This window comes from Dorea acetigenes (genome assembly GCF_025567385.1).
Lineage (GTDB): Bacteria > Bacillota > Clostridia > Lachnospirales > Lachnospiraceae > Claveliimonas > Claveliimonas acetigenes.
Window position 1 is genome coordinate 14,255 of the sequence record NZ_JAOQJU010000016.1, and the last position, 53,437, is coordinate 67,691.

44 protein-coding genes, 1 pseudogene and 1 riboswitch are annotated in these 53,437 nt (G+C 44.9%); of the genes and pseudogenes, 9 read left to right on the forward strand and 36 right to left on the reverse strand.

Features of this window, described 5'->3' with window-relative positions; all coding sequences use genetic code 11:
• From cobA to tdh, 6 genes are all read right to left on the reverse strand, one after another.
• On the reverse strand, nt 1-515 hold a 515-nt coding region (gene cobA, locus OCV99_RS12020), incomplete at its 3' end, for a uroporphyrinogen-III C-methyltransferase (protein WP_158370901.1).
• Nucleotides 512-1,411, reverse strand: a complete 900-nt coding sequence (hemC, locus tag OCV99_RS12025; protein WP_158370825.1) for a hydroxymethylbilane synthase — start codon at nt 1,409-1,411, stop codon at nt 512-514. The genes hemC and cobA, both read right to left, overlap by 4 nt.
• A gap of 51 nt (nt 1,412-1,462) precedes the next feature.
• Nucleotides 1,463-2,233: a sirohydrochlorin cobaltochelatase gene (locus OCV99_RS12030; protein ID WP_158370827.1), complete on the reverse strand. Its 771-nt coding sequence runs from the start codon at nt 2,231-2,233 to the stop codon at nt 1,463-1,465.
• Nucleotides 2,234-2,337: 104 nt separating this feature from the next.
• On the reverse strand, nt 2,338-4,548 hold the full coding sequence (locus tag OCV99_RS12035; protein ID WP_227192874.1) for an S-layer homology domain-containing protein: 2,211 nt from the start codon (nt 4,546-4,548) through the stop codon (nt 2,338-2,340).
• Nucleotides 4,549-4,680: 132 nt separating this feature from the next.
• Nucleotides 4,681-5,880, reverse strand: coding sequence for a glycine C-acetyltransferase (locus OCV99_RS12040; RefSeq protein ID WP_158370829.1), 1,200 nt, complete (start codon nt 5,878-5,880; stop codon nt 4,681-4,683).
• Nucleotides 5,881-5,905: 25 nt separating this feature from the next.
• A complete protein-coding gene (gene tdh, locus OCV99_RS12045; RefSeq protein WP_158370831.1) occupies nt 5,906-6,970 on the reverse strand; it encodes an L-threonine 3-dehydrogenase in 1,065 nt (354 codons plus the stop codon).
• 295 nt (nt 6,971-7,265) lie between these two features.
• Here tdh and sstT point away from each other — a divergent pair, with 295 nt between their 5' ends.
• The gene (gene sstT / locus OCV99_RS12050; RefSeq protein ID WP_158370904.1) at nt 7,266-8,507 is read left to right on the forward strand and encodes a serine/threonine transporter SstT; all 1,242 of its coding nucleotides are present in this window, start codon (nt 7,266-7,268) and stop codon (nt 8,505-8,507) included.
• A gap of 43 nt (nt 8,508-8,550) precedes the next feature.
• Here sstT and OCV99_RS12055 read toward each other — a convergent pair whose 3' ends face one another.
• From OCV99_RS12055 to OCV99_RS12085, 7 genes are all read right to left on the reverse strand, one after another.
• The gene (locus OCV99_RS12055; protein ID WP_158370833.1) at nt 8,551-9,942 is read right to left on the reverse strand and encodes a glycine--tRNA ligase; all 1,392 of its coding nucleotides are present in this window, start codon (nt 9,940-9,942) and stop codon (nt 8,551-8,553) included.
• Between the two features lie 104 nt (nt 9,943-10,046).
• The gene (recO, locus tag OCV99_RS12060) at nt 10,047-10,796 is read right to left on the reverse strand and encodes a DNA repair protein RecO (RefSeq protein ID WP_158370835.1); all 750 of its coding nucleotides are present in this window, start codon (nt 10,794-10,796) and stop codon (nt 10,047-10,049) included.
• A complete protein-coding gene (locus tag OCV99_RS12065) occupies nt 10,744-10,935 on the reverse strand; it encodes a hypothetical protein (RefSeq protein WP_158370837.1) in 192 nt (63 codons plus the stop codon). The genes recO and OCV99_RS12065 overlap by 53 nt, the downstream gene beginning before the upstream one ends.
• Nucleotides 10,936-10,987: 52 nt before the next feature.
• Nucleotides 10,988-11,884, reverse strand: a complete 897-nt coding sequence (gene era, locus OCV99_RS12070) for a GTPase Era (RefSeq protein WP_158370839.1) — start codon at nt 11,882-11,884, stop codon at nt 10,988-10,990.
• Nucleotides 11,885-11,898: 14 nt separating this feature from the next.
• Nucleotides 11,899-14,826 carry an insulinase family protein gene (locus OCV99_RS12075; protein WP_158370840.1) on the reverse strand — a complete coding sequence of 976 codons (2,928 nt, stop codon included), beginning with the start codon at nt 14,824-14,826 and terminating at the stop codon, nt 11,899-11,901.
• A gap of 117 nt (nt 14,827-14,943) precedes the next feature.
• Nucleotides 14,944-16,512 (reverse strand): Na+/H+ antiporter NhaC family protein, encoded by a 1,569-nt coding sequence (locus tag OCV99_RS12080; RefSeq protein WP_416810593.1) that lies wholly within the window; start codon nt 16,510-16,512, stop codon nt 14,944-14,946.
• A gap of 152 nt (nt 16,513-16,664) precedes the next feature.
• Nucleotides 16,665-16,834: riboswitch (Lysine riboswitch) on the reverse strand.
• A 40-nt stretch (nt 16,835-16,874) separates the two neighbouring features.
• Complete coding sequence (locus tag OCV99_RS12085; RefSeq protein ID WP_158370844.1) at nt 16,875-17,633, reverse strand: SseB family protein; 759 nt, start codon at nt 17,631-17,633, stop codon at nt 16,875-16,877.
• A gap of 151 nt (nt 17,634-17,784) precedes the next feature.
• Here OCV99_RS12085 and OCV99_RS12090 point away from each other — a divergent pair, with 151 nt between their 5' ends.
• From OCV99_RS12090 to folK, 5 genes are read left to right on the forward strand one after another with little or no spacing between them, the layout of a single operon-like run.
• Complete coding sequence (locus OCV99_RS12090; RefSeq protein ID WP_158370846.1) at nt 17,785-19,092, forward strand: bifunctional folylpolyglutamate synthase/dihydrofolate synthase; 1,308 nt, start codon at nt 17,785-17,787, stop codon at nt 19,090-19,092.
• 14 nt (nt 19,093-19,106) lie between these two features.
• Complete coding sequence (folE, locus tag OCV99_RS12095) at nt 19,107-19,664, forward strand: GTP cyclohydrolase I FolE (protein WP_158370848.1); 558 nt, start codon at nt 19,107-19,109, stop codon at nt 19,662-19,664.
• A gap of 4 nt (nt 19,665-19,668) precedes the next feature.
• Nucleotides 19,669-20,160, forward strand: coding sequence for an HD domain-containing protein (locus tag OCV99_RS12100; protein ID WP_158370849.1), 492 nt, complete (start codon nt 19,669-19,671; stop codon nt 20,158-20,160).
• Entirely contained in the window at nt 20,157-20,975 is an 819-nt protein-coding gene (folP, locus tag OCV99_RS12105; protein ID WP_158370851.1) for a dihydropteroate synthase, read from the forward strand. The genes OCV99_RS12100 and folP overlap by 4 nt, the downstream gene beginning before the upstream one ends.
• Nucleotides 20,976-20,985: 10 nt before the next feature.
• A complete protein-coding gene (gene folK / locus OCV99_RS12110; RefSeq protein ID WP_158370853.1) occupies nt 20,986-21,804 on the forward strand; it encodes a 2-amino-4-hydroxy-6-hydroxymethyldihydropteridine diphosphokinase in 819 nt (272 codons plus the stop codon).
• Between the two features lie 255 nt (nt 21,805-22,059).
• Here the strand turns inward: folK and OCV99_RS12115 are convergent, their stop codons facing one another.
• The 4 genes from OCV99_RS12115 to nifJ all read right to left on the reverse strand — a co-directional run bounded on the left by OCV99_RS12115 (nt 22,060) and on the right by nifJ (nt 27,328).
• Nucleotides 22,060-22,683: a VanZ family protein gene (locus tag OCV99_RS12115; protein ID WP_262575556.1), complete on the reverse strand. Its 624-nt coding sequence runs from the start codon at nt 22,681-22,683 to the stop codon at nt 22,060-22,062.
• Between the two features lie 129 nt (nt 22,684-22,812).
• The gene (locus tag OCV99_RS18050) at nt 22,813-23,190 is read right to left on the reverse strand and encodes a Uma2 family endonuclease (RefSeq protein ID WP_317248387.1); all 378 of its coding nucleotides are present in this window, start codon (nt 23,188-23,190) and stop codon (nt 22,813-22,815) included.
• Nucleotides 23,145-23,585 (reverse strand): helix-turn-helix domain-containing protein, encoded by a 441-nt coding sequence (locus OCV99_RS18055; protein WP_317248389.1) that lies wholly within the window; start codon nt 23,583-23,585, stop codon nt 23,145-23,147. The genes OCV99_RS18050 and OCV99_RS18055 overlap by 46 nt, the downstream gene beginning before the upstream one ends.
• A gap of 197 nt (nt 23,586-23,782) precedes the next feature.
• The gene (gene nifJ / locus OCV99_RS12125; RefSeq protein WP_158370855.1) at nt 23,783-27,328 is read right to left on the reverse strand and encodes a pyruvate:ferredoxin (flavodoxin) oxidoreductase; all 3,546 of its coding nucleotides are present in this window, start codon (nt 27,326-27,328) and stop codon (nt 23,783-23,785) included.
• 376 nt (nt 27,329-27,704) lie between these two features.
• Between nifJ and OCV99_RS12130 the strand changes: the two genes are divergently transcribed.
• Complete coding sequence (locus OCV99_RS12130) at nt 27,705-29,084, forward strand: sodium-dependent transporter (RefSeq protein ID WP_158370857.1); 1,380 nt, start codon at nt 27,705-27,707, stop codon at nt 29,082-29,084.
• A gap of 166 nt (nt 29,085-29,250) precedes the next feature.
• On the forward strand, nt 29,251-30,633 hold the full coding sequence (locus tag OCV99_RS12135; RefSeq protein ID WP_227192865.1) for a sodium-dependent transporter: 1,383 nt from the start codon (nt 29,251-29,253) through the stop codon (nt 30,631-30,633).
• Between the two features lie 89 nt (nt 30,634-30,722).
• Here the strand turns inward: OCV99_RS12135 and lgt are convergent, their stop codons facing one another.
• The 14 genes from lgt to OCV99_RS12205 form a co-directional block, all read right to left on the reverse strand.
• The gene (gene lgt / locus OCV99_RS12140) at nt 30,723-31,601 is read right to left on the reverse strand and encodes a prolipoprotein diacylglyceryl transferase (protein WP_158370861.1); all 879 of its coding nucleotides are present in this window, start codon (nt 31,599-31,601) and stop codon (nt 30,723-30,725) included.
• A 68-nt stretch (nt 31,602-31,669) separates the two neighbouring features.
• Nucleotides 31,670-32,770: a redox-regulated ATPase YchF gene (gene ychF / locus OCV99_RS12145; RefSeq protein ID WP_158370863.1), complete on the reverse strand. Its 1,101-nt coding sequence runs from the start codon at nt 32,768-32,770 to the stop codon at nt 31,670-31,672.
• A gap of 28 nt (nt 32,771-32,798) precedes the next feature.
• Entirely contained in the window at nt 32,799-33,458 is a 660-nt protein-coding gene (locus OCV99_RS12150) for a thiamine diphosphokinase (RefSeq protein ID WP_158370865.1), read from the reverse strand.
• On the reverse strand, nt 33,451-34,113 hold the full coding sequence (gene rpe / locus OCV99_RS12155) for a ribulose-phosphate 3-epimerase (protein ID WP_158370867.1): 663 nt from the start codon (nt 34,111-34,113) through the stop codon (nt 33,451-33,453). The genes OCV99_RS12150 and rpe overlap by 8 nt, the downstream gene beginning before the upstream one ends.
• A 2-nt stretch (nt 34,114-34,115) precedes the next feature.
• On the reverse strand, nt 34,116-34,994 hold the full coding sequence (rsgA, locus tag OCV99_RS12160) for a ribosome small subunit-dependent GTPase A (RefSeq protein WP_158370869.1): 879 nt from the start codon (nt 34,992-34,994) through the stop codon (nt 34,116-34,118).
• Nucleotides 34,995-34,997: 3 nt separating this feature from the next.
• Nucleotides 34,998-37,049, reverse strand: a complete 2,052-nt coding sequence (gene pknB / locus OCV99_RS12165; RefSeq protein WP_158370871.1) for a Stk1 family PASTA domain-containing Ser/Thr kinase — start codon at nt 37,047-37,049, stop codon at nt 34,998-35,000.
• The gene (locus OCV99_RS12170; protein ID WP_158370873.1) at nt 37,043-37,786 is read right to left on the reverse strand and encodes a Stp1/IreP family PP2C-type Ser/Thr phosphatase; all 744 of its coding nucleotides are present in this window, start codon (nt 37,784-37,786) and stop codon (nt 37,043-37,045) included. The genes pknB and OCV99_RS12170 overlap by 7 nt, the downstream gene beginning before the upstream one ends.
• Nucleotides 37,764-38,834, reverse strand: coding sequence for a dual-specificity RNA methyltransferase RlmN (gene rlmN / locus OCV99_RS12175; protein ID WP_158370875.1), 1,071 nt, complete (start codon nt 38,832-38,834; stop codon nt 37,764-37,766). The genes OCV99_RS12170 and rlmN overlap by 23 nt, the downstream gene beginning before the upstream one ends.
• Nucleotides 38,835-38,837: 3 nt before the next feature.
• A complete protein-coding gene (gene rsmB, locus OCV99_RS12180) occupies nt 38,838-40,139 on the reverse strand; it encodes a 16S rRNA (cytosine(967)-C(5))-methyltransferase RsmB (RefSeq protein ID WP_158370877.1) in 1,302 nt (433 codons plus the stop codon).
• Between the two features lie 20 nt (nt 40,140-40,159).
• A complete protein-coding gene (locus tag OCV99_RS12185; RefSeq protein ID WP_158370879.1) occupies nt 40,160-40,864 on the reverse strand; it encodes a zinc metallopeptidase in 705 nt (234 codons plus the stop codon).
• Between the two features lie 264 nt (nt 40,865-41,128).
• Nucleotides 41,129-42,058, reverse strand: coding sequence for a methionyl-tRNA formyltransferase (gene fmt / locus OCV99_RS12190; RefSeq protein ID WP_158370881.1), 930 nt, complete (start codon nt 42,056-42,058; stop codon nt 41,129-41,131).
• Nucleotides 42,059-42,532: a peptide deformylase gene (gene def, locus OCV99_RS12195; protein WP_158370883.1), complete on the reverse strand. Its 474-nt coding sequence runs from the start codon at nt 42,530-42,532 to the stop codon at nt 42,059-42,061. It abuts the gene before it with no gap.
• Between the two features lie 15 nt (nt 42,533-42,547).
• Complete coding sequence (gene priA / locus OCV99_RS12200; RefSeq protein WP_158370885.1) at nt 42,548-44,776, reverse strand: replication restart helicase PriA; 2,229 nt, start codon at nt 44,774-44,776, stop codon at nt 42,548-42,550.
• On the reverse strand, nt 44,755-46,284 hold the full coding sequence (locus OCV99_RS12205) for a UDP-N-acetylmuramoyl-L-alanyl-D-glutamate--2,6-diaminopimelate ligase (RefSeq protein WP_158370887.1): 1,530 nt from the start codon (nt 46,282-46,284) through the stop codon (nt 44,755-44,757). Before OCV99_RS12205 ends, priA begins: the two co-directional genes overlap by 22 nt.
• Before the next feature lie 258 nt (nt 46,285-46,542).
• Between OCV99_RS12205 and OCV99_RS12210 the strand changes: the two genes are divergently transcribed.
• Nucleotides 46,543-47,388, forward strand: a complete 846-nt coding sequence (locus OCV99_RS12210) for an arginase (RefSeq protein WP_262575567.1) — start codon at nt 46,543-46,545, stop codon at nt 47,386-47,388.
• Between the two features lie 28 nt (nt 47,389-47,416).
• On the opposite strand, the pseudogene OCV99_RS12215 reads toward OCV99_RS12210, so the two are convergent.
• The 5 genes and pseudogenes from OCV99_RS12215 to OCV99_RS12235 form a co-directional block, all read right to left on the reverse strand.
• Nucleotides 47,417-47,656 (reverse strand): annotated as a pseudogene (locus OCV99_RS12215) (YccF domain-containing protein); the annotation flags it as partial.
• Between the two features lie 75 nt (nt 47,657-47,731).
• Complete coding sequence (locus OCV99_RS12220) at nt 47,732-49,264, reverse strand: Mur ligase family protein (RefSeq protein ID WP_158370891.1); 1,533 nt, start codon at nt 49,262-49,264, stop codon at nt 47,732-47,734.
• A gap of 14 nt (nt 49,265-49,278) precedes the next feature.
• Nucleotides 49,279-49,995: a cysteate racemase gene (gene cuyB, locus OCV99_RS12225; RefSeq protein WP_158370893.1), complete on the reverse strand. Its 717-nt coding sequence runs from the start codon at nt 49,993-49,995 to the stop codon at nt 49,279-49,281.
• A gap of 11 nt (nt 49,996-50,006) precedes the next feature.
• Nucleotides 50,007-51,218, reverse strand: a complete 1,212-nt coding sequence (locus OCV99_RS12230; RefSeq protein ID WP_158370895.1) for a carboxylate--amine ligase — start codon at nt 51,216-51,218, stop codon at nt 50,007-50,009.
• 208 nt (nt 51,219-51,426) lie between these two features.
• Nucleotides 51,427-53,364, reverse strand: a complete 1,938-nt coding sequence (locus tag OCV99_RS12235) for a leucine-rich repeat protein (protein ID WP_262575570.1) — start codon at nt 53,362-53,364, stop codon at nt 51,427-51,429.
• Between the last annotated feature and the right edge of the window lie 73 nt (nt 53,365-53,437).

Below are 53,437 nucleotides of genomic sequence, written 5' to 3' on the forward strand. Positions count from 1 at the left end.
AGAAATACCAACGTACCTCCCGCGCGTACCAGCGCCTTGAAATCTATCTGCCTGCATCCATTTTCTCTCGGATGTGCCGTCACTACATGGAAAGAAGAGACAAAATCTCTGTGAGTAACAGGGATTCCCGCATAGGCAGGAACCGCCGACGCAGACGTGATACCCGGAACCACCTCAAAAGGAATTCCTTCTTCGGCAAGAAGTTCCAATTCTTCACCTCCTCTTCCAAAAATAAAAGGGTCGCCTCCCTTCAGGCGCACCACCTTTTTCCCTTGTTTTGCTTCCCGGAAAAGTATTTTGTTAATCTCCGTCTGCGAAACCGGATGATTTCCCGCTCGCTTTCCTGCATAAATCATCTGTTTACCCGGTGGAATCCGGCTTAAAATTTCCATACTGACTAAAGCATCATATACAATAACATCCGCTTCTTCCAGCAGCATTTTTGCCTTCAAGGTCAAAAGGCCTTCGTCTCCCGGCCCCGCTCCCACAAGCCACACTTTCCCTGTTTTACTCATTTTTTGTCTGCCTCCTGTGCCTGTTTCTTCATGGATGCTGCCAGTCGCTCACCCAGGCCTTCCGCTTCTTCCTGATTTCCACAGATATTATCTGTAAAATAAGTCTCTGTCTCTTCTCTATAATATAACCCTGTCAGAAGGAGTTCGTTTCCACTCCCTCTGGCATAAGCTGCCACCGGAGAAGTACAGCCTCCATCCAGAGCCTGTACAAACTGCCGCTCTGCTGCCGCCGCATATCTGCTGGCGGGATCATCCACTCCTTCCAGGAAAGCGTACGATTCTCCCTTACGCCCCTGTACTGCCAGAATTCCCTGTCCCGCTGCCGGGAGCATCTCTTCCACAGAAAAATACCTTCCCGCCACCGACTCCATTCCCAGTCTTCTAAGCCCCGCCGCCGCAAGGATTGTCCCGTCGTATCCTTCCGTTGAAAGCTTCTCAAGCCTTGTCTGCACATTACCGCGGATACTTCTGCATACTGCACGGGGATACATTTTCTGTATTTGAATTCCTCTTCTCCGGCTGGAAGTACCGATTACCGCCTCCTCCGGCAGCGAAGAAACGCCCGGTCTGTAAATCAGCACATCTCTTGGATCCTCCCGTTCTGAAAATGCAAGAATCGGAAGCTCTTCTGAGATTTCCATCGGCATATCCTTCAGACTATGTACGGAAATATCAATTTCCCCATTCAAAAGTGCCTGATCCAGCTCTTTTACAAATAAGCCTTTCCCGCCAATCTGCTCCAGGCTGCGTCCCAGGATCCTGTCTCCGGTAGTCTTCATAGTAATAATCTCTGTCTTAACTTCCGGGTGAAACCGTTCTATTTTCTGCCGGATAAATTCTGCCTGCGCTACGGCAAGCTTACTCTCCCGGCTTCCTATCCGAATCACAGATTGCATCACGTCTTTTTCCTTTCCCTGTCATTATTGTAAAACCTTGCTCTCAACAGACTACATCGCTGCCCGTAAATGTTCCAGAAACAGATGCCGTATTCCTTTCATCTCGCCAAGTCCTTTTTCCATAACCTCTATTTCATAACCTGCTTCCTCAAGCTTTGTCTTCCAGGACTCTCTTTCTCCCGCCATTGTCTTTCTGACATGGCTGCCCGCCGTAACCATCAAAGGCATGATTGTTACTTTTTTATATTCTGCGACTCTAAGCTTCGTCATAACAGCTTCCAAATCAGGGAATCCCTCTGCCGTTCCAACCAACACCTGCGGATACCCCAGCAGATGAAAGGTATATTCCAGCGCCGGATATGCGGAATTGGCGTGATGTCCCGTCCCGTGTCCCATCAACACAAGTGCCTCATCCTCAGCAATTCTTACATTTTCCATAATCGTATGAACCACTTTTTTGTAATCCTCTGCATTACTTAGAAGCGGAGCGCTCACAGATACTTTTTCAAATCTGTCTTCATATTCTGTCAGGATTTTTCTCATATTGTCGTATTCCATCCCGTTAATTACATGTGAAGACTGAACTGCCAAAATCTTTACACCGTCCAAAGTCATGCGCTCCAGCGCCTCTTTCACATCAAGAACCGGTATCTGGTTCTTTTTCAACTTTTTAACAATCCGCTGACTGGTAAATGCACGGTAAATCTGATATTCCGGGAAATGTTCTTCTATATCCCGCTCCAGTGCCGCTATTGTTTTCTCCAATGCATCCATATGGCTGGTTCCGGGACCCGCAAGTAAAATTCCTTTCTTTTTTCCCATATCCGTCCTTCCTTTTATTTATACAGGGAAGAGGCTGCACCATCTGTTATTTTCCGGTGAAGAACTCTTCCCTGTTATTTTGCAGTCACGAATATTCTACTGCGTTATTTTGCTACATTTTCTATAAATCTCATAATAATAGTCGCACATTCTGCACGTGTTGCATTCCCCAATGGATCGAGTACGGTTCCGTTATCTTTACCGGAAATAATTTTATTTCCTACCGCCCATTCCATCGCTTCCTTCGCATACGCTGTCACACTTGCCGCATCACTAAAATTGCTGATATCCGCCGGAGCTTCCGATTCATACTTTTTATATTGCGCGTAACGGTACATCATCACCGCCATCTGCTCGCGGTTAATATTGTCAGACGGTCCAAATCTGCCGGAATCACTATAGCCGGTAACTACCCCCGTATCAGCGGCCCAAAGAACTGAAGATGTAAACCATGCTCCATACGGGACATCCGGGAATATGGCCTTATACATCACTTCGGGCGTATCATTCATTCTATAGAGAATCGTCGTAAAATGTGCGCGCGCCAACGGATCATTCGTTCCAAAACAGGTATCATTAAGCCCTGTCATCAAACCATTCGTATAATTATAATACACCGCATCATAATACCATTCTGTTTCCACAACATCTTCAAACGGCAGTTTTACCGGTTCCGGGTCGGGTGTCGGCTCTGGATCCGGCGTTGGTGTCGGGTCAGGCGTTGGATCTGGGTCGGGTGTCGGCTCTGGATCCGGGTCGGGTGTCGGATCCGGATCGGGATCGGGATCTGGCTCTGATACCTTCTCCAGCTCCTTAATTGCCTTCTGTAAGGCTTCTGTCTGTTCATCAACTACAGCCTGGTTTTCCTCATCCGGAACATTTTCCAACAGTTCTTTTGCTTTCGTAAGCTCATCCGCAACCTTCTTCCAGGACTCTTGGGTATATTCCGCCTCTGCAAGCTCTTCCGCTGCGTCCACTGCATTTTTAAGCCCACTCACATCTGCAGGTATCGGTTCTGGATCCGGTACTAAATCCGGGTCAAAATTCTCATCATGGTAAGTATCAGGGATCTCACTGTCCCAAGGAGACGGTAAAGTTGTATCCGGTAAAATTTTTTCAAATACCGCATAAGTCTGCGGATCGTACTGACGCAGCTCTTCTCTGGTATTTACCGGGCTGCGCACACCGTCCTGCCAGTTCGGCGCTTCATCCATTACATTAAACCAAATGGTACACATCGTGGCAAAGAATTCATCTGCATTAGAAATAGCATAAGTATTCGGCCAAAGATTATTCTCTACCGCATGATTATACGCTGCAAGGAACTCATTACTTAAGGTCTTGTCTTCCAGAAGATCCATTCCCACAGACTTTACACAGTGTCCGAATTCATGGATCAGTATATTTTCATTGGTATACATAGTATTCAGATACCAATCGCTTGTATTATTCCTGGTACGGATAATATTCTGTTCTGCAATGGAAGATACGCAGTTATTGTAGGGACTTCCGCCATATCCTTCCACATCGTACATTTCCTTATTAAACCAATAGCGGTGTTCCGGTATCAGATATACATTCTGGTGCGGGCTGTACACCGCCAGAGAACAGTTATATGCCTTCATGTTCGCCGCAATACCATTCTCTGTCTTTCCCAGCATAATATCAATCTGCTCCGCAGCCTTTTCAAGGGAAGAATAGGCAACACTGCCATCAGCTTTCACCACAATGCCGGTCTCTGACACAACAGACTGTGTATAAAAGCTCATATATGGGATATTCGTATAGACTGCATCCTGGGCGCTTTTTCCGTTTTGGTCCTTAATCGTTGCCCCTGACACTTCCAGCGTCAGCCCTTTAGAAATATCAATCGTTCCACTAAAATAAATGCTTGACATGTGCAGATTTTCGTCCAGCCTTGCCATGCTTTGGGCGTCTGTCGCAGCAATTTCCTGATTCTCTTTGTCAAAATAGAGGGTATTTGTAAGTTCCCCGTAATACTCGTAATACTCATTTTTTCTTTCCAGAGTAATTTTTGTATCACCATTTTTTAAAACGAAATTATCCACATCTATCGCTTCATTTTCGTCCACATATCTGTCCCAGTAGATTTCCAAAAAGTTTCCTTCTGTCAAGACGCGGATTTTTACAATGCGCGGTCCGTCATAATCTTCCGCAGCATTCACATTACCGTCCTCATCCACGGCAAATGTCGGAGTACTTTCTGCCGCCTCCACGGACTGTGCCGGCAGGAAACTTCCTGCCAACAGGCTGGTTACCAGAACCACTGCCCATAACTTCATTAATTTTCTCACTTGCGTTCCTCCTTTACGTAATTTCGATTTCAATATGCATAAATTATACCACGCACACTACTGCACCACAACAAAAAGATTGCGCTATGCAGCCGGATTATCTCTGCATAGCGCAATCACTTATCCCGTATTTTATTCAGCTTTCATTTCTTCTCTTACTTCCTTGAAACACTGCACAATAAAATCTATATCTTCCTTCGTATGGCTTGCACATACCTGCGTACGGATTCTTGCTTTTCCCTTCGGCACTACCGGATAGGAGAAAGCTACCACATACACACCTTTGTCCATCATACGCTTTGCAAATTCTGCCGCTGTCTTTTCATCATACAGCATAACCGGCACACAGGGATGAGTTCCCGGAATAATGTCAAACCCATTATCTACCAGCTTTTTGCGATAATAAGCAGTCACTTCTTCCAAATGATCGCGCAACTTTGTGCTCTCATCCAGCATATCAAACAGCTCGATGCTTGCGCCTGCAATTGCCGGTGCAAGGGAATTGGAAAACAGGTACGGACGGCTTCTCTGGCGAAGAAGATCAATAATCTCCTTACGTCCTGATGTATAGCCGCCGGATGCTCCGCCCAGCGCTTTGCCTAAGGTTCCCGTGATAATGTCAACTCGTCCCTGAACACCACAATACTCCGGAGTACCCCTGCCTGTCTTTCCTACAAATCCCACTGCATGGCTGTCATCTACCATTACCAGTGCATGATACTTATCTGCCAGGTCGCACACTCCCTTTAGGTTGCAGATGATTCCATCCATAGAGAACACCCCATCTGTCGCAATCAGCTTGATTCTCGCGCCTGCTTCATCTGCCGCCTTAAGCTGTGCCTCAAGGTCTTCCATATTATTATTCTTATAACGGAACCTTTTTGCTTTACACAGACGAACGCCGTCGATAATAGAAGCGTGATTTAATTCATCACTGATGACCGCATCATCCGCCGTAAGAAGTGTCTCAAACAATCCTCCGTTAGCATCAAAACAGGAAGAGTAAAGGATGGTATCATCCGTTCCCAAAAAATCAGAAATCTTCTTCTCTAATTTCTTGTGAATGTCCTGTGTTCCGCAGATAAAACGAACAGAGGCAACGCCATACCCTTTCTCATCATAGGTACGCTTCGCAGCTTCAATCAGCCGGGGATTGTCTCCCAACCCAAGATAGTTATTGGCACACATACAGAGAAGCTCTCTTCCGTCCTCCATCTTTACTCTTGCTCCCTGTGGGGACACAAAAGGCGCTTCACCTTTAAAAAGGCCCGCATCTTTAATATCCTCTACTTCCTTTGCATAAATATTTAAAATATCATCTTTTCTTTCCATCGGTATCAACCTTCCTTCTTCTCTCTTAATCGTTCACATGTGCCCAGTCCAGGATTACTTTTCCTGACATACCGGAAATCATTGCCTCGAAACCTTTTTCATAGTCTTTGATGTCGAAGTGATGTGTGATAATCGGCGAAATATCCAGTCCTGCCTGGAGCATGGTTGACATCTTATACCAGGTATCCCACACCTTTCTTCCATAAATACCGCGGAGATTCAATCCGTTGAAAATAACCGTCTCCAAATCTACCTTCGCATCCGCTCTCTGCAGTCCAAGCAACGCGATATTTCCCCCGTGCTTCATATTGTGAATCATATCGTGAAGACCTGCCTGAGAACCGGACATCTCGAGCCCTACGTCAAACCCTTCCGTCATCCCAATCGCTTTCATAACTTCCGGAAGCGTCTCTTCTTTCAGATTAACCGTTCTGGTAGCGCCAAGCTTTTCTGCCAGCTCCAGACGGTATGGGTTCAAATCCGTTACCACAACATGTCTTGCCCCTGAGAATTTGGCAATTGCAGCCGCCATACATCCAATTGGCCCGGCTCCCGCGATCAATACGTCTTCCCCAAGCATATCATAAGAAAGAGCCGTATGGGTAGCATTTCCAAACGGATCAAAAATTGCGTACATCTCCTCCGGGATATTCGGATTACACGGCCACACATTCGAAGATGGAATGACCAGATATTCTGCAAATGCACCACTTCTGTTCACGCCGACTCCTTTTGCATCCTTGCAGTTCTCTTTATGGCCTTCCAGACAGTTCCTGCATTTTCCACAGGTAATATGTCCTTCGCCGGACACCAGGTCGCCCGGCTTAAATCCCTGTACGCCGGGACCTACCTCTGCAACCTCTCCCACATATTCATGTCCGGCCGTAAGCCCTATCGGAATCGTATGCTGCGCCCAGTCATTCCACTGATAGATGTGTACATCCGTCCCACAGATTGCCGTCTTATGAATCTTAATCTTCACATCATTCGGCCCCACTTCCGGAACCGGGACTCTCTTCATCCACAGCCCTTCTTCCGGTTTCTCTTTCACAAGCGCCCACATCATACCATCATTTTTCATTTCTCCCATTGGTCTTTTCCTCCCAAATCACCGCCATCTTCCCCTGATGGCTATTTTTTATCCTTACTTCTGTTCCAAACGCCTCCTTACACGTTCGTCACTGTATAAATAGTATAGCATTCTTAAGAACCCCATACAATCTATTTTTTACTTTATGCAGTGATTTTTTACAAAAAAATTCCTATTTTTCATTTTTTATATGGCATTATTTACAAAGATATGCGATAATACCATTATCGGGGAAAACAAAATGAGAAAGAGAGGAGAGCAGATATATCCCGTAAATATATCTGCAAAAATTGGTATGAAAAACGTAATGAAAAAATGGAACAGCATCAGTCTCGTGCTGAGAATTATCTGTGGTCTCATCATAGGTATTATTCTCGGGCTAGTGATTCCAAAGGTAACCGTAATAGCGCTCTTGGGGGATTTGTTTGTTGGTGCTTTGAAAGCGATTGCGCCGCTTCTGGTATTCTTCCTTGTTATGAGTTCTCTGGCACATATGGGGCAGGGTCAGAAGACAAATATGGGATTTATCGTCATGCTCTATATGCTGGGCAATGTCATGTCGGCGCTTGTATCCGTTATTGCATGTAAGCTCTTTCCGGTTACACTGACACTTGCCGAAGCTGCAGGCGAAGATATGGCTCCGCCCAGCGGTGTTGGCGAAGTTTTGAAAAATCTGTTAATGAATGTGGTATCTAACCCGGTCGGATCTATCGTAGATGCAAACTACATAGGTATCCTTGCATGGGCGTGTATCTTTGGTGTTGCTCTGAAATGCGCATCCGATTCTACCAAGCTGCTGCTTGATGATTTTTCTTCTGCAATTTCCACAGCAGTAAAATGGGTCATCAGCTTTGCTCCCTTCGGTATCATGGGGCTTATTTTTAATGTTATTTCCACATCCGGACTCAGCGCTCTGCTGTCTTATGGACGGCTGATTCTTGTGTTAGTCGGAAGTATGGCTTTCGTTGCGCTGGTTATGAACCCGATTATCGTATTCCTGTGCATTAGAAAGAATCCCTATCCACTCGTATTTAAATGTCTGACGAAGAGTTTTATTACTGCATTTTTCACACGAAGCTCTGCTGCTAACATTCCGGTAAACATGGAGCTCTGTAAAGAACTGGGATTGGATGAAGAACAGTATTCCATCTCCATCCCGCTTGGCGCCACCATTAATATGGCCGGAGCCGCCATCACAATTTCTGTAATGGCATTATCCGCTGCTAATACACTGGATATCAGTGTAGACTTCGGAACGGCTCTTATCCTCTGTGTGCTCTCCGCACTCAGTGCAGCCGGAGCTTCCGGTGTGGCAGGCGGTTCTTTGCTGCTGATTCCTATGGCATGCAGCCTGTTCGGAATTCCGTCCGAAGTTGCCATGCAGGTAGTTGGCGTTGGTTTCATTATTGGTGTTATCCAGGATTCCTGTGAAACAGGGCTGAACTCTTCTACAGATGTACTCTTTACGGCAGCAGCCGAATTCAGAGACAGAAGATTACATCCTGAATACTACGCAGCGAAGAAAAAAGCTGAATAGAAAAAAGGGCGCCAACGGCGTCCTTTTTCATACTTTTATTCTCTTACCACTCAAATTTCTTCTCAAAGTAAGCGGCAAGATCTTCAATTTTTACTCTTTCCTGTTCCATGGTGTCTCTGTCACGTACCGTAACTGCTCCGTCTTCCTCAGATTCAAAATCATAGGTTACACAGAATGGTGTTCCAATCTCATCCTGGCGGCGGTAGCGCTTACCGATATTTCCACGGTCATCATACTCACAGTTATATTTCTTAGAAAGCTGTGCATATACTTTCTCTGCTCCCTCGTTCAGCTTCTTAGAAAGCGGAAGCACACCAATCTTAACCGGAGCAAGCGCCGGATGGAAATGAAGAACCGTCCGCACATCCCCGCCTTCCAGTTCTTCTTCATCATATGCACTGCACAGGAATGCAAGCACCATACGATCTGCGCCCAGAGAAGGTTCAATAACATATGGAACATACTTTATCTTCTTTTCATCATCAAAATAGGACATGTCCTGCTTGGATACGTTCTGATGCTGTGTCAGGTCATAATCCGTTCTGTCTGCAATGCCCCACAGTTCACCCCAGCCAAAGGGGAACAAGAATTCTACATCTGTCGTCGCTTTACTGTAGAAAGAAAGCTCTTCTTTGTCATGATCCCGATAACGGACTTCTTCATCCTTAAGTCCCAGCGAAAACAGCCAGTCAAGGCAGAATTTCTTCCAATAAGCAAACCATTCAAGGTCTGTATCCGGCTCACAGAAGAACTCCAGCTCCATCTGCTCAAACTCTCTGGTACGGAATGTAAAGTTACCAGGTGTAATTTCATTACGGAAGGACTTACCAATCTGACAGATACCAAATGGAAGTTTCTTTCTGGAAGTGCGCTGCACATTCTTAAAGTTTACAAAAATTCCCTGCGCCGTTTCCGGTCTTAAATAAACCGTATTCTTAGCATCCTCTGTAACTCCCTGGAAAGTTTTAAACATCAGATTGAATTCACGGATTTCGGTAAAATTGTGCTTGCCGCAGGTAGGACATGGAATCTCATGCTCCGCAATAAAAGCTTCCATCTGTTCATGGCTCCATCCGTCAATGCTCTCTCCTATATCAATTCCATGCTCTTTTGCATAATCTTCAATCAGCTTGTCAGCACGGAAACGCTCATGGCATTCCTTACAATCCATCAAAGGATCACTGAATCCTCCCAGATGCCCGCTCGCTACCCATGTCTGGGGATTCATAAGAATCGCACAATCCACGCCCACATTATACGGGGATTCCTGCACAAACTTCTGCCACCACGCCTTCTTCACATTGTTCTTAAGCTCTACACCAAGATTCCCATAATCCCATGTATTCGCAAGACCGCCGTAAATCTCAGAGCCTGGATATACGAATCCTCTTGACTTCGCCAACGCTACAATCTTATCCATTGTTTTTTCTACCATCTTCCTCATCCTTCCCTTCTATTAGAAACAATAATTGTAAATATTATACAGTTATCCCGTATACTTTGCAAGCCTAAAAAATGACCTTTCTCTCTCGTCCCACACTATGGCAGACCCACCAATTGTTCCAGGATTTCCAACGATTTGAACTTCTTATCTACACACGCATCCATATAGTTTCCAACCACTATCCCAAGCTCTCTTAAAACGGTTTCCGATACTGTAAATGTGTATAGTTTTTCCACCGGTGTACTCACAATATACTGCAATGTATGTAACGTGGATGGGTAAAGCCGCACCCCATCGGAAATACCCTGACCACATCTTTCGCACACCAAGCCTCTTCTTCTTACGCTAAAAACAGCCGGCTGGTCATTCTTTCCGCATACCACGCACTGGAACACCTGCGGTGCTTCTCCATTGATACTAATTGTCTTCAATTCAAAAATATAACGAATCAGCCGGTTCGGAATGGATGGTTTCAAAAGTGCCCGGAACGTCTGATATAACAATTTCAGAAGCTCTGTCTCGTCATTTCCTTCTTTTGCATAATAATTTGCAATGTCCAAAAAATAAAAACCATAATAGGCTCCTTCTATATCTTCCCTGAGTTCTGCAAAATAATTGGAAATAGAGGCCGACACCATCGTATAAGATGTCCGCCCCTCATAAACGGTAAATTCTCCAAAAGAAAAGGGATTTACCATACCTGCCAGGGGACTATTTGGCCTCCTTGCCCCTCGCGCAAATACGGCTGCCTTCCCTCTTTCTTTTGTCAGAATCACCACTCTTTTATCATATTCACCCACAGGAGTGGCTGAAAGCACCATCCCCGTAACCGTCACCTGATTCAATGCACTTTCCTCTGCCTTCTATATCCTTCTGCCCATCTGCGGCATAGTAAGGGATTTCTCCCACATTTTCTGCCCTGTACAGCAAATAATCATCGACTCTCCCGGACGCCATGAATTGCACCCAATATTTTTCTTTCATAGAATCACCTCATCCTCTGTTTGGGATTAGCTTCTCCTATGAAGGGTTCTTTTTATTCATCTTCCCGGTATCCAAAATTTTTCATCAAAAATTCACTGTCCCGCCAGTCCTTCTTCACCTTCACCCAAAGCTTCAGATTCACCTTGCAATCCAGCATTTTCTCAATTTCATAGCGGGCCGTGCTGCCGATTTTCTTCAACATATTTCCTTGTTTTCCAATAATAATCCCCTTGTGGGATTCTCGTTCACAGATAATCGTAGCATCAATATGCATCACTTTGTTCTGCATTTTCATCCGGTCAATTGCAACCGCAATCCCATGTGGGATTTCTTCGTTCAGGCTGTGGAGCGCCTTTTCCCGGATCAGCTCTGCCACAATCTGCCGCTCCGGCTGATCGGTAACCGTGTCCTCATCATAAAACTGCGGGCCATAGGGCAGATATTTCAGAATCACCTTCACAAGTTCCTCTGTATTGTCCCCGTTTCTTGCCGACACCGGAACAATTTCTGCAAACTCATACAGATCCTTATACGCTGCAATTGCCGGAAGCACTTCTTCCCTCTTCACCATATCCACTTTATTGATGACCAGAATCACCGGCGTCTTTATCTTCCTGAGCTGCTCAGCAATATGCCTTTCTCCCGCTCCGATAAATGTAGTCGGCTCCACGAGCCACAGTACCACATCCACCTCGTCCAGAGTGCGCTCCGCCACATGAACCATATATTCTCCCAGCTTGTTTTTCGCTTTGTGTATTCCCGGCGTATCCACAAATACAATCTGCCCGTCCTCTGTTGTCAGGACCGTCTGTATGCGGTTTCTCGTTGTCTGCGGTTTATTGGAGGTAATGGCAATCTTCTGCCCGATGAGATAATTCATCAGTGTAGACTTTCCTACATTCGGACGTCCGATTAAAGTTACAAACCCTGATTTAAAGTCTTTCTTCATACGTTCCCTTTCACTTAAAAACTTGTCACATTCTCAAACATATCACTGTTCTCTTCTATTTTATCTTCACTTCCAATTACACAGATCTGCTCTGCTTTCATCATAGCTTCTACCACCTGTGCAAGCTCCCGGATATCCTCCTGGGTCGCATCCAGTACCTGATTTCTCTCCTCCCTGATCATCTTGGCGCTGACATGGTTCATATACAGATTCATGGAACGGTCACCCTTTGCCGCAGGCGTCATGGGCTGATCCAGATTACTCATGGTTCCGATAATGTATTTATTCATATCGTAATCACTGACTGTAAAATTCCGCAGATACTCTGCCACACCCTCGTAGATTTCCATGGTACGTTTCAGATTCGGATCACGGTAAGACACAAAAAATCCTTCTCCAATACGGTTAAAGTTGCTCATACATCCATAAGCTCCGCCCTTCACACGAATATTCTGCCACAGGTATTCGTATCCCATAATAACCTTGAGAATCTGCAGCGCCCCGGTATAAGATGCGCCGTTGTCGATGAAGTTGCCTACTCTCGCCACATACTGCACTTTTGACGCCGTCTTGAAGCCTTCATTCTTCTTCTCACAGTGAATGACACATGGTGTCTGATTCAAAGCCAGATCTTCCATAAATAATCCGCTCTTCAGGTCAGCAACCTGCGCCTCCAGGCCTTCCAGCCCGGCGCGCTCCGCCGTGTAACTCATCATCATATTATCCGCCCGGAACAACATTTTCACAAGCTTCTCAAGATTGCTGATTAACTTTTCTTTTTCATTGTCAAAATCCTTTTCAATCGCCGCTACCTTCTGATAAAACTCAATACCACTCGTCATATCCTTGAGTTTGGCAGACGGAGACGCATAAGACATCGCGCGGAGAGCCGCCGTCGTATGTCCGGAAGACTGGAAACGCATCAGAAGACGCGAACTGGTCATTGCAAGGATTTCTTTTAAACGCTTTTCATCGGATAATTTTGACTTCGTAAGGATCTCCTTCATCATGGCAAATGCAACCGGAAGTTTGTCATACAGCGCTTTTGCTTTGATTTCAAAAGTTGCTTTAAATTCCTTCTCCCGGACGTTCGTCACATTCGGATACAGCTCCAGAGACGTCCCAATACCACCGGTATGCACATTTATCTCATTAAACAATTCGCCATATTCATAATTTTCCGTATCTATAATTCCAAGCACAGCCTGTAAAATTCCAACATAGGGAAGCATCTCTTCCGGCACCCCGGATAAATCAAACAATAAATCTATATAACCGATTCCATTCGTACCAATTTCATGGAAGACGGTGGGAATACCCGCAATCTCCATTTCTTCGTTGTATATCGGAGCAATCTCTCTGGAAATATCTTCTCTCCTGAGCACCGGAATTGTCGCCAGCTCTTCTTCTGTTGATGGTTCCGACTGATAAGCTTCTAACTCATGGGTACGTCTCACAAGTTCTTCGACCTCCTCCTCAGAAAGCCCTGCTTTATACGCCTGAAGCTTCTCGCTAAGCTCTTTATCCATGCGGGCAGTTCTGCCCCGCTCCGGTTTTACCACTACGATTGCTCCATGTGTATTGTCAAGTAAATATCTGCGGATTAGCTCTTCAAAATATCCGGTATCCATCTGGCTTCTTAAGAATGCAAAAGTATCCAGCGCTTCTATATTGATAAACGGCTTTTCGTCGTCATACAGCCAGCTATCCAGAATCTGAAGGCCATACATCAGTCCTTTGGGATAACGTCCATAATCCGCCTCCCGATACTGGAATTCCTGATAATTAATCCCCGCCTCCAGCGCTTTACGATTCAGTCCATTCTCCGCTATGTCTCTCAGCACATTCTCAATAACCCGGACAAATTCCTCCTTCTGCCCGGCATTGGCATTTTTAGCAATAACGGAGAATATAGGCTGATAGATTCCATTATCATAGGAACCCAGAATATCCTTACCAATCCCCGCGTCCACCAATGCCTTCTTAAGCGGCGCTCCCGGCGCTGAGAGCAGCGCATAATCAAGAATTTCGAACGCCATATAAAGCTCTTTATCCAGACTGGTTCCAATTACCTTGCTGTAAGACAAGTACGTATTATCTTCCTCTGCTTCATCACTGGCAATCGAATAAGGTATCTCCACCTCTTTTATTTCGGAAAATGGTTCCTGAAACCGAATCTCTGAATCTATTTTTTCTGTGTCAAATTGACTTAAATACTCCCGGTCAAGCCAGAGAAGCTTCTCTTCCATATCCATATCGCCGTACAGATAAATATAACTGTTGGACGGATGATAATACTTTTTATGAAAAGCAAGAAACTGCTCATAGGTAAGCTGCGGAATCACTTCCGGATCTCCGCCGGATTCATTTGCATAAGAAGTATCCGGAAAAAGTGTATTCAGAACTACCCGGTCAAGTACGCCTTCCGGCGAGGAAAATGCACCTTTCATCTCATTGTACACAACTCCGTTATACGAAAGCTCCGCATCTTTATCTTCCAGACTATAACTCCATCCTTCCTGCCGGAAAATCTCGTCATATTTGTAAATATTCGGATAAAACACAGCATCCATATATACATGCATCAGATTTTGGAAATCCTTATCATTGCAGCTTGCCACCGGGTACACGGTCTTATCCGGGTAAGTCATAGCATTTAAAAATGTGTTCAAAGATCCTTTTACCAACTCCACAAAAGGATCTTTCACCGGGAAATTCTTAGATCCGCACAGGACGGAATGTTCCAGAATATGGGGAAGCCCCGTACTGTCCTCCGGCGGTGTCCGAAAGCCAATAGAAAACACTTTGTTATCGTCATCATTTTCCATCAGTACAATCCTGGCTCCGCTCTTTTTATGCTTTAATAAATATCCTTTGCTTTTCAGGTCTTTTAAATCCTTTTCCTGAACCAATTCATATTGATTTAAATCCTTTACACTCATATAAATTCTCTCCATTTTATTTTCTAGTCATTATTCTAACCATATCAGGTCAATCATAACACTTTTTGGAAAAATAAAAAAGAGGGACAAACCCTCTTTCCTATTTCAGATATAAATTTATTTTGCTGCCTGCTCTTCTTTCTTCTTAATTACATACAATACCAAAAGCATCAAAATAATTCCAATCGGAAGCGCAACAACCGGAGTCTGCACAAAGCCTGATATGATGTATGTAACAAAAGAAACTGCCGCAACTGTAATCGCATAAGGAAGCTGTGTAGACACATGGTTCACATGGTTACACTGTGCTCCTGCCGACGCCATAATCGTAGTATCAGAAATCGGTGAACAGTGGTCGCCGCACACGGCGCCTGCCATACATGCTGAGATGGACATAATCATCATGTTTTCATTCGTCCCGGCAAATACAGCAACTACAATCGGTATCAGGATACCGAAAGTTCCCCAGGATGTACCTGTCGCAAACGCCAGGAAACAGCCTACCAGGAAAATAATAGCCGGAAGCAAATTCACCAGTCCGCCCGCTGCATTTTCCATAACTCCCGCTACAAACTCTGCCGCTCCAAGGCTGTCTGTCATCGCTTTCAACGTCCATGCCAGAGTCAGAATCAGGATGGCCGGAACCATCGCCTTGAAACCGTCCGGGATGCAGGACATGCATTCGTTAAATTTCAGCACTCTTCTTGCCACATAGAAAATAATCGTAATCACAAAGGCAAAGAAACTTCCAAGCACCAATCCTACAGAAGCATCACTCTGGGAAAATGCCGTTACAAAACTTTCACCGGAAAAGAATCCGCCTGTGTAGATCATTCCAATGACACACGCAATAATCAAAACAATAATCGGGAACACCAGATCAATAACTTTCCCTTTGCCTTCTATAACATCTTCCTCTGCATTCGCATAAGGTCTGTCAGATGTTGTATACAAATCACCTTTTTCTGCGTTGTCCTCGTGCAGCTTCATCGGACCATAATCTACGTTCATCACAACCAGCCCAATCATCATTACGATTGTAAGCAAAGCATAGAAGTTGTACGGAATCGCACGGACAAAAATAGAAAGCCCGTCTTCTCCTTCTACAAACCCCGTAACCGCAGCAGCCCAGGAAGAAATCGGCGCAATAATGCAGACCGGAGCCGCTGTAGCATCAATCAGATAAGATAACTTCGCACGGGATACCTTGTGCTTATCTGTTACCGGACGCATAACGCTTCCCACCGTCAGACAGTTAAAGTAATCATCGATAAAAATTAATACACCCAGCGCAATCGTCGCAAGCTGTGCTCCTGCGCGCGTCTTAATATGTTCGCTGGCCCAACGCCCAAACGCTGCCGAACCGCCCGCCTTGTTCATCAGGCATACCATGATACCCAGAATAACCAGAAATACCAGAATACCTACATTGTAGCTGTCAGACAATACACTGATAATTCCTCCCTGAAATACATGAGTAATCGTCGTCTCAAACGTAAATCCTGAATAAAAGAGTCCCCCCATCAAGATTCCAATAAACAGGGAACTATATACCTCCTTTGTAATCAACGCCAGAACAATCGCAACAATCGGAGGCACCAGCGCCCAGAAAGACGCATACATAGACGGCACATACTCTTCTGCTTCTTCTGCCGCAAATGCAATCACCGGACAACACATTACCATTAATGCAATCGTCGAAACTGCCCATACTAACTTGTGTTTTACTTTTTTCATCATAAGCCCTCTCTTTTCCTTTATACGTAAAATGCCATGAACAACGCTTACAAGTAAAACGCGCTCATGGCATAATGTCTTTCATTCCGGTATCAATCGCAGCCTGTGATAGCGCTCCACTATTGTGACAGTACACAGCATATTCTGCTGTATCCCAGGAAACGTATCCGGACCAGACTCACTTCCTTCGGCAGTCTCCCCTTTCTCTTTGCAGCAGTTGTCCGGCTGTAGCCGCAAAAATACTGATGAAGCCCGCACCTCTATCAAGCTTATTCATATTATATATGTTGTAACATCTCCGACTTAAAATGTCAAGCTTTCTTTCTCTCTATCTTAAGCTGCAGGTTCACACCAAAAGGATTCACCGTTACCCCTGCGGCTCCCGGCATCATAATATCCGGTATCTTTCCCGCCTCCACTGCAGCCGTCTTCATCTTGCCGCCATGAAACTGCTGGAACTTCTGAAACTCCAGGAAATCTGTAAATAAAGGCTGGAATGCCTGTCCATCTTTCTGCTTAAGCAGCATCATTTCCTTTCCTTCACCCTCCTCCTGGTATGCCACAATATAACGCCCTTCTTTATAATGCGTCATCATCTCTTCCTGCATCTCTTTCATCTCTTCCGTTACCTGCGGATTCGCCTGACGTCGGAACTCCTGCATAAAATAAAGAGCTGTCAAATGAAACTCTGGATTCTCAATCCTTACCTTCCCTTCCGGAAGCATATCGTCACTTGGACGGATAATCAACTCCGTCAGCTGAATAGCAATTTCATCCGGCGTTCCTTTTCCAACCTTAATGCAGTTCACACCTGTTGGAAACAGGCTGTTATAGAATGCCAGGAACTGCTTCTTATCTACCTGTGCAATCTGCACCGGGATATTTTCTGCACGAAGCTCCTCTGCTGTCTTCTTCGCATCTTCTTCTGTATAATACACCAAAACCTCATCATCGTACGTCTCAGAATCACATACCACGTACGGCATCCTGGTACAATTAGACATAATCACATACACTGCTTCTGAATTACGGAGCTTCTCCATAGTAGCTTTCTTTCTTTCCTTATCCATTTCACATCTTACCTTTCTTGTTACTTTCCTCTCTATTATAACGCAAGAATCTCTTTCCGTACACAAAAAAATAAATACTAATTCTCTTGTAGTTCATTTGTTTTAGTGTTATGATAGCGACAGGAAAAAACACAGAAAGGAAATAAGAAACGTGACCTATAAAGAAGCAAGGGTATATTTGGACAAGGTGTCGAAATACGGAAGTGTACTTGGTTTGGATACGGTCCGGGAACTGCTGCATGAACTGGGAGACCCGCAGAAGGGGCTGAAATTCATACATATTGCCGGAACCAATGGAAAGGGCTCTGTACTCGCATACACTTCTACCATATTGAGTGAAGCAGGCTACCGGACCGGACGATATGTATCACCGACAGTAGTTTCCTATCTGGAACGCATTCAGGTAGACGGAAAATGGATATCTGAATCTGCATTTGCAAGATTAACAAAAAAAGTTCAGGAAGCTATCGCACGCATGGAAAACACCGGAAAGGGAAGCCCTACCGTATTTGAAGCCGAAACTGCAATAGCTTTTTTGTATTTTAAAGAACAGGGCTGTGATTTTGTCGTATTGGAATGCGGGCTTGGCGGCGCTTTGGACGCCACGAATATTATCGAAAATACAATCTGTGCAGTATTTACATCTATCAGCTGCGATCACTTGGGCGTTATCGGAAACACATTGGAAGAGATCGCAGAAAACAAGGCAGGCATCATGAAACCCGGCTGTATTGTCATTTCCGCCCCTCAGCTTCCACAGGTTATGAAAATCCTTGCCGATTCTGCAAAAGACTGCGGATGCCCCTTTCATCCTGCGGATAAAAGTCTTGCCTATATCCTGGAAGAAAACTATGAAGGACAGACTTTTCTTTATAAAAACTATGTTCCTTTCCACTGTTCTCTTGCCGGGAAACACCAGCTTGATAACGCAATCACGACATTGGAGATTCTTGGCGCCCTGCAGACATTGGGATATCCTGTTTCTTCGGACTCCATAAACAAAGGTTTCCAGAAAACCATATGGCCGGGACGGTTCACCTGCCTCTGCCATACTCCCCTCTTTTTTATTGACGGCGCTCACAACGAAGCTGCCGCCATTTGTCTCCGCGAAACCCTGGAGTCTTATTTTCCCGGAAGGCGCCTCATTTACATCATGGGCGTTTTTAAAGATAAAGAATACGAGAAAATTGCTGCCGTCATGGCTCCTTTGGCAAAGTCAATCCATACCCTTACACTTCCCGACCGGAAGCGTTCACTTCCGGCAGAAATGCTGGCTGAAGTAATGCAAAAATACTGTCCGCCGGATATCTCCATCCAATCTGAACCGGATGAAAAAACGGCCGTGGAAAGCACTCTGTCAGAAGCGAAAGAAGATGACATTATTCTTGCTTTTGGCTCCCTGTCTTATCTGGGAGAGATTATGAAGACAGTGCACCATATTACAATAAATACAAAATAGAAAAGGATAGAATCATGATAGATCAGGAAAAAATCAAACAGGCTGTGCGCCTCCTTCTGGAAGGTATGGGAGAAGACGTGAATCGGGAGGGGCTTATAGAGACCCCTGACAGAATTGCAAGAATGTATACAGAACTCTACAATGGCATGGATCAGGATGCTGCCGTCCACTTAAGTAAAACCTTCCGCACAGACAACAGCGAAATGGTTCTGGAAAAAGATATTACTTTTTACTCCACCTGCGAGCACCATATGCTCCCCTTCTATGGCAAGGCGCACATTGCCTACATTCCTAACGGCAGGGTCGTAGGTTTAAGCAAGCTTGCCCGGACCGTAGAAGTATTTGCCAGGAGGCTGCAGCTTCAAGAACAGCTGACAGACCAGATTGCCGATGCATTGATGACCCATATGCAGCCCAAGGGCGTTATGGTTATGCTGGAAGCAGAGCATATGTGTATGACCATGCGAGGCATTAAAAAACCGGGAAGCCAGACCGTAACACTGGCAAAACGAGGCGAATTCGAATGTGATCCGGCACTGGAAGAACGCTTTTTCCAAATGCTGCGGAGGTAACAGCATGGAACAGTTATTTTTTATACAAAACCATCCTCTCTATACCGCTTCTTATGCAAAACTCGCCGCTCTTGAAAAAGGACGGCTCTTTTGCTGCCACCAGATGGACCACCTGCTTGCTGTGGCAAGGATTGCCTATATCCGAAATCTGGAGCGGAATCTGGGTCTAAAAAAGGAGAGTATTTATGCTGCTGCTCTTCTTCACGATATTGGAAAATATGCCCAATATGAAGAAGGGATCCCTCACGAAATCAAAAGTGCTGAGATTGCCGGAATTATTCTTTCCGACATGCCGGAAAGGATCCGATTCACTCCTGCAGAACAGCAGGAAATTCTTACTGCAATCCGCGGGCACAGAAAACTTAGGGAAAACGCTATCCTGCTGGAAAATCTGCTATATGAAAGCGACAAAGCCTCCCGCACTTGCTTTGCCTGTCCTGCCGAGCCGGAATGTAACTGGAGTACAACAAAAAAGAATATGGAGATAACAATATGATTATTGGAAATAAAAATTTTGACACTGCAAACCACACCTATATTATGGGAATTCTGAATGTAACCCCGGATTCCTTCTCCGATGGCGGAAAATTCCAAAATCTGGATGCCGCACTAAAACATGCCGGAGAAATGGTCTCTGATGGCGCCGATATTCTGGACGTAGGAGGCGAATCCACAAGACCGGGGCACTCACAGATTACAGACCAGGAAGAAATAGAACGGGTAGTTCCCGTCATCGAAAGACTAAAACAGGAATTCGACGTTCCTGTCTCTGTTGATACCTACAAAAGCGCCGTAGCAGAAGCTGCGCTAACAGCCGGAGCCGACTTAGTCAACGACATCTGGGGGCTGAAATATGATGAACAGATGGCTGCTCTAATCGCCAGGCACCAGGCTGCCTGCTGCCTGATGCATAACAGAAAGGAAGCCATTTACCAGCAGTTTCTGCCGGATTTCCTGAATGATATGGAAGAATGCATACGACTTGCCAAAGCTGCCGGAATCTCCGATGACAAGATTATTCTGGATCCTGGTGTAGGATTTGGCAAAAATTACGAAATGAACCTTGAAATCATCCGCAAAATTGATTGCATGCACCGGCTGGGATACCCGGTCTTACTGGGAACCTCACGAAAATCCGTCATTGGCCTAACTCTGGACCTTCCTGCCGACCAAAGAGAAGAAGGAACTCTTGTCACCACCGTTTATGGAATAACCAAGGGATGCTCTTTCGTCAGAGTACATGACGTACGCGCTAACCGCCGCGCTATCCAGATGACAGAAGCAATATTGCGGGAACATTCTGTGAATTAAGGAGAATATCATGGATAAAATTAAGATTAAAAACCTGGAAGTTTTCGCTAAACATGGCGTTTTCCCGGAAGAAAATACCCTAGGACAAAAATTTCTTGTTTCGGCAATCCTTTACACCGATACCCGCGAAGCGGGACTGACCGATGACCTGACAGCTTCCATTCATTATGGGGAAACCTGCCAATTTATCCAACACTTCCTTCAAGAACATACTTATCAATTAATTGAACGTGCAGCAGAAGCTCTTGCAGAGACATTGCTTCTAAATACCCCGAGGCTAGAACGGATTTGCCTGGAAATCAAAAAACCATGGGCGCCAATCGGCATGTCCCTGGAGACCGTCTCCATAGAAATCGAACGCTGCTGGCACACAGCTTACATTGCACTAGGTTCTAACATGGGTGACAAAGAAGGATATCTAAACCAGGCCGTTCATGCTCTGGGCGAAACCCCGGGCTGCAAAGTAACAAAACTCTCTTCCTTCCTTGTGACAGAGCCTTATGGAGTCACCGATCAAGACCAATTCCTGAATGGCTGCCTGGAACTGCGCACACTGTTGACTCCGGAAGAACTTTTAAACAGAGTGCATCAGATTGAACAGAATGCCGGGCGAGAGAGAATTCTCCGCTGGGGACCGCGAACCCTGGATCTGGATATTATATTTTATGACGATCTTCTCCTGAATACAGAAAACTTATGTATCCCGCATGTCGAGATGCATAAAAGAGAATTTGTATTAAAACCACTATGTGAAATCGCACCATATAAAAGACATCCCGGAAACCAAAAAACCGTATACGAAATGCTGGAAGAACTGAAAATATCCTGACAATCAATAAAATATCGGGTAATTCACAAGACAAGATGTCTGTCTTATTGTATACGGATAAGACAGACGATCTCATTCCCTCTCTTTAGATAAGAACTGTACCGATTGATACACAAGCTGCGAATGAAGCTTAAGAAATTCTGATAAACCGCTCCCCCTTTTATCGTGTCAACATAATAGCACATATGTAAACATAATTCAATAGACTGTCTCTTGAAAAAAGGCTTCATTTTGTTGCCTCTTACCGCCCGATCATCAGTGAACAAACCATCGCCAATTATAGAGGAAAAATCTTCCTAGGACAGCACATACCATGTACATCATAACTTCCCAGGGTCTCAGTGAAAAATCCACTACTTTCTTTTTCTTAAATATTTTCATAAAACCGAGCCAGATACCATAGCCAACTATAGCGCCAAGCACATTCATAAGCAAATCATTAATATCACTACAGCGCCGATTGAAAAGCTGACCCAATTCAATCGCCAGAGAAAATAAGAATCCCGCTGCTGCCACTTTCCACAAAGACCGATATCCTTTCCAGATAAAAGGAAGCAAAAACCCCAGCGGCATAAACATAATCACATTCAATATATAAGTTATGGCTCCTTCTGCTGCAAAAGGAATCAAATTAATTTCTTCCGCACGAATTACCGGATCATAATACGTAACATCCCAGATACTTCCCATACCCGCCACTGACAACGCCATATAAAGATATAGTATAAATATGTACGTCCAAACCAAATGCTTCTTTGATACCTTCCTTTTAGGATTCACCCGGTTTTTTACAGCATAAAACTGATATATCATACATGGGATGAACACAGCCAAAAGCGAATAGAACTCCATGCACACGTCAATCCATATACCTTTCACAAATTTCCCCTCCTCTCTTTCCCCGCATCATAGCACAAAGAACAGAAGATTTTGCGAAAGCATTTCTTAAAGTTTCTTTAACTTCATATGCCAAAGCACCCTGCCAGATTATCCCCGTCTATTCATCTTTTATTGTTCGTACAAAAAACTCATATACTCATAAATCTGTGCAAAATCAACCATGCATTCCCCTCCAAAAATAAATACCGGTACTTTAGCATCAAATCCATAAATTAATGGATACTCATCGTGCTCAAAATCATAGACAATAATCTGTTTTCTATCCGGATCAACCACCCAGTATTCTCTCACTCCGGCGTTCATATACTTCTCCGTCTTAATGAACATATCTTTCTTTTTCGTAGATTTTGACAGAATCTCTACAATAAAATCCGGTGCCCCACAGATATATCGATTCCTAACCTTGCTCCTATCACAAACTACCAAAACATCCGGTTGTACTATAGTCGTATTATCGCAGTTAAGTTGAACATCCAGCGGAGACACAAAGGGAATGCAGGTTCCTCTCTTTTATTGATATAAGACTTTATCTGCTGCCAAATCTCCGCGGCAAGAATCTGATGCACGGAAGTCGGCGATGACATATCATAGACCACGCCATCAATCAATTCCACTCTCCGCTCGTCCGGCAGCGCATAATAGTCTTCTAATGTGTATTCTCCCTGTTTCTTTACTCTGTATGCTTTCACAGATTCCGAAACCATATTCACATTCTCCTGGAACACTGCTTCCAGTGCCTTAAGCGTATCATACCTTGGGGACTCCGTTAAACCGGCAAATATCTTCTGTACCGTTCCCAATGGTACTCCCGAAAGCTCTGCAATCTGCTCATTCGTATATCCCATCTCTTTCTTCTTCGCCCTCATCTCTGTTACAGTCATAGAAACCTCCCCACTAATAGTTTCCATAATTATATTTCTTTTATTTCCATTTGTCAACCGTTTTATTTCCATTTGGTTGCTTTACCATTTCCACTATAATCTCTGAAACCGTCACTTTTTCTGCTCCTTATCATAATATCATAAAAAAATGCTATGCAATCGGCTAACCTTTTGCATAGCATTTTTATTTTTAATTCTTATTCTTCTGCACCGTACAGTGCTACCAGTTTCTTCAGATAATCATATCTTTCCATAGCCTCAGCCTCATTCTTAGCGAAGAGCTTCTCAGCCTTTTCTGGATTAGCTCTCTTGAGAGCGTTGTAACGAACTTCGCCATCAAGGAATGCCTGGTATCCTTCCTGCTTAGGCTCTTTGCTGTCAAGTGAGAATTTAGCTCCCTCAGCTGCAGGATTGAACCGGAAATTATTCCAGTATCCACACTCTACTGCCAATGCTTCCTCGGTCTGAGCCTTGCTCATACCTTTCTTAATACCATGGTTGATACATGGAGCGTAAGCAATAATGAGTGATGGTCCCGGATATGCCTCAGCCTCTGCAATTGCCTTTACAGTCTGATTGAAATCAGCACCCATAGCAATCTGTGCTACGTATACATAACCGTAACTCATAGCAATACCTGCAAGGTCTTTCTTCTTAGTCTCTTTTCCGCCTGCTGCAAACTGAGCCGTAGCTCCTGTCTTCGTAGCCTTGGAGGACTGTCCGCCTGTATTAGAATAAACCTCAGTATCAAATACCATGACATTGATGTCTTCACCACTTGCCAGCACGTGGTCTACACCGCCGAAACCGATATCATAAGCCCATCCGTCACCACCGAAAATCCACTGGGATTTCTTAGCAAGGAAGTCTTTATTATTGATAATGTCTCTGCATACGTCACAATCAACACCTTCCAGCGCAGCAACCAGCTTGTCCGCTGCATCTCCATTAGAAGCGCCGCAATTAAATGTATCAAGATATTCCTGGCAAGCCGCCTTAACTTCAGCCGTAGCACATTCTGCATCGGAAGCAAGAATTGTCTCAACCTGAGCTTTCATTCTCTTTCTGATTGCCTTCTGGGCAAGCAGCATACCATAACCAAACTCAGCATTATCCTCAAACAAGGAATTCGCCCATGCCGGTCCTTTACCTTCCGGAGTTACCGTATATGGTGTAGACGGTGAAGAGTTACCCCAGATAGAAGAACATCCGGTTGCATTCGCAATATACATTCTGTCACCGAACAACTGTGTAATTAATTTAGCATAAGGTGTCTCACCACATCCTGCACATGCGCCTGAGAACTCAAGAAGCGGCTGCTTAAACTGGCTTCCCTTAACGGTCTCTGGTTTGAATTTGGCAATGACTTCTGGTTTAACAGGAATCTCTCTTCCAAAGTCAAATACCTCCTGAGAAGCCACATTTGCTTCCATATTTTCCATAACGAGAGCCTTCTCGCCCTTCTTGCCAGGACATACATTCGCACAGGAACCACAGCCTGTACAATCAAGCGCAGATACTGTGATTGCAAACTTCATACCCGGCATACCAATCATATCGATAGCCTTTGTTCCTTCCGGAGCATTAGCCAGCTCTTCTTCTGTAAGCGCTACCGGACGGATGACAGCATGCGGACATACATATGCACAACGGTTACACTGGATACAGTTCTCTGATTTCCATACCGGAATATCTACTGCAATACCACGTTTCTCATATGCAGAAGCGCCGGATGGTGTAGAACCATCTACATAATCATTGAACGCTGATACCGGAAGTGAATTACCTTCCTGTGCATTCACCTTAGCCTGGATATTCTTAACGAAGTCAACAACATCTTCTCTTCCACCCTTAACTTCTGGTGAGAATAATCCTTCATCTTCACAAGATTTCCATGAATCCGGAACCGTTACTTCTACAACCTGCTTAGCGCCTGCATCGATTGCATCATAGTTCATCTGTACAATCTTGTCGCCTTTTCTTCCATAAGTAGCCTTCGCTGCTTTCTTCATCAAATCAATAGCTTCTTCTTCCGGAATGATAGAAGCAAGCTTAAAGAATGCTGACTGAAGAACTGTATTGATACGTCCGCCAAGTCCGATCTCTTTACCAATCTTGATACCATCAATTGTATAGAACTTAATATTATGATCTGCAATGTAAGCTTTTACCTGTCCCGGCAGATGCTTCTCAAGACCTTCCATATCCCATGGGCAGTTCAAAAGGAATGTACCGCCGTCTACCAATTCCTGAACCATGTTGTATTTATTTACATAAGAAGGATTGTGACATGCAACAAAGTTAGCCTGGTGAATCAAATAAGTAGATTTAATCGGGCTCTTACCAAAACGTAAATGAGACATTGTTACACCGCCGGACTTCTTAGAGTCATAATCAAAGTAAGCCTGTGCATACATATCCGTGTTATCACCGATAATCTTAATAGAGTTCTTATTTGCACCAACAGTACCGTCTGCTCCAAGTCCCCAGAACTTACAGTTGATCGTTCCTTCCGGAGTTGTAACCAGAGGTGCTCCAACCTCAAGAGAAAGATTCGTCACATCATCTTCAATACCGATTGTAAATCTTGCTTTTTCTGTATTGTTAAATACTGCAACAATCTGAGCAGGTGTCGTATCTTTGGATCCTAATCCGTAACGTCCGCAATTAATCGGAACTGCATCGAACTTGGAACCCTTTAATGCAGAAACAACATCCAGGTATAACGGTTCTCCCTGTGCTCCCGGTTCTTTTGTTCTGTCAAGAACATTAATAACCTTAACCGTATCCGGAATTGCATCAATAAGCGCCTGTGCACAGAACGGTCTGTAAAGACGTACCTTAACAACGCCGACCTTCTCACCTGCAGCCATCATGTAATCAATCGTCTCTTCAATCGTATCACATACAGAACCCATTGCTACAATAACCTTTTCTGCATCTTCTGCACCGTAATAATTAAAGAGCTTGTAATTTGTACCAATCTTAGCATTCACCTTGTCCATGTACTCCTGTACGATTGCAGGCATTGCATCATAGTACGGGTTACATGCTTCTCTTGCCTGGAAGAAGATGTCCGGATTCTGAGCGGAACCTCTCTGACATGGATGATTCGGATTCAATGCATGCTTTCTGAATGCATCGATTGCATCCATATCTACCAAATCCTTCAGATCTTCATAATCCCATGTCTCAATCTTCTGGATTTCATGAGATGTACGGAAACCATCGAAGAAATTAATAAACGGAAGTTTGCCTTTCAGTGCTGCACAGTGTGCAACCGGTGTCAGGTCCATTACCTCCTGTACGCTGGACTCACAGAGCATCGCAGCTCCTGTCTGACGACAGGCATATACATCAGAGTGATCTCCGAAAATGGATAACGCATGGCTTGCAAGGGCACGGGCAGATACATGAAATACACCCGGCAGCTGCTCACCTGCTACTTTATATAAGTTAGGAATCATAAGGAGTAATCCCTGAGATGCCGTAAATGTCGTCGTTAAAGCTCCCGCTGCCAGCGAACCGTGTACAGCGCCCGCCGCGCCTGCCTCTGACTGCATCTCGGTTACCTGAACGGTCTGTCCAAAAATATTCTTTCTGCCTTCGGTAGCCCACTCATCCACATGCTCCGGCATAACGGATGACGGGGTAATCGGGTAAATAGCTGCAACTTCAGTATAAGCATATGACGCATGAGCCGCAGCCTGATTACCATCCATGGTCTTCATTTTTCTTGCCATTTTAATTGTTCCTCCTTCATTAATCAGAATTAAAATAATTCTCAACGTGTATAATTATTATAGTCCTTAACCTATGAAAAGTCTAGTGCTTCCTACCTTTATTTTGTTCGTTTTTCCATACAAAACAAGCAATGCGGCACTCCTTTCAGAGCCTGGTGCAAGATATTTTTTTAACAATCTTTTGCACTTTCTTAACACAATCTTGACATATTTTCACATTTGAAGTATAATAAAAAAGAGGATTCGGTAGAGTAAAGATGCTCTCACACATAGTGAGCGCATCTTTTTTTATTACAATCCAAAATAGTCGGGGGATATTTGGATTGAAGTACAGATATTGAATCTGAAAAAATTATAGAGAGATTGGAGTGTTTTTATGAGTAGCACGGAAAAGAAACCTGCAGCCAATTTTAATTCCAGATTTGGCTACATCATGGTCGCCGCGGGCGCGGCTATCGGACTCGGAAACATATGGAAATTCCCTTACCTTGCATACGGCGGAGGCGGAGGCGCTTTTATTGTGGTCTACATCATTCTCTGTATCGTTCTTGGGCATCCGGTCGTAGAGATGGAATCCGCAATCGGAAGATACGCAAAGACGAACGGTATTGATGCCTTCGGCGTTGTCAACAAGAAATGGAAATTTGCCGGCTTTATCAACATTGTATGTACCTTCCTGATTGACATGTACTATATCATCGTCAGCGGCTATGTATTGAAATACGCAGTTGCTTATCTGACAGGCGGAAATTTCGGCGGAGACAGAGAAGCCTACTATATGAACTTCATTTCTGATCCCGTCCAGCCACTGATCTACTCAGGAATCTTAATGATTATTATCGTACTTCTATTATCAAAGGGAATCACTGAGTTAGTAGAAAAGGTTACGAAAGTAATCATGCCGTTATTATTCGTACTGCTGCTCATCTGCGGTTTTTGGGCTTTATTCGCATTTGACGGCGCCATTGACGGTTTGAAGTTTTACCTGATTCCTGATTTTTCAAAATTTACATGGAAGACCTTTGCCGATGCCTGTATGCAGGTAATGTTCTCTGTCGGTATCGGATGGTCTATTTTCGTAACCCTTGGAGCAAGCATGAGCGACAGCTCAAATATCCGCAAAGACTCCATGATGGTTACCATTTGTGATACCGCCGTTGCCCTGACGGCCGGATTCGTTATCATTCCTTCTGTTGTGGGAGCCGGATCTGAGATGGCGGCGGGACCATCCCTCGTATTTCTTGCCATGACAGAAATCTTTTCACAGCTTCCGGGCGGTAATATTTTAGGAGTTTTCTTCTTCACCGCATTGATATTTGCCGTACTTTCCACCTACTTCACCATCCTGGAGATTCCGGTAAAATGTATCGAAGAAAAATGCCACATTAACCACCGCAAAGCAACCTGGATTACTGCCATACTGATTTTCATCGGCGGCATCTTCTGTTCCTTAAGCCAGGGCACCGGACTTCTCAGTGGCGTGAAGCTTCCATGGTGGGCATATGGTTCCGGCGTTGTATACTATAATATTTACGATTGGGTTGACTGCTTCTCAGGATATGTTCTTCTTCCTCTCGGCTGCCTCCTGACTGCATTCTATTGCTGCAAAGTATGGGGCTATAAAGAATATGAAAAAGAACTTACCAAGAATGGCCGGGACGGAAAATTATCGATGTACGACAAGGTAGTTATGACCGTGGCCGTTCCGGTTCTGACCTTAATCGTTATACTGAACTGTTTTGGATTCATTAAATAAGCAAAGAGGAAAGCCGTTAAGAAACCGCTAAGTATTCTTCTCTGACTTGACCCTGTAATTCTTATGGGAATATAATAAGAAAGAGGAGTGGTAAAGAGGCTGCTTTCACATCTGTGAGAGCAGCCTCTTTCTATTAACCTAACAGAATAAGTCAGGAGGAATGTTAATGAGTAAACAAGGAAACAAAAAAGCCGCATCTAATTTTAATTCGAGATTCGGCTATATTATGGTCGCCGCAGGCGCGGCTATCGGTCTGGGAAATATATGGAAATTTCCTTACCTCGCTTACGGCGGAGGCGGAGGCGCTTTTATCGTAATCTACATTGTTATGTGTATTGTGCTGGGCCACCCGGTAGTGGAAATGGAATCCGCAATCGGACGTTATGCCCGGACAAATGGTATCGACGCATACGGTGTCGTAAACAAAAAATGGAAGTTTGCAGGTGCGATCAATATTCTGTGTACTATTTTAATTGATATGTACTATATCATCGTCAGCGGCTATGTATTAAAATATGCAATTGCCTATCTTCTCGGAGGCAACTTCGGCGCAGACAAGGAAGCCTATTACATGGACTTTATTTCCAACCCGGTGGAACCGCTGATTTACGCCGGAATCTTAATGATTATTACCGTACTTCTATTAGCCGGAGGTATCACCGAGTTAGTAGAAAAGGTTACGAAAGTAATCATGCCGTTATTATTCGTATTATTAATTATCTGCGGATTTTGGGCGCTTTTCTCTTTTGATGGCGCAATTGACGGTCTGAAATTTTATCTGATTCCGGATTTTTCGAAGGTAACCTGGAAGACGTTCTCTGATGCCTGTATGCAGGTAATGTTCTCTGTCGGTATCGGGTGGTCTATCTTCGTAACACTTGGTGCAAGTGTCAGTGATGACGCCAACATCCGGAAAGACTCCATGATGGTTACCATCTGCGACACGACGGTTGCTTTAACTGCAGGTTTTGTAATCATCCCCACCGTAGTAGGCGCAGGCTCTAAGATGTCAGCAGGACCTTCTCTGATCTTCCTCGCTATGACAGACATCTTCAGCAAACTACCGGGAGGAAATATCATCGGATTTTTCTTCTTTACCGCCATTATTTTTGCCGTACTTTCTACTTACTTTACTATCCTGGAAATTCCGGTCAAATGTGTAGAAGAGAAATTTCATATCAACCACCGGATTGCAACCGTTATCTGTGCCGTATTTATTTTCATCGGCGGCATCTTCTGCTCTCTGAGCCAGGGACACGGACTTCTAAGCGGTGTGAAACTTCCATGGTGGGCATATAACACAGGCGTTGTATATTACAACATTTACGACTGGATCGACAGCTTCTCCGGTTACATCCTTCTTCCACTCGGATGTCTGCTGACAGCATTCTACTGTTGTAAGGTATGGGGCTACAAAGAATATGAAAAAGAACTTACCAAAAATGGAAGAGATGGAAAATTATCGATGTACGACAAAGTGGTTATGACCGTTGTCGTACCGGTTCTGACACTGATTGTTATACTGAACTGCTTCGGATTTATTAACTAAATATCTATAATGATTATCAGCACTCCATTCAAAAAAAGCAGGCACATTCCACAGAAGTTTATACTTCTTCCGGGATATGCCTGCATTTTTTAGGAATGTGTACGGTTCTGCCTTCTACCGGACTTCCGACGGAAGACAATAATCAATATAACCGAAACCATCACCAGCACGCCAGCTAATACCTGGGATACGGGAAGCCCGATTCCCGGAAGCAAAAGCTGGTCTGTCCTTAATCCCTCTATCCAGAACCTTCCGATTCCATAGCCGGCAAGATAAACCAGGAACACCTCACCGTCAAATACCTTGTGTCTTAGATAAATGAAAAGTAAAACCAGAACCAACAGACACCAAATGGATTCATATAAATAGGTCGGATGTACCTGTATATAATCCACACCGTCTATTGTCTCCAGATGCGCCCACATCTTTTCCGTCACATCAGAAGTCGATCTCACTGCGTCCAGCGGAAGCCTCATAGCAAACAGATTATCGGTGTACTCACCAAACGCTTCTCTGTTGAAGAAATTCCCCCATCTGCCAATCATCTGCCCTGTCACCAGTCCGAATACTGCCGTATCCAGAAGCAGCGGTGCAGATAGTTTCTTCACTCGCGCAAACACAAACACCGTAATGACTGCCGCAATTACACCGCCGTAAATAGCAAGCCCGCCTTCTCTGATATTAAATATACTCAGAATATGATCCTTATACATATCCCAGGAAAACACAACATAGTAAATCCTTGCTCCAATAATGCCAAATACTACTGCAAACATCGCCAAGTCGATATAATTCTCAGGTTCCTGTTTCGTACGTTTTGCCACATACATTGCCACAAGCAGCCCTGCTACAATTCCCAGTCCAATCACTATGCCATAATACGCAATATCGAACTGAAATATAGTCAATGTCTTTCCAACATTTTCAAGATGAATCCCTAAATTGGGAAATTCAATTGAAGTATGCATATCTTTTTCTTCCTTTCCTGCCTTACTTCTGCCCGCCAGGCAGCGGGCTGTCTAATCAGAAAAAGTATCTACACATTAAACCGGAACAATATAATATCTCCATCCTGTACAATATAATCCTTTCCCTCCAGACGAACCAGACCTTTTTCTCTTGCCGCCGCATGAGAACCACAAGCCATCAGATCATCATATGCCACTACTTCCGCCCGGATAAATCCTCTCTCAAAATCCGTATGGATCTTCCCGGCAGCCTGAGGTGCTTTTGTCCCCTTGGTAATCGTCCATGCACGCACTTCCGGTTCTCCCGCCGTCAGATAACTAATCAATCCCAAAAGGCTGTAGCTTGCTTTAATCAACTTCTCAAGGCCGGACTCTTTAAGCCCCAGATCTTCCAGGAACATTTTCTTCTCATCCTCATCCAGCTCAGCAATTTCCTGCTCAATCTGCGCACAGACTACGAACACTTCACTGTGTTCTGCCTTGGCAAACTCCCGTACCCTGCACACGCCCTCATTGGAAGCGCCATCATCCGGAAGATCTTCCTCCGTAACATTTGCCGCAAAAATCACCGGCTTATAAGTCAGCAGATTATAACCTGCAAGCCATTCCTGCTCGTCCTCGTCCTCCGCTCCTTCAAAGCTTTTCGCCATCTTGCCTTCTTCCAGATGTGCTTTTATCTTCTCTAAAAGCTTCAGCTCTTTTGCCGCTGTTTTATCATTTCTCGCCACCTTCGCCGTCTTAGCAATGCGGCGCTCTAAAATCTCCAAATCAGAAAAAATAAGCTCAAGATTAATAGTCTCAATATCTCGAAGCGGATCAATACTGCCATCCACATGGATAATATTACTATCCTCAAAACAACGCACTACATGGACAATAGCATCCACTTCACGGATGTTGGCAAGGAACTGGTTTCCAAGCCCTTCTCCTTTCGACGCCCCTTTTACCAGACCGGCAATATCTACAAATTCAATCGCCGCCGGGATAATCTTCTTTGTGTGATACATCTCACCCAGGACATTCAATCTTTCATCCGGTACCGTTACAACGCCCACATTCGGGTCAATCGTACAAAATGGATAATTCGCCGATTCTGCTCCTGCTTTTGTTAAAGAATTAAATAATGTGCTTTTCCCTACATTAGGAAGCCCAATTATGCCTAATTTCATCTGTCTCATTTCCTCTCTGTTGTAATTTCTATTTTTTATCGCGCGTCTCCATCAGAATCACTATGCCGCTTCTGAAATTCACCACAACTTCGTCTTCTTCAATCTGATTGCTGACACACAGACTGTCAGAAGCCGTCATGGTATGCTCACTCAAAGGATATTTTGCTCCTTCAAGGGTCAATCCATACACCGGCTCGCCCAATGGGAACAGCGAAAAATACGGGCCATAGGCATCTTCTTTTCTTAGATGCGTCTCTTCGCCTATCAGACGTATTCTATTCTGCGAATCTAAAATTACAGCCTCTACGCCTGCCTTAAAGGGAATCATCAATGTCTGTACATTCGCCCATAAATGATCAATTCTGCCTCCGGTGGCTCCCAGAATAAGTATTTTCTCACACCCCAGTGTCACACCAAGCCTGACAGCAATCTCTGTATCAGAAGCATCCTTTACCGGATTATATTCCCGGATAGGAACTTTTGTCTCATTCTTATAGTAGTCCACAATATCTCTGGATAAACTGTCAAAATCACCAACGATGTAACTGGGAATGATTTGGTGCTCATACAGGAACTCTACCCCCTTATCCACTCCGATAATACAGGGATTCTCAGCTCTTCTGATCGTATTTAATACCAACTCTTCGTTAAGTGCTCCTCCGCTGACAATGATCGCTTTATTACTCATAACTCTTTAATATCTCCATAAATTTCTTTGTGTTTTCTGCCGGATTTCCTTTAAACACTGCTGATCCGGCAACGATTACATTTGCCCCCGCATCCAGAACCTCTCTCACATTGCTGGGATAAATTCCTCCATCTACCTCAATATCAACAGGGGCTTCTATCTTCTCTATCATCTCTCTGAGTTCTTGTATCCTCTTCAATGCTTCCGGAATGAATTTCTGTCCGCCGAATCCGGGATAAACACTCATAATTAATACCATCTCTATATCATCAAGATATTCCCGCACGGCATCAACTGGTGTGTCAGGACAAATAGATACCCCACAGCGGAGTCCACAACTATGGACTTCTCTGATTGTTTCCCTCAGATCCTTACATGCTTCCAGATGCACGGTTATATTATCTGCGCCTGCGTTCTGGAAATCCTTCACATAGCGGATCGGTTCCTCCACCATCAGATGCACATCCATAAGCTGGCTGGTTGCTTTTTTTATCGATTGCAGCACCGGCATACCGAAAGAAATACTCGGCACAAACATACCGTCCATCACATCAAAATGTAAATACTCTGCCCCCTGCTCTTCCACCAGCCGGATCTGCTCTCCCAGATTTGTAAAATCCGCTGCCAAAATGGATGGCGATAACACATACCTCATCATTAAAATCTCCTCTTCTGCTGCAGCTCATTGTACATATCCAGGTAATTTCCATAACGGATCCTGTGAATTTCTCCCCGCTCAAGAGCTTCTTTCACGGCGCAGCCCGGTTCATGCACATGAACACAGCCATTATATTTGCAGTGTCCTTCATACGGAGAAAACTCCGTAAAATAATATTTCAGTTCTTCCTTCTCGAACTCATTTACATATAATGAACTGAATCCCGGTGTATCCATGATATAGGAATCCTTGTCGACCGCTATTAATTCTGAATGCCGTGTTGTATGTCTGCCCCTGTCAATCTTGCGGCTTATCTCTCCTGTTTCCATCGTGATGTCACTTTGCAGAAGATTAATGATTGAAGATTTTCCCACTCCGGATGGTCCCGCAACCACCGTCGTCTTCCCTTTCAAAAGCGCTTTGATTTCTTCAATATTTTCCTTTTTTCTCGCACTTGAAAATAAAATCGGATAACCACATCTTCCGTAAATCTCTCTCAATTCCTGTATCCTTAGATCATCGGCAATGTCTTTTTTATTAAAACAGAGTATTGCCGGAACTCCCTTGCTTTCCATCATAACAAGGAAACGATCCAACAGATTAAAATGCGGCTTTGGTTTCGTTACTGCAAATACTACCATCGCCTGATCCACATTTGCCACAGCAGGTCGGGTCAATGCATTTTTTCGTGGGAAAATCCTGACAATATTTCCCGTTTTCTCTGTTTTTTCCAAAATATCTATCTCTACATCGTCTCCGACCAGAGGCTTCTGTCCCTCTTTGCGGAACACTCCTTTTGCTTTACATTCGTAAACACCGGATTCTACTATATGAACATAGTAGAATCCGGCAATTCCCTTTACTATCTTTCCCCGCATATATTATTCCGCCTCATTACGCGGTGTAGGTGCAATCTCTTCCGTGGTAATTTCAACACCTCTGCTTACATAAAGGACAATACCTGTATCCTTGCTCACAGTCTCGCCTATACCCGGATCACAGCTAATTACGCACCCCTCCGGGACATCGGCGTTGTCCTCATAGATAACATCTGATACATACAGTCCTTCGGCGCTGATCTTCTCTTTCGCCCCATCAACCGTATATCCAGCCACATCCGGTACGGCAATCGGTTTATTTCCAAGACTGACAACCAGGTCTACACTGGTATTTTCCTCTACCTTCTCACCGACGGCTACGGACTGAGAAATGACCAGTCCTGCTTCATAATCATCACTGTACTCTGTCGTCACATTGCCCGCCTTCAGCTTAGCAGACGTAAGCTCACTTTTAGCATCATTCTCGGACTTTCCTCTGACATCCGGCACTGAAACTTTATCCGGCTTTTTCGGTCCCTTGCTGACCTGCATCACGATTTCCGTATCCTTCGTGCCTTTGGCTCCTGCCGCCGGAGTTGTCCCGATAACCGTCCCCTGCTCTGAATCATTATACACCGCCTCTGACGTAATCTTCTGGAACCCTTCGTCATTCAAGGCCTTCATCGCATCGCTCTCATTCATTCCCGCCACATTCGGTACGGTAAGCACCTCTTGCTCTCCTTCTACCAGCTTCGAACTAATAATCAATTCAATCTGCGTATGCTTAGCAACCTTCTCACCACTTTCCGGAGACTGCTCCATTACAGTTCCCGCCTCATATTCCGTTGATTCCTTTTCAGTTCCCAGTTTATACCCCAAACCTGCTTTATTTAAGATATCAATTGCTTCTTCCTTCGTCTTACCCACTACATTCGGCACTTTAACCTTTTCGTCCGATGTCTCCGTATCTGTGCTGGGTCCAAACTGGAAGATACCTGACGCCCTGCCAACCACAACGGCAAGCACGATAATCACAATGACTGCCACCGCAACGGTAAGGATTTTCATGACTTTATTCATGCGGGGATTCACTTCATCGCTTCCATGCTCCCGTCCGCCGTATTCATCCTCTTCTTCGTCATCATCGTCGTCATCATCATCGTCATATTCGTCATCGTCGTCATCATAATCTTCGTCTTCATCCTCATACGCGCTGCGGATATTGTCCAACTCATCTTCCGTAATAATGACCGTATCCGCATTTTGCTGTGGGATCAGCTTTACAAAATCCCCCTCCGGATCTACAAGAGAATGTTTCAAATCCTGAATCAATTCCTTCGTTGATGCGTAGCGCCGCTCAGAATTCTTCTGTGTACACTTCAAAATAATCTGCTCTAAACTATATGGAATATCCGGCACCAGCTCAGAAGGCGGCGTAATCTCTTCCTGCAGGTGCTTTAACGCCACTTCTACCGTAGATTTCCCGTCAAAAGGCACATGTCCCGTCACCATCTCATACAAAGTAATTCCCACAGAATAAATGTCGCTCTTAGCATCTACATAGCCGCCTCTCGCCTGCTCCGGCGATGTATAATGAACAGAACCCATGGCCGCCATGGTTACTGTATTAGACGTAGTCGCTTTGGCAATGCCAAAATCCGTTACTTTTACCTTGCCGTCGTTAGAAATAATTACATTTTGAGGCTTAATATCACGGTGAATAATATTTCTCTCATGTGCAGCTTCGATTCCATTGCACATCTGAATCGCAATACTGATAACCTCTCTCGCCGACAGCCTTTTCTTTCTCTCAATATATTCTTTTAATGTTACCCCTTCCACAAGCTCCATAACCATGTAATACAGTCCGCGGTCTTCTCCTACATCGTACACATTTACAATGTTGGGATTCAAAAGACCTGCCGCCGCCTGTGCCTCGGAGCGGAATTTCTTTACAAATGTCTCGTCTTCTCTTAATTCTTTCTTTAATACCTTAATCGCAACAAAGCGGTTCAGCATAACATCCTTTCCTTTGTAAACATCTGCCATTCCGCCTGCGCCTATTTTACTTAATACCTCATACCTTTTTCCCAGAAAAATTCCACTTTTTACCATATACTCACCTCACCGGCAACCGGTTCCGCCAGCACAACGCCTATATTGTCCCGGCCGCCATTGTAGTTTGCCCGGTCAATCAACAGATTCACCGCTTCTACAATATCCCTTGCTCCTTTCACCAGCCCAAACATATCCTCATCTTCTACCATGTTACTGAGTCCATCCGTACACATCAGAATAACGTCCCCCCTTTTTAGACGATATTCATAAAAATCAGCTTCTGCCTCTTCCTTCACGCCCATTGCGCGTGTGATGATATTTTTATCCGGATGATTTCTTGCGTCCTCTGCCCGGATTCCTCCGAGTCTGACCATTTCTTCCACCAGAGAATGATCCTTAGACAACTGCTTAATCTTATTATCAATCAAATACAGCCTGCTGTCGCCGATATTAGCAAAATGCAGTGTATTCCCTATGACTGTTGCCACTACCAGAGTTGTTCCCATACCTTCCAGCTTTATATCCGAAGATGCGGCCTCAATCAACTTCCGGTTCGCCGTATCGATGCATTTCTTTAAAATCTGCTCCGGCTTACCCTCTTCACTCGCCATAAGCTCTTCCTTCAAAACTTCTACTGTATATTTCGACGCAAAATCTCCTGCCTTATGTCCCCCCATGCCATCTGCTACTACCAACAGGTTCGGAAATGGACCGATTTTCTGATCCGTAGCAAATACATAATCCTGATTGACTTCCCGTTTTCTTCCGACATCAGTCATTGCATAAATTTTCATGCGCTTCTCCTTCTTTGGCTGACACATACCGCCGCCGCAATTGTCCACAGGCTCCATCAATATCGGAACCTCTTTCCTTTCTTATTGTAACATTTATTCCATTTCTTTCAAGATTATTTTCAAAATCCAATGCATTTTTACGGCTTGGTTTGCGAAATTCTCTCTCTTTAATCGGATTTACCGGTATCAGATTCAGGTGACAACTGCGTTTTTTCAAAATCTCTGTCAATTCCCGGACATCCTCCGGTGTATCGTTGAGACCTTCCACTAAACTGTATTCAAAGGTAATTCTTCTTCCAGTCTTCCCAAAATAAACATCACATGCATCCAAGACTTCGTCGAGGCTATATTTATTCGCTATAGGCATCAGCCTCTTTCGCTTCTCCTGACTGGACCCATGGAGGGAAAGCGCCAATGTAATCTGAAGTTTTTCTTCTGCCAGACGGTACATATTCGGCACAATCCCGCAGGTGGAAGCAGTAATATTACGCTGGCTGATATGCAATCCATGTTCATCACTTATCATATGTATAAAATTCAGAAAGTTATCATAATTATCCAGCGGCTCACCCGTTCCCATCACTACAATATTCGATACTCGCTCTCCGCTGATTTTCTGAATTTGATAGACCTGCCCCAGCATCTCGGATGTGGTAAGATTCCGCACCAACCCTCCAATTGTAGACGCGCAGAAACGGCATCCCATTCTGCACCCCACCTGAGATGAAATACAGACAGAATTGCCGTAATTATATTTCATCAGGACGCTCTCCACCACATTCCCGTCGCAAAGCCCAAACAGGAATTTCTCCGTAGGATCCTCTCGGGAAACCTGACGTTCCAGCATGGATACCTTTCGTATCTCATATCGTTCGGAAAGTTTCTGCCGCAGACTTTTGGACAGATTCGTCATCTCATCAAAGCTTTCCGCAAGCTTCACGTGCAGCCATTCATAAATCTGCCTGCCCCGGAACGCCTTTTCGCCGATGGATTCCATCTCTCTTTGCAATTGCTCAAATGTATAAGAACGTATATCTTTCTTCTCCATCCGTTATTCCTTTCTGTCAAACTGCGCAAGATAAAACCCATCGCAGGGATCTACCCCGGGAAGCATCTGCCTCTGCCTTTTCAACTCGAACTGTGGGTACTCTGCCGCAAACCAGGCCGCATTTTCCTCGTTCTCTCCCCGATGAATGGTACAGGTACTATAGATAAGCTTTCCCCCCGGCTTTACATAAGCCTGGACTGTAGAGAGGATTTCTCTCTGCAGTTTTATCAGTTTTTTCTGGGTCTCTTCCGTCATTTTGTATTTCAAATCCGTCTTCCTGCCCAGAACTCCCAGCCCGGAGCAGGGAAGGTCGGCAATCACAATATCTGCTTTTCCCACTGCATTTTCATCTAAAACGAGCGCGTCCCACCGGACTGCCCGGATATTAGCGGCGTCGGTACGGCGGATATTTTCCTGAATCAGGTTCACCTTATAATCCGTCAGATCCCTTGCCTCCACGCACCCGCTCCCGGCAAGCTTATCTGCCAGATGGAGCGCTTTGCCGCCGGGCGCAGCACACACATCTATAATATAATCCCCTTCCTGCGGACCCGCCCATTCCGCCACCAACATGGAGCTTACATCCTGCACCTGGAAATCCCCCTGTCGGAAGCTTGGAAGCGCCTCCAGATAATCATAGCCGGATATCCACAGCGCATATGGCAGAAGTGTCTGCCTTTCTGCCCGCACTCCTTCTCTTTCCAGTTTCTGTATCAACTCTTCCGGGCTGATCCGGTTCAGATTGCAGCGGACAGACGTAGGCTTTTCTTTCAAAAAGTCCTGCAGCATCTTCTCCACCGTATCTTCCTCATAGGAAGAAAGCCACTGTTTTACAATCCACTCCGGCATAGAGTAAGTCACGGAAAGCCACTCTATTGTATCTTTCCTGTCAGGCATGGAAAGATTGTCCAGATTACGCGCTATATTCCGGAGCACTCCATTCACAAACCCCTTCAGATTCCGGAATCCCTTCTTACCTGCCAATTTCACTGCTTCATTGCAGACAGCAGAATCAGGAACGCTGTCCATATACTTCATCTGATAGACCGCGCTCCTTAAAATTGTCCGTATAACCGGCTTCATTTTATTTACTTTTACTTTGGAAAACTGGTTAATAATATAATCAATCTCTATCATCCGCTCCAGTGTTCCTTCCGTTATCCTGGTAAGGAAGGCACGCTCCTGCTTTGTAAGGAACTGGTACTTTTCAAGCACATTCCGAAGAACAATGTGGCTGTATTCCCCGTCCCTGGTTACAGAAAGCAATACCTCCATAGCCAGTTCTCTCATATCAACCGCCGCCATAGGGAGAGTTCTCCTTCTTATCAGTCATTTCTTCTATTCGCAAGCAGGACAATCCTGAGAAGCTGCAAGATTGCAGATGCAGCTCCCGCCACATAAGTAAGAGCCGCTGCTGTCAGCACCTTTCTTGCCGCACTTAGTTCATCTCCATAGAGCATCCCAGTATCTCCTAACACCTGCATAGCACGACGGGAAGCATTAAATTCCACCGGAAGCGTTACAATCTGAAACAGAACCGCCAGTGAAAATGCCAGAATTCCAAGATTCAATAAAAATGCAGATGTTTCTCCTGAAAAAAGAAATCCTAATAAAATAAGCGGCCAGGCTATCGTACTTCCGAAATTCGCCACAGGAACCAACGCACTTCTGAAACTAAGCGGAGCATAACCTCTGGCATGCTGAATAGCATGTCCGCATTCATGGGCAGCAACACCGATTGCCGCCACAGACTGTGAGCCATAGGTCGCATCGGATAATCTTAACACCTTGCTTCTCGGATCAAAATGATCTGTTAAATTGCCGGATACATGCTCTACCCGCACATCGTAGATGCCCGCGCTCTGCAGTACCCTCTCTGCCGCCTCTCTTCCCGTCATTCCCGAATAACTTCTGACTTTGGAATATTTATTAAATGTAGCGTTCATACTTGCCGATGCAATCAGACAGATAATCACACCTATCAAAACCAGAATGTACGTGGGATCAAAGTAAAAATATGGATATATCATAACCATCCTCCTATCCTTTTTCCATGTATTATATACGAAAAACAGGCAGGAAACCTGTTTTTCATATATTTTTAATAATTTTTACGTAACAGTTCAGCCATAAGTCGGATTGTGGGTGAATCATGCTTGCATGAATGAACACACGATCCGGCTTATGAGCAGAGCGCCATTTTATGAGCAAAAACAGCTGCATAGCAGCGGAGAAGCATCGTAGATGCGTTTTGCGAATGGCGCGGTCTGAACTGTTACATTTTTTACCGGACTTTATTTAAACTGCGTCCCTTCTTCCAGCGTATATCCCCGCAGAAACGCACCTGTATCCATCCGTTTCTTACCCGGAATCTGCAGAGCCTTTACAACCAGCTGCCCTTTTCCTGTCTGTACGGAAAAAGAATTCTTCTGAACCGCCACCACCGTCCCCGGGGTCTGCCCGGATTCTGCTTCTGTCACATCCGCTTCCCAGATTTTCATTGTCTTTCCATTCCAGTCCGTATATGCACTGGGCCAAGGATTCAGTCCGCGGACAAGCCGCTCAATCGAGCAGGCAGATCTCGTCCAGTCGATTGCTCCCAGCTTTTTATCCAGCATCCGCGCATAAGCCGTCGGGCTCTCTCCCTGCTTCTCAGGCACAAGCCTTCCCGCCTCCAGTTCCTTTAAAGTCCTGACACAAAGCTTGGCCCCTGCTGACGCCAGCTTATCATGAAGGCTTCCCCCTGTCTCTTTTTCATCCAGTGCAACCTCTGTCTTAAGCAGCATATCACCCGTGTCCAGCCCTTCATCCATCTGCATGGTTGTAACACCGGATACAGGCTCTCCGTCAATAACGGCCCATTGAATCGGCGCCGCCCCTCTATATTTGGGAAGAAGAGAAGCGTGTACATTAATGCAGCCATAGGGAGTCATCTCCAGAATTTCTTTGGGCAGAATCTGTCCAAATGCAATGACAACCATCACGTCCGCCCGGTACTTCCCCAGCTCTTCCACACATTCCGGGTCTCTTACCCTACGCGGCTGGAACACCGGAATCCCATGCGCCAGCGCCGTCTCTTTTACCGGGGAAAACTGCACTTCCTTCCCCCGTCCCTTAGGCTTATCCGGCTGCGTTACCGCAAGAACCACTTCGTGCCCCGCTTCTATAAGCGCTTCCAGTGTTCCCACCGAAAAATCCGGCGTTCCCATGAATACAATCCTCATTTATTCATCCTCCTCATAAGAAGTCTGGTGCAGCTCTCCTTCCACAAGACTTACGTACATCTTCCCGTCCAGGTGGTCAATCTCATGGCAGAATGCCCTTGCAAGAAGCCCTTCTCCTTCCATCTCAATCTCTTCCATATCTTCATTCAACGCCCGAACCTTCACATAATTCGGACGTGTCACAATACCGGACATGCCAGGCACGCTAAGACAGCCTTCCTCTCCCGTTTGCTCTCCTGACGACTCAACAATCACCGGATTCACCAGCACAATCGGTCCTTCTCCTACATCTATTACAACAATCCTTTTTAAAATGCCTACCTGGGGAGCCGCAAGACCTACCCCGGCCGCCTCGTACATCGTATCAAGCATATCATTGATTAATATCTTTGTCCTAAGAGACATCTTCGTTACTTCTTTACAGTTCTTTGTGAGAACTTCATCACCCAGCTCTCGTATTTTTCTAATTGCCATTGGTAATCCCTCTCCTTAAAATATATTCATTGGATTAAAATCAAACTGAACCCGCAGGGAATCAAACCCGCTGTTCACTTCAATATATTGTTCTAACCTGTCTTTTGCCTTTATAAGCATACCATATTCTTCACATTTTAGATAGAGAATCTTTCGATAAATATCATTCACTTTTCCCACACTCGGACTTGCCGGTCCAATGACTGTCAGCAAATGATTCTTATCCATCCGCTCTGCATATTTCTTCAGATAATCCGCCGCTGTCTCCAGAAGCTCTTCATCCGCCCCGGTAATCAGAACTGCCAAAAGTTCTCTTACCGGAGGATACCCCATCAGTTCCCGGTAACCGATTTCCTTTCGGTAAAACCCTTCATAATCCTGTCTTACCGCTGCCTCGATACTATAATGTTCCGGACTGTAGGTCTGTATCACTGCCTCACCCTTCTCCCTGCCTCTTCCGGCTCTTCCCACTGCCTGGGTAAGAAGCTGGAATGTCCGCTCTCCGGCACGGTAATCATCCGCATACAGGGACATATCCGCCGCAAGAACTCCTACCAGCGTTACATTTGGAAAATCATGTCCCTTCACAATCATCTGCGTTCCTACCAGAATGTCCGCTTCTTCATTTGCAAATGCCGCAAGGATTTTCTCATAACCATCCTTATTCTTCGTAGTATCCATATCCATCCGAAGAACCCGCGCGCCGGGGAACACCTTTTTCACCAGGTCTTCTACCTGCTGCGTTCCTGCCCGAAAACCACCCATATGGGGAAATCCACAGACCGGACACACTGAAACCATCGGTTTCTCATAACCACAGTAATGGCAGACCAGCTTCCCATTCTTGTGAGCAGATAATGCCACATCACAATGCGGACATTTTTCCACATAACCGCAGGAACGGCAGGATACGAAGCCCGCATAGCCTCTTCGGTTAAGAAAAAGCATCGTCTGCTGTCCTTTTGCAAGGCGATCCGACATCAGCTCCCGCAGCCTGTCACTTAGGATGGAGCGGTTTCCGCCGGAAAGCTCTCTGCGCATATCCACTGTATACACCTCCGGCATGCACTGCCTCTGCGCCCTGTTCTTAAGCTCCAGCAGTTTATATTCTCCCATTTCTGCACGGTAATATGCCTCCAACGACGGGGTTGCCGACCCCAGGACAACACTTGCCCCGGAAAGCTCCGCCCTGTGGATCGCAGTCTCCCTTGCATGGTATCTTGGCGTCTGTTCGCTCTTATACGTAGGTTCATGTTCTTCATCGATTACGATCAGTCCCAAATCGGGAAATGGAGTAAAAAGTGCAGATCGAGGACCAATCATCACATCCACATCCCCGCATTTTGCCCTTTGCATCTGATCGTACCGCTCCCCTGCTGACATACGAGAATTCATGATTGACACTCTGTCCCCGAACCTTCGGTAAAACCGCATAACCGTCTGATAAGTCAGAGAAATCTCCGGGATCAGCACGATTGCCTGCCTTCCTCTTTCTACCACTCTGGCAATCATTTCCATATAAACTTCCGTCTTTCCGCTTCCGGTAACTCCATGAACCAGATACGTATTACGCTCTCCTGCTTCATAATCTCTGCTGAAAGTATGGATTACATTTTGCTGTTCTTCTGTATAGGACAGCTGTTTCATTCTCTCTCCCTCTGCAATCCGCGGACTCCGGAACACTCTCTCCGATTCTATTGTCAAAACGCCCTGCTCTTCCAGCGCACGGATTACAGGCGCTGTGATACTCAGATGCTTTCTCACCAGTCCGTACTCCAGCACCGGGTCATCAAGAAGCGCAGCAAGGAGCCTTGCCCTTGCCCGCTGGTTCTTATTCAGGTAAATCTCCAACTGTTTCCTGCCTTCTTCCTCATTCAAAAGAAGCCGGATCGTGCGCTTCTCCTTCTCATTTTCCCTTCGCTTAACCGGCAGCACTGTCTTCAGCGCCTGAATCATCGTTCCGCCGTAAGACTCTTTCATCCATGCAGCCAGCGCCACAAGCTGGGCTTCTATCGCCACGCCGTCCTCTGAAACACCGGCCACGGATTTTATCTTATCAGCATCATAATCCGCTCTGTCACAAAGCCCTACCACATAGCCTTTCGTCTCTTTATTCCCTCTGCCAAAAGGTACGATTACCTCCATGCCTGTTCGCAGTGTTCCCTCCAGTTCAGGGGGAACACTATACTGAAAGATTCTGTCTAACTTTTCATGTGTAATGTCTATGATAATATTTGCGTACATGTAATCTCCTTTACCAGTTTCCTGTCATCCATTTCATAGCGGATGCCCTGAATTTCCTGGTATGTCTCGTGTCCTTTCCCGGCAATTATAATCACATCGCCGGATTTTCTGTTCTCTATTGCATAGCGAACGGCTTCCCTGCGGTCTTCTACCACCACATACGCTCCATTCGTCCTCTTCATTCCCGTCAAAATGTCTTTTATAATCTCTCCCGGCTCTTCATACCTTGGATTATCCGTTGTAATCACAGTGAAGTCCGCGTATCTTCCCGCCACTTCTCCCATTTCATACCGCCGTTCTTTGGAGCGATTGCCTCCGCACCCAAATACTACAACAATTCTGCCATCTGCGTACTCCCTTAACATCTGCAGTATGCTCTTAAGGCTCATAGCATTATGAGCATAATCTACAAAAACCATCCCGTCTCTCCATGCCGCCGCCAGCTCCATCCTTCCCGGAATCCTGATTTTCTTAAGTCCCTCCCGTATCGTTTCATTTTCCACACCCAGATATCTCACAGCAGCGGCGGCTGCCATGGAATTGTATACGTTAAAGTGGCCGGGAAGCGGAAGCTCTATCTCTATCTCCTCTGCCTGCCTTTTCCCATCTGCCATACCCAGCCGATACCTTATCCCAAAGCAATCTCTCCTACATATCTTCCGAATATCCAAAGCATGGTAATCCATTTGCACACATCCGCCACCGCATCCATAAGTGATTTTTTCACATTCGGTTCCCTCAAAAATCTCTTCGTACCACGGATCGTCCGCATTTCCAATTCCCACTTTGCTCTGTAAAAATAAAAGATGCTTACATTGCAGATATTCTTCAAAATCCGCATGTTCACTGGTTCCGATATGATCTCTCCCAAGATTGGTAAAAATCCCCACTTCAAACCTTATTCCTGCCGTCCGCTTCAGTTTTAATCCCTGAGAAGACACCTCCATTACCACACTGTCACATCCCGCCACCACCATCTCATGCAGATATGCCTGTATCTGGCAGGATTCCGGCGTCGTATTGTAGCTGCTAAGAATCCGCCGTCCGGTATCCACCCGAACCGTACCAATCAGCCCGGTCTTGTGTCCGCCGTAATTCAGAAGCTGCTGAACCATACACGCCGTTGTCGTTTTGCCTTTCGTTCCTGTAATACCAATCACTTTCATTTTCCGAGCCGGATAACCGTATAAAGCCGCCGACATCAGCGCCAGTGCATATCTGGTATCACTCACCCGGATAATCGTCACATTCCTGGAATCCGGCAGAAAATCCTCACACCGAATCCACCGCTCATAACACTCCTCACTCTGTATCACCAGCGCCGTCGCGCCCCGCTCCAGAGCCTTTCCCACAAAATCATGACCATCCCTGCAGTATCCTTTTATACAAACAAAAACATCCCGTTCTCCAATATTCTCCGTATCATTGGTAACTTTCCTTATCTTCCTCTCAACCGTACCCTTAAGAACCTCATACGTAAGCCCTGTAAGAAGTTCGGAAAGCTCCATATTGATTCCTTACTATTTAAACTTACTTATAATTTTTACACAAATCCCCAAAACCGTCAACCGTTTCCAATTGCCAAAATTCGCCACAGTATGATACAATAATTACCATTCACAGCCGATTTGAAATCCAATATGGATTCGTCGTGCTTGCACGTAAGAAGATATAGACGAATGCAGTTCCGATTGGAAAGGCGTCGGCTGCTTGCAGACAAGCACATTCGGAGCAACATGTTCGTTTTATTATCACATTGGGAGGGTATGATGTTTCACATTTTTGGATGCCCCATGCACTTTGGGGTCGGTGACAAGGGACTGACCTACAGTCTCGACTATTTTAATGATTATTGTAAGGATTTAGAAATTACCATGCTTCCGGAGATTACCATGCCGGAATACAATTTGAAGAATCTAAAGAATTTAAACAGTGTAATTGCCACCTGCGAGCAGATTGCCGAAGAAGGCCGCAAGGCAATCAAAAACGGCGAAGTTCCTCTTTTTATTGCCGGAGATCACAGTTCTGTGATCGGTACGATTTCAGCTTCTGCAACGTGTTATGACAATCTGGGGCTTATCTGGATTGACGCGCATCCGGACATTAACACGGATGCCACTACAGTTACCGGGAATATCCACGGTATGCCCGTCGCTGCACTTCTCGGAATGGGAGAAAAAAGGCTGACTCAGATTTTGACGCCGGATGTGAAACTCCGGCCGGAAAATATTGTCATGATTGGCCTTCGGGATATAGATCCCCCAGAAGCCACATTTTTAGAAAAATTAAAAATCCGGCATTATACTTATGACGAAGTTCTGAAACGGGGACTGGAAGCCTGTTTAAATGATACGGTGTCTTATCTTTCTCATTTAAAGCATGTCCATATCAGTTTCGATATCGACGTCATGGATCCTGCTTTCCTGCCCGGCGTTTCCGTACCCGTTCCTGATGGTTTTAAAGAAGCGGAAGCCTTCCGTATCATGGACAGATTAATGACTGAATTGCCTATTTCTTCTTATGATATCGTAGAATATAATGCCGAACATGACACAGATGATAAAACTGCTGCCTTTGCCAAAAAATTGGCACATTTTATCTTAAAACATTGATTCATATGCATTACTGAAAATAGTGTCTTTATAAGACTTCTGCGCCAAATGGCATCAGTGCTAACTTGGCAAGCTTGAACTGCTGAAGCCCAAATGGAATGCCCACAACCGTCACACAAAGCATTGCTCCCAGTGCCAGATGTTCTATTGCAAGCGGAAGTCCCGACACCACCAGCCAGATAATATTGAGAAGGAAAGAACCGGTTCCTCCGCCGTATCTCACCTCTTTTCCAAAGGGGAAAAAGCTTAAAGAGGCAAATTTAAAACACAATACATTCCCAAAACATCCCATACCGTATGTCCCCTGTTATTCTACCATAGTTTCAAATGATTTTAATCCTGATTATTCTTCACATTTTCTCACATCATACTCTGCCAAGTACTTCTTCACATACTCCACGTCTGACGGACAGTTCAGGTATTCGCTTCCATATTTCTGTCTCGTCTCTCCGCCTTTTCCGGTCACGAGAAGGAGCGTCTTGCCTTCTGCTGATTCAATGGCAGCCTTGATTGCCTCTCCCCGATCCTCAATCATCTCATACGGGCAATTCTGGGCTTCTACATATTGTGCAATATCCTCAGAAATGTCCTCTACCGGCTCATATCCCGGATCTTCTGCCACCAGGTATACTTTCTTGGAATACTGGCCCGCAACCGTTCCCAGATCACGGCGACGGATTAGGGCTTTCTTACCCGGGCAGCCGAAAATAGACACAATCGCATAATCCGGGTATTCTTCTTTCATAGATGAAAACAATTTCTCAAAGCTTAACTTATTGTGTGCATAGTCTACAATTGCCAAAATGTTCTTGTCCTTGCTTGCATAAAGCTCCATTCTTCCGCTGGAACGAGCACGTAAAAGCCCGGAATGGATATATTCCTTCGGAATACCGAACTTTACTGCCGCCGCAATGACACCCAGTGCATTCTCTACATTGAAAAGTCCCGGCATCGTCAGAATGAATTCTTCATCAAAAGCCTCGCATTTCACAGAAAACCTGGTTTCATTTCCCTCTTTACGGATATGGTAAGCGAAATAATCCGCAGATGAATCCTTCGTACTGAAGGTAATCACTTCCTCCGCCGCCTTTGCCTCTTCCAGAATCCGGTCAATGTAATCTGCATCCAGATTCACCACCGCCGTCTTCGTTTTACCAAACATCAGCATCTTAGAAGAAAAATAATCCTCAAAATCTGCATGTTCAATCGGACTGATATGATCCTCAGAAATATTCAGGAAAATTCCCACATCGAATTTCATGTCATCTACACGGTGATATTTCAGCGCCTGGGAAGACACTTCCATCTGTGCGTATTCCATACCACAATCCAGAGCGTTGCGCAGATGCTGCTGCAGTTCTACTGCCTCCGGGGTGGTAATATGGGACTCTACCTTTGATTTGCCATCATAAATATCAATCGAAGAAATCACAGCGCTGTCTTTTTTATTTTGCGCTTCCAGATAATCATCTACAATCGCTTTCATATAATAAACGGAGGTAGATTTTCCTTTTGTTCCGCCCACACCTACAAGCCGTAAATCTTCCCATGGATTATTATAAAACAAATTGGCAAGAACCGACATCGCTTCACGGATATCCTTTACCAGAATATAAGGAACTTCTGCTTCAAGCTCAAAAACCTTCTCACTAATATAGCAGACTGCCCCCTTTCCTACGGCTTCTCTCAGGTAAACCGGCTTAAATGCCGCACCCTTGCAGATAAATAAAGTGTCTTCCGACACCTCTTTGGAATTATAGGTAAGATTTCTAATAACATTCTCTTCTTTACCATATAATTCACAGGAGGCGAACATTCCCCGTTTTCTCAGCGCCTCCACATATTCCTGTATTTTATAAAACTTCATCTCTGCCATCTTCTTCTCCCTTTCTACCGGTATTCTGCGCCGGAGCGCAGGATTGATTCTCTCACCAGCACATCCATTGCATCCAGGCAGATGGACGGAATCTCATGCTTCCCTTTAAATACGGACAATTCTGTACACGCCAGAATGACTGCATCACATCCCTTACGCATAAATTCACTGATTACACGGTCAAACTTAGCCCGATCCCCCGGTTTCCCGCTCTTAATATCATCGTAAATCAAGGACATTACATCCTTCTGCCGTTCCGGCGACGGTTTGACCGGCGTCACTCCCAGCTTCTTGCACTCCTTATGATAGATACGGGAATTTATCGTTCCATCCGTCGCCATGATTCCGATCCTCTTTACATTGTCAAATGCATTTACTGCATAGGCAACGCTCTCACGAATCATATGAATGACCGGTATCTGTACAGCCTTCTGAATCTGTTCATAGAAATAATGGGAAGTATTGCAGGTAATCGCTATATTGGAAACCCCCAAACGCTCCAAGGTTCTTGCATCCTCCTGAAGCAGCCTGATGAGATGCTTATCGTCCCCCGTGATAATCGCCTCCGTCCTGTCCGGCATGGTAGCATGGCTTAAAATCACCATATCAATATGCTCCTGATCTTTCGACGCTTTCGTATGTGCAATCACATTTTCGTAATAGTAAGAAGAGGCTTCCGGCCCCATCCCGCCAATCACACCCAGCTTCTTTAATTCTCTTCTTTCTTCCATACCAATCCCTTTTACTTATAATATTTGTTAAAATAAGAATATTGTTTCAAATGGGTCTTCGCCATGCGCAGGAAACGCATCGGCCTTAAATCTCCTCGCTTAAATACAGGATTCACCATTCTGCCCTCTTTTATCAGCTTCTTCATTTTAGCAACATATTGCGGATTCTTAATGTGCTTAAACGCCACACCCTTCGGAACGGTCATCCACAGATATTCTTCTGTTGCTTCCTCATAAGGCAATTCTCTCTGGTAAATGTAATCTTCTACAAAATACTTTGCCACATTGAACCCGGAATTTGTAACATAATAATTACTTCTCCCCTGTCTGGTGTTAATCTCAAAAAAGCGGTAGGTATTATCACGCATATCATATTTAATATCAAAATTAGAAAAACCTACATAGTGCAGGTCTTCCAGCAGATTCTTCACGCGCCCCATCAATTCTTTGTTAGGTTCTGTGATAATTACCGCATGATTTCCCAGCCCATGAGGCGTATGCTCTTCCAGAAGAACATGGCCCAGACACATCATCTTCACCTTACCATTCCGGTCAGAATAGGAAGTCAGCACCCGCATATACTCATCATTTCCCGGAATGGTATCCTGAATAATCAAGGCATCGTCATATCCGGCTTCATAAATCTGGCTGATTACCTTCTCCATTTCTTTCCGGCTGCCCAATTTATAAATCTTATTCTGCGTCGGGAACGGATGCTCCCAGTATGCGATACTGTTGGAAGGCTTTACAATGACCGGATAAGAGAAATCACAGGCAAAATCAAGCCCCATCTCTTTTCTGTATACAATGGTCTTCGGATAATCTACCCCGTGCTTCTCACACAGCTGATAGAACCGCTCCTTCTGCTGCAGGCTGTCCATCAGATCAAAATCAATATACGGCGCAATTACATTTTCCGGCAGCTCCGCTTTATGCCTGCTGGCAAGAGCCACATAACTGTCACCACAGCCAATGAGAAGAATCTTCTTGTTGCTGTGCTGCTTCGCAAACTTCGTAATCCGCTTCACAAAATACTCGTCAGTGTCAATCGCCGGATTCCCTTCATATACCGTAATCTGGCTGTTGAAACTTGGTCCCGTCTGGTACTTGCCGAACACGTAGGACTTTACCTGATACTGTTCGTAAAAAGCGCGCGCCACACTGTAGGTATTAATATCTCCTCCCAGCAGAACCGGGATAAATTTTCTTTCTTTGAATTTCATCGTCTCTTGGAACACTCCTTTGTCCACATTTATTCCAGCCTATTATACCCCCTCGCATCCCAGGTGTCAATGAAGGGTGAACGTCATAAATGTCATAAATATTCCTGTATAAACATTTCGAATGGTTCCTTATTACAAGAGGATACCAGTATCCTGATTCCTCAGTTCTGGTATCCTCTCTTTTTTACACTTTCGTTTTCATCTATCTTTAGTCATTCTCATATTTCTGCTTGAATCGCATAATGATTGCCGCACATTCTGCACGGTTCGCATTTCCCTGTGGTGCAAGCTGCGTTTCGTTCATTCCTTGAATGATCTCATTTGCCACTGCCCACTGCATCGCTTCCACCGCAAACGGCTGTATCTGCCCGGCATCTGCAAATCTGCTAAGCTCTGCACGCTGTGACACATCATATCCTTTTCCCTTCGCATAGCGGTACATCATAGTCGCCATCTGCTCACGGGTAATCGGGTCATTCACGCCAAACAAGCCATTCTCATATCCCGTTATCACACCAGCCTCATTCGCCCAGATGATTGCATCTGTATACCATATGCCATCCGCCACATCCGGGAACTTCGGCGTATATTCCACTTGCGGTTTCCCGTTCATACGGTACAGAATCACTGCAAACTGCGCACGTGGCAGTGTCTGGTCCGGTCCGAAGGTGGTATCATTCAGCCCGGTCATCAGATTGTGCTGGTATACGTATGTTACGTAAGGATAAAACCAACTGGACGTATCCGTCACATCAGCAAATGGTATTCCATCTTCCAATAATATAATGTAATTCAAATCATTCTCCTGAGCATACTGCAAACCGTAAGAATTCTCATAGACTAATAATGTCGGGGCAGGAGCATTATATTGATAAAACGCATCCTCGCCTATGCTTGTCACACTCTTGGGAATTCTAATACTACTAAGATTATAGCAAGCGTAGAATGCGGATTTTCCTATGCTTTCCAATCCTTCCGGCAACTCAATACTCTCCAGACTCTTACAATAGGAAAATGCATCTTCTCCTATATTAATCAAACTTTTCGGCAGTTCGATACTGTTCAAACTGCTGCAGCCGGCAAATGCCCGATCTCCTATATTCGTCAGTCCTTCCGGCAGATCGATATTACAAAGATTTTTACAATAGCCAAATGCATCGTTCTCTATACTCGTCACAGTCTCTGGTATTGTGACGCTGCTCAAACTATTACACTCTCTAAATGCCCATTCTCCTATATATGTCAATCCCTCTTCCAAATCAAGATTACTTAGATTGGTGCATCCTCTAAAAGTTTCCCGACCCATACTCTCCACACTGCCAGGTATCTTAATTGTCTTCAATCCAACGCACTCTTGAAAAACTCGATCTCCTATATGGGTCAACCCTTCCGGCAAATTAATATTCTCCAAGCTACGGCACCCACGAAACGTCTCATCTTCCAGACTTTTCAACCCTTCCGGCAAAACAACACTGTTTAAATTCTGACAATAGTAAAAAGCCTTCTTTCCTATATCTGTCACACCAGCCGGTATATCAATGGCACTCATCGCATTACATCCTTCAAATGCCTGCTCTCCTATACTTACTGTACTTTCTGCTATCTTAATGTCTGTTTTTCCATTTGCTACCGCTATAAGAGTTGTACATTCTTTATTATATAAGCATCCATCATAATCCGCATATACAGAATTCCCCTCTGCTACTTCTATTTGCGTCAGGTTGCTACACTCCCAAAATGCAAGTTCTTCTATATTCGTTACGCCAACCGGTATATCAATGTGTGTCAGGCTGCTGCATTCCCAAAATGCAACCTTCCCTATACTTGTCAAGCCTTCCGGCAGTTCAATACTATTCAGACTGCTGCATTTCCAAAATGCATACTCTCCTATACTTGTCAAGCCCTTCGGCAGCTTAATACTATTCAAGTTACTGCAGCCTGCAAACACACCCCACTCTATTTCTGTCAAGCCTTCCGGCAAATCTATACTGCTCAAACTGCTGCAGTCACTAAATGCACTAGAACCTATACTTGTTAAACTTTCCGGCAGTTCAATACTATTCAAACTGCTGCAGTTCCAAAATGCATTAGAACCTATACTTGTCAAGTCCTTCGGCAGCTTAATACTATTCAGTGATTTTGTCAAGATTAGTTGACACATTTTCCTCAAGGATTTTGTACCCTATGCTGCTTCTTTCAGGGAATCATAGTATTGCTGT

Coding starts and splice junctions, on each gene's coding strand:
- hemC (WP_158370825.1), bottom strand. CDS start 1,411: ATGCAATCTGTGATTCGGATAGGAAGCCGGGAGAGTAAGCTTGCCGTA.
- OCV99_RS12030 (WP_158370827.1), bottom strand. CDS start 2,233: ATGGGAAAAAAGAAAGGAATTTTACTTGCGGGTCCCGGAACCAGCCAT.
- OCV99_RS12040 (WP_158370829.1), bottom strand. CDS start 5,880: ATGGAAAGAAAAGATGATATTTTAAATATTTATGCAAAGGAAGTAGAG.
- tdh (WP_158370831.1), bottom strand. CDS start 6,970: ATGGGAGAAATGAAAAATGATGGTATGATGTGGGCGCTTGTGAAAGAG.
- sstT (WP_158370904.1), top strand. CDS start 7,266: ATGAAAAACGTAATGAAAAAATGGAACAGCATCAGTCTCGTGCTGAGA.
- OCV99_RS12055 (WP_158370833.1), bottom strand. CDS start 9,942: ATGGTAGAAAAAACAATGGATAAGATTGTAGCGTTGGCGAAGTCAAGA.
- OCV99_RS12065 (WP_158370837.1), bottom strand. CDS start 10,935: ATGAAAGAAAAATATTGGGTGCAATTCATGGCGTCCGGGAGAGTCGAT.
- era (WP_158370839.1), bottom strand. CDS start 11,884: ATGAAGAAAGACTTTAAATCAGGGTTTGTAACTTTAATCGGACGTCCG.
- OCV99_RS12075 (WP_158370840.1), bottom strand. CDS start 14,826: ATGAGTGTAAAGGATTTAAATCAATATGAATTGGTTCAGGAAAAGGAT.
- OCV99_RS12080 (WP_416810593.1), bottom strand. CDS start 16,512: ATGGTAATGTGTTGTCCGGTGATTGCATTTGCGGCAGAAGAAGCAGAA.
- OCV99_RS12085 (WP_158370844.1), bottom strand. CDS start 17,633: ATGGATAAGGAAAGAAAGAAAGCTACTATGGAGAAGCTCCGTAATTCA.
- folE (WP_158370848.1), top strand. CDS start 19,107: ATGATAGATCAGGAAAAAATCAAACAGGCTGTGCGCCTCCTTCTGGAA.
- OCV99_RS12100 (WP_158370849.1), top strand. CDS start 19,669: ATGGAACAGTTATTTTTTATACAAAACCATCCTCTCTATACCGCTTCT.
- folP (WP_158370851.1), top strand. CDS start 20,157: ATGATTATTGGAAATAAAAATTTTGACACTGCAAACCACACCTATATT.
- folK (WP_158370853.1), top strand. CDS start 20,986: ATGGATAAAATTAAGATTAAAAACCTGGAAGTTTTCGCTAAACATGGC.
- OCV99_RS18055 (WP_317248389.1), bottom strand. CDS start 23,585: ATGACTGTAACAGAGATGAGGGCGAAGAAGAAAGAGATGGGATATACG.
- nifJ (WP_158370855.1), bottom strand. CDS start 27,328: ATGGCAAGAAAAATGAAGACCATGGATGGTAATCAGGCTGCGGCTCAT.
- OCV99_RS12130 (WP_158370857.1), top strand. CDS start 27,705: ATGAGTAGCACGGAAAAGAAACCTGCAGCCAATTTTAATTCCAGATTT.
- OCV99_RS12135 (WP_227192865.1), top strand. CDS start 29,251: ATGAGTAAACAAGGAAACAAAAAAGCCGCATCTAATTTTAATTCGAGA.
- lgt (WP_158370861.1), bottom strand. CDS start 31,601: ATGCATACTTCAATTGAATTTCCCAATTTAGGGATTCATCTTGAAAAT.
- ychF (WP_158370863.1), bottom strand. CDS start 32,770: ATGAAATTAGGCATAATTGGGCTTCCTAATGTAGGGAAAAGCACATTA.
- OCV99_RS12150 (WP_158370865.1), bottom strand. CDS start 33,458: ATGAGTAATAAAGCGATCATTGTCAGCGGAGGAGCACTTAACGAAGAG.
- rpe (WP_158370867.1), bottom strand. CDS start 34,113: ATGAGGTATGTGTTATCGCCATCCATTTTGGCAGCGGATTTTACAAAT.
- rsgA (WP_158370869.1), bottom strand. CDS start 34,994: ATGCGGGGAAAGATAGTAAAGGGAATTGCCGGATTCTACTATGTTCAT.
- pknB (WP_158370871.1), bottom strand. CDS start 37,049: ATGGTAAAAAGTGGAATTTTTCTGGGAAAAAGGTATGAGGTATTAAGT.
- OCV99_RS12170 (WP_158370873.1), bottom strand. CDS start 37,786: ATGAAAATTTATGCAATGACTGATGTCGGAAGAAAACGGGAAGTCAAT.
- rlmN (WP_158370875.1), bottom strand. CDS start 38,834: ATGGAGAAGAAAGATATACGTTCTTATACATTTGAGCAATTGCAAAGA.
- rsmB (WP_158370877.1), bottom strand. CDS start 40,139: ATGGCGGCGGTTGATATGAGAGAACTGGCTATGGAGGTATTGCTTTCT.
- OCV99_RS12185 (WP_158370879.1), bottom strand. CDS start 40,864: ATGATATATCCATATTTTTACTTTGATCCCACGTACATTCTGGTTTTG.
- fmt (WP_158370881.1), bottom strand. CDS start 42,058: ATGAGGATTGTATTCATGGGAACGCCGGATTTTTCGGTGGGAACACTG.
- def (WP_158370883.1), bottom strand. CDS start 42,532: ATGGCAATTAGAAAAATACGAGAGCTGGGTGATGAAGTTCTCACAAAG.
- priA (WP_158370885.1), bottom strand. CDS start 44,776: ATGTACGCAAATATTATCATAGACATTACACATGAAAAGTTAGACAGA.
- OCV99_RS12205 (WP_158370887.1), bottom strand. CDS start 46,284: ATGGAGCTTTCCGAACTTCTTACAGGGCTTACGTATGAGGTTCTTAAG.
- OCV99_RS12210 (WP_262575567.1), top strand. CDS start 46,543: ATGATGTTTCACATTTTTGGATGCCCCATGCACTTTGGGGTCGGTGAC.
- OCV99_RS12220 (WP_158370891.1), bottom strand. CDS start 49,264: ATGGCAGAGATGAAGTTTTATAAAATACAGGAATATGTGGAGGCGCTG.
- cuyB (WP_158370893.1), bottom strand. CDS start 49,995: ATGGAAGAAAGAAGAGAATTAAAGAAGCTGGGTGTGATTGGCGGGATG.
- OCV99_RS12230 (WP_158370895.1), bottom strand. CDS start 51,218: ATGAAATTCAAAGAAAGAAAATTTATCCCGGTTCTGCTGGGAGGAGAT.